Origin of the sequence: Paracoccus sphaerophysae (assembly GCF_000763805.1) — a bacterium.
In the GTDB taxonomy this organism is placed as follows: domain Bacteria; phylum Pseudomonadota; class Alphaproteobacteria; order Rhodobacterales; family Rhodobacteraceae; genus Paracoccus; species Paracoccus sphaerophysae.
The window spans coordinates 1-54,123 of the sequence record NZ_JRKS01000011.1 but is presented as its reverse complement, the minus strand read 5'-3'; the positions used below and the strand labels follow the sequence as shown (position 1 = coordinate 54,123).

General features: G+C 69.7%; 59 protein-coding genes and 1 tRNA gene (1 of these 60 only partly in view). 30 read left to right on the top strand and 30 right to left on the bottom strand.

The genetic code is table 11. The features are described from left to right. Both IC63_RS05555 and IC63_RS05550 read left to right on the top strand, forming a co-directional pair. Window positions 1-1,847: the 3' portion of an ATP-binding protein gene (locus IC63_RS05555; RefSeq protein ID WP_232222520.1), read on the top strand. Its footprint begins 232 nt before the window's first position; 1,847 of the gene's 2,079 nt are visible here — the last part of the coding sequence; the start codon falls outside the window, past its left edge; the stop codon is at window positions 1,845-1,847. Window positions 1,848-2,044: 197 nt separating this feature from the next. Then, on the top strand, window positions 2,045-3,670 hold the full coding sequence (locus tag IC63_RS05550; RefSeq protein WP_036717721.1) for a CHASE domain-containing protein: 1,626 nt from the start codon (window positions 2,045-2,047) through the stop codon (window positions 3,668-3,670). 847 nt (window positions 3,671-4,517) lie between these two features. Here the strand turns inward: IC63_RS05550 and IC63_RS16920 are convergent. From IC63_RS16920 to IC63_RS05505, 10 genes are read right to left on the bottom strand one after another with little or no spacing between them, the layout of a single operon-like run. Further along, entirely contained in the window at window positions 4,518-5,399 is an 882-nt protein-coding gene (locus IC63_RS16920; RefSeq protein WP_052041908.1) for a lysozyme family protein, read from the bottom strand. A 57-nt stretch (window positions 5,400-5,456) separates the two neighbouring features. Then, window positions 5,457-6,668: a cysteine desulfurase gene (locus tag IC63_RS05540; RefSeq protein WP_036717718.1), complete on the bottom strand. Its 1,212-nt coding sequence runs from the start codon at window positions 6,666-6,668 to the stop codon at window positions 5,457-5,459. Further along, on the bottom strand, window positions 6,665-7,243 hold the full coding sequence (locus IC63_RS05535) for a Yip1 family protein (RefSeq protein ID WP_036717715.1): 579 nt from the start codon (window positions 7,241-7,243) through the stop codon (window positions 6,665-6,667). The genes IC63_RS05540 and IC63_RS05535 overlap by 4 nt, the downstream gene beginning before the upstream one ends. After that, the gene (locus IC63_RS05530) at window positions 7,240-7,728 is read right to left on the bottom strand and encodes a hypothetical protein (RefSeq protein ID WP_036717712.1); all 489 of its coding nucleotides are present in this window, start codon (window positions 7,726-7,728) and stop codon (window positions 7,240-7,242) included. Before IC63_RS05530 ends, IC63_RS05535 begins: the two co-directional genes overlap by 4 nt. A gap of 4 nt (window positions 7,729-7,732) precedes the next feature. Then, window positions 7,733-9,064: a SufB/SufD family protein gene (locus IC63_RS05525; RefSeq protein ID WP_036717710.1), complete on the bottom strand. Its 1,332-nt coding sequence runs from the start codon at window positions 9,062-9,064 to the stop codon at window positions 7,733-7,735. Then, on the bottom strand, window positions 9,057-9,821 hold the full coding sequence (sufC, locus tag IC63_RS05520; RefSeq protein ID WP_036717708.1) for a Fe-S cluster assembly ATPase SufC: 765 nt from the start codon (window positions 9,819-9,821) through the stop codon (window positions 9,057-9,059). The genes IC63_RS05525 and sufC overlap by 8 nt, the downstream gene beginning before the upstream one ends. 11 nt (window positions 9,822-9,832) lie before the next feature. After that, window positions 9,833-10,066 (bottom strand): HTH-like domain-containing protein, encoded by a 234-nt coding sequence (locus IC63_RS17935; protein WP_156965365.1) that lies wholly within the window; start codon window positions 10,064-10,066, stop codon window positions 9,833-9,835. Further along, window positions 10,063-11,589, bottom strand: a complete 1,527-nt coding sequence (gene sufB, locus IC63_RS05515) for a Fe-S cluster assembly protein SufB (RefSeq protein WP_036717706.1) — start codon at window positions 11,587-11,589, stop codon at window positions 10,063-10,065. Before sufB ends, IC63_RS17935 begins: the two co-directional genes overlap by 4 nt. Continuing rightward, window positions 11,589-12,641, bottom strand: a complete 1,053-nt coding sequence (locus IC63_RS05510) for a cysteine desulfurase family protein (protein WP_036717704.1) — start codon at window positions 12,639-12,641, stop codon at window positions 11,589-11,591. The genes sufB and IC63_RS05510 overlap by 1 nt, the downstream gene beginning before the upstream one ends. A 7-nt stretch (window positions 12,642-12,648) precedes the next feature. Then, window positions 12,649-13,998, bottom strand: coding sequence for a bifunctional phosphopantothenoylcysteine decarboxylase/phosphopantothenate synthase (locus IC63_RS05505; RefSeq protein WP_052041907.1), 1,350 nt, complete (start codon window positions 13,996-13,998; stop codon window positions 12,649-12,651). A gap of 194 nt (window positions 13,999-14,192) precedes the next feature. On the opposite strand from IC63_RS05505, the gene IC63_RS05500 reads away from it, so the two are divergent. From IC63_RS05500 to IC63_RS05480, 5 genes are all read left to right on the top strand, one after another. Continuing rightward, window positions 14,193-15,614 carry a protein adenylyltransferase SelO gene (locus IC63_RS05500; protein WP_036717703.1) on the top strand — a complete coding sequence of 474 codons (1,422 nt, stop codon included), beginning with the start codon at window positions 14,193-14,195 and terminating at the stop codon, window positions 15,612-15,614. A 43-nt stretch (window positions 15,615-15,657) separates the two neighbouring features. Further along, complete coding sequence (locus tag IC63_RS05495) at window positions 15,658-16,344, top strand: endonuclease/exonuclease/phosphatase family protein (RefSeq protein ID WP_036717701.1); 687 nt, start codon at window positions 15,658-15,660, stop codon at window positions 16,342-16,344. A 70-nt stretch (window positions 16,345-16,414) separates the two neighbouring features. Next, a complete protein-coding gene (gene eno, locus IC63_RS05490; RefSeq protein ID WP_036717700.1) occupies window positions 16,415-17,692 on the top strand; it encodes a phosphopyruvate hydratase in 1,278 nt (425 codons plus the stop codon). 138 nt (window positions 17,693-17,830) lie between these two features. Continuing rightward, window positions 17,831-18,241 (top strand): DUF983 domain-containing protein, encoded by a 411-nt coding sequence (locus IC63_RS05485; RefSeq protein ID WP_036717698.1) that lies wholly within the window; start codon window positions 17,831-17,833, stop codon window positions 18,239-18,241. Then, a complete protein-coding gene (locus IC63_RS05480; RefSeq protein WP_036717697.1) occupies window positions 18,238-18,885 on the top strand; it encodes an NUDIX hydrolase in 648 nt (215 codons plus the stop codon). Before IC63_RS05485 ends, IC63_RS05480 begins: the two co-directional genes overlap by 4 nt. On the opposite strand, the gene IC63_RS05475 is transcribed toward IC63_RS05480, so the two are convergent. The 7 genes from IC63_RS05475 to IC63_RS05445 all read right to left on the bottom strand — a co-directional run bounded on the left by IC63_RS05475 (window position 18,873) and on the right by IC63_RS05445 (window position 27,537). After that, the gene (locus tag IC63_RS05475; RefSeq protein ID WP_036717695.1) at window positions 18,873-19,340 is read right to left on the bottom strand and encodes a cytochrome c-type biogenesis protein; all 468 of its coding nucleotides are present in this window, start codon (window positions 19,338-19,340) and stop codon (window positions 18,873-18,875) included. The two genes, IC63_RS05480 and IC63_RS05475, sit on opposite strands and share 13 nt — an antisense overlap. After that, complete coding sequence (locus tag IC63_RS05470; RefSeq protein ID WP_036717693.1) at window positions 19,337-21,295, bottom strand: heme lyase CcmF/NrfE family subunit; 1,959 nt, start codon at window positions 21,293-21,295, stop codon at window positions 19,337-19,339. Before IC63_RS05470 ends, IC63_RS05475 begins: the two co-directional genes overlap by 4 nt. A 101-nt stretch (window positions 21,296-21,396) precedes the next feature. Beyond that, window positions 21,397-22,047, bottom strand: coding sequence for a holin family protein (locus IC63_RS16915; RefSeq protein ID WP_052041906.1), 651 nt, complete (start codon window positions 22,045-22,047; stop codon window positions 21,397-21,399). Then, a complete protein-coding gene (locus IC63_RS05460) occupies window positions 22,038-22,649 on the bottom strand; it encodes a holin-associated N-acetylmuramidase (protein ID WP_036717691.1) in 612 nt (203 codons plus the stop codon). Before IC63_RS05460 ends, IC63_RS16915 begins: the two co-directional genes overlap by 10 nt. Before the next feature lie 89 nt (window positions 22,650-22,738). After that, on the bottom strand, window positions 22,739-23,182 hold the full coding sequence (ccmE, locus tag IC63_RS05455; RefSeq protein ID WP_036717690.1) for a cytochrome c maturation protein CcmE: 444 nt from the start codon (window positions 23,180-23,182) through the stop codon (window positions 22,739-22,741). 18 nt (window positions 23,183-23,200) lie between these two features. Further along, a complete protein-coding gene (locus IC63_RS05450) occupies window positions 23,201-24,013 on the bottom strand; it encodes a glutamate racemase (RefSeq protein ID WP_036717688.1) in 813 nt (270 codons plus the stop codon). 110 nt (window positions 24,014-24,123) lie between these two features. Then, window positions 24,124-27,537 carry an indolepyruvate ferredoxin oxidoreductase family protein gene (locus IC63_RS05445; RefSeq protein ID WP_036717687.1) on the bottom strand — a complete coding sequence of 1,138 codons (3,414 nt, stop codon included), beginning with the start codon at window positions 27,535-27,537 and terminating at the stop codon, window positions 24,124-24,126. A gap of 147 nt (window positions 27,538-27,684) precedes the next feature. Here IC63_RS05445 and IC63_RS05440 point away from each other — a divergent pair, with 147 nt between their 5' ends. The 3 genes from IC63_RS05440 (at window position 27,685) to purL (ending at window position 31,625) form a co-directional block, all read left to right on the top strand. After that, window positions 27,685-28,578 carry a LysR family transcriptional regulator gene (locus tag IC63_RS05440; RefSeq protein ID WP_036717752.1) on the top strand — a complete coding sequence of 298 codons (894 nt, stop codon included), beginning with the start codon at window positions 27,685-27,687 and terminating at the stop codon, window positions 28,576-28,578. A 239-nt stretch (window positions 28,579-28,817) separates the two neighbouring features. Then, complete coding sequence (locus IC63_RS05435) at window positions 28,818-29,306, top strand: hypothetical protein (protein WP_036717686.1); 489 nt, start codon at window positions 28,818-28,820, stop codon at window positions 29,304-29,306. A 138-nt stretch (window positions 29,307-29,444) separates the two neighbouring features. Next, complete coding sequence (gene purL / locus IC63_RS05430; protein WP_036717750.1) at window positions 29,445-31,625, top strand: phosphoribosylformylglycinamidine synthase subunit PurL; 2,181 nt, start codon at window positions 29,445-29,447, stop codon at window positions 31,623-31,625. A 98-nt stretch (window positions 31,626-31,723) separates the two neighbouring features. Here purL and IC63_RS05425 read toward each other — a convergent pair whose 3' ends face one another. The 3 genes from IC63_RS05425 to gmk are packed head-to-tail and all read right to left on the bottom strand — an operon-like array spanning window position 31,724 to window position 33,942. Beyond that, window positions 31,724-32,779 carry a sensor histidine kinase gene (locus tag IC63_RS05425; RefSeq protein WP_036717684.1) on the bottom strand — a complete coding sequence of 352 codons (1,056 nt, stop codon included), beginning with the start codon at window positions 32,777-32,779 and terminating at the stop codon, window positions 31,724-31,726. A gap of 9 nt (window positions 32,780-32,788) precedes the next feature. Continuing rightward, on the bottom strand, window positions 32,789-33,310 hold the full coding sequence (locus tag IC63_RS05420; protein WP_036717683.1) for a gamma carbonic anhydrase family protein: 522 nt from the start codon (window positions 33,308-33,310) through the stop codon (window positions 32,789-32,791). Further along, window positions 33,307-33,942 carry a guanylate kinase gene (gene gmk, locus IC63_RS05415; RefSeq protein WP_036717682.1) on the bottom strand — a complete coding sequence of 212 codons (636 nt, stop codon included), beginning with the start codon at window positions 33,940-33,942 and terminating at the stop codon, window positions 33,307-33,309. Before gmk ends, IC63_RS05420 begins: the two co-directional genes overlap by 4 nt. A 142-nt stretch (window positions 33,943-34,084) precedes the next feature. Between gmk and ispH the strand changes: the two genes are divergently transcribed. From ispH to IC63_RS05385, 6 genes are all read left to right on the top strand, one after another. Further along, a complete protein-coding gene (ispH, locus tag IC63_RS05410; protein ID WP_036717681.1) occupies window positions 34,085-35,044 on the top strand; it encodes a 4-hydroxy-3-methylbut-2-enyl diphosphate reductase in 960 nt (319 codons plus the stop codon). Between the two features lie 51 nt (window positions 35,045-35,095). Further along, window positions 35,096-35,701, top strand: a complete 606-nt coding sequence (locus IC63_RS05405; protein WP_036717680.1) for a glutathione S-transferase family protein — start codon at window positions 35,096-35,098, stop codon at window positions 35,699-35,701. After that, window positions 35,698-36,012, top strand: a complete 315-nt coding sequence (locus IC63_RS05400; RefSeq protein ID WP_036717679.1) for a hypothetical protein — start codon at window positions 35,698-35,700, stop codon at window positions 36,010-36,012. Before IC63_RS05405 ends, IC63_RS05400 begins: the two co-directional genes overlap by 4 nt. Next, complete coding sequence (gene rnhA, locus IC63_RS05395) at window positions 36,009-36,458, top strand: ribonuclease HI (RefSeq protein ID WP_036717678.1); 450 nt, start codon at window positions 36,009-36,011, stop codon at window positions 36,456-36,458. The genes IC63_RS05400 and rnhA overlap by 4 nt, the downstream gene beginning before the upstream one ends. Window positions 36,459-36,465: 7 nt before the next feature. After that, entirely contained in the window at window positions 36,466-37,101 is a 636-nt protein-coding gene (locus IC63_RS05390) for a trimeric intracellular cation channel family protein (protein ID WP_198026259.1), read from the top strand. A 148-nt stretch (window positions 37,102-37,249) separates the two neighbouring features. Beyond that, window positions 37,250-37,987, top strand: coding sequence for a calcium-binding protein (locus IC63_RS05385; RefSeq protein WP_036717677.1), 738 nt, complete (start codon window positions 37,250-37,252; stop codon window positions 37,985-37,987). A gap of 60 nt (window positions 37,988-38,047) precedes the next feature. Here the strand turns inward: IC63_RS05385 and tgt are convergent, their stop codons facing one another. Together tgt and IC63_RS05375 are read right to left on the bottom strand one after the other, a co-directional pair. After that, window positions 38,048-39,175: a tRNA guanosine(34) transglycosylase Tgt gene (gene tgt / locus IC63_RS05380; protein ID WP_036717676.1), complete on the bottom strand. Its 1,128-nt coding sequence runs from the start codon at window positions 39,173-39,175 to the stop codon at window positions 38,048-38,050. A gap of 56 nt (window positions 39,176-39,231) precedes the next feature. Beyond that, complete coding sequence (locus IC63_RS05375; protein ID WP_036717675.1) at window positions 39,232-39,981, bottom strand: GNAT family N-acetyltransferase; 750 nt, start codon at window positions 39,979-39,981, stop codon at window positions 39,232-39,234. A 152-nt stretch (window positions 39,982-40,133) separates the two neighbouring features. Here IC63_RS05375 and msrB point away from each other — a divergent pair, with 152 nt between their 5' ends. Further along, entirely contained in the window at window positions 40,134-40,535 is a 402-nt protein-coding gene (msrB, locus tag IC63_RS05370) for a peptide-methionine (R)-S-oxide reductase MsrB (protein WP_036717674.1), read from the top strand. Window positions 40,536-40,541: 6 nt separating this feature from the next. Here the strand turns inward: msrB and IC63_RS05365 are convergent, their stop codons facing one another. Further along, the gene (locus IC63_RS05365) at window positions 40,542-40,997 is read right to left on the bottom strand and encodes an outer membrane protein assembly factor BamE (protein ID WP_036717669.1); all 456 of its coding nucleotides are present in this window, start codon (window positions 40,995-40,997) and stop codon (window positions 40,542-40,544) included. A gap of 117 nt (window positions 40,998-41,114) precedes the next feature. On the opposite strand from IC63_RS05365, the gene IC63_RS05360 reads away from it, so the two are divergent. From IC63_RS05360 to IC63_RS05320, 9 genes are all read left to right on the top strand, one after another. Then, on the top strand, window positions 41,115-41,669 hold the full coding sequence (locus IC63_RS05360; protein WP_232222519.1) for a YceD family protein: 555 nt from the start codon (window positions 41,115-41,117) through the stop codon (window positions 41,667-41,669). Between the two features lie 131 nt (window positions 41,670-41,800). Next, window positions 41,801-42,007 carry a 50S ribosomal protein L32 gene (rpmF, locus tag IC63_RS05355; protein ID WP_036717667.1) on the top strand — a complete coding sequence of 69 codons (207 nt, stop codon included), beginning with the start codon at window positions 41,801-41,803 and terminating at the stop codon, window positions 42,005-42,007. A gap of 33 nt (window positions 42,008-42,040) precedes the next feature. Then, window positions 42,041-43,168, top strand: coding sequence for a phosphate acyltransferase PlsX (gene plsX / locus IC63_RS05350; protein WP_052041905.1), 1,128 nt, complete (start codon window positions 42,041-42,043; stop codon window positions 43,166-43,168). Then, window positions 43,165-44,139 (top strand): beta-ketoacyl-ACP synthase III, encoded by a 975-nt coding sequence (locus tag IC63_RS05345; protein WP_036717665.1) that lies wholly within the window; start codon window positions 43,165-43,167, stop codon window positions 44,137-44,139. Before plsX ends, IC63_RS05345 begins: the two co-directional genes overlap by 4 nt. Window positions 44,140-44,182: 43 nt before the next feature. Further along, window positions 44,183-45,400, top strand: a complete 1,218-nt coding sequence (gene yedE / locus IC63_RS05340) for a selenium metabolism membrane protein YedE/FdhT (protein ID WP_036717663.1) — start codon at window positions 44,183-44,185, stop codon at window positions 45,398-45,400. Further along, window positions 45,397-45,639, top strand: coding sequence for a sulfurtransferase-like selenium metabolism protein YedF (gene yedF, locus IC63_RS05335; protein ID WP_036717651.1), 243 nt, complete (start codon window positions 45,397-45,399; stop codon window positions 45,637-45,639). Before yedE ends, yedF begins: the two co-directional genes overlap by 4 nt. A 52-nt stretch (window positions 45,640-45,691) precedes the next feature. Then, window positions 45,692-46,453, top strand: a complete 762-nt coding sequence (hisF, locus tag IC63_RS05330) for an imidazole glycerol phosphate synthase subunit HisF (protein WP_036717648.1) — start codon at window positions 45,692-45,694, stop codon at window positions 46,451-46,453. Further along, window positions 46,450-46,764 (top strand): phosphoribosyl-ATP diphosphatase, encoded by a 315-nt coding sequence (locus tag IC63_RS05325; protein WP_036717645.1) that lies wholly within the window; start codon window positions 46,450-46,452, stop codon window positions 46,762-46,764. Before hisF ends, IC63_RS05325 begins: the two co-directional genes overlap by 4 nt. Before the next feature lie 64 nt (window positions 46,765-46,828). Beyond that, entirely contained in the window at window positions 46,829-47,296 is a 468-nt protein-coding gene (locus tag IC63_RS05320) for an MgtC/SapB family protein (RefSeq protein WP_232222518.1), read from the top strand. Here IC63_RS05320 and IC63_RS16910 read toward each other — a convergent pair. From IC63_RS16910 to pdxH, 6 genes are all read right to left on the bottom strand, one after another. Beyond that, entirely contained in the window at window positions 47,293-47,820 is a 528-nt protein-coding gene (locus tag IC63_RS16910) for a GNAT family N-acetyltransferase (protein WP_052041903.1), read from the bottom strand. The genes IC63_RS05320 and IC63_RS16910 overlap by 4 nt on opposite strands. Further along, the gene (gene rnd / locus IC63_RS05310) at window positions 47,817-48,998 is read right to left on the bottom strand and encodes a ribonuclease D (RefSeq protein WP_036717642.1); all 1,182 of its coding nucleotides are present in this window, start codon (window positions 48,996-48,998) and stop codon (window positions 47,817-47,819) included. The genes IC63_RS16910 and rnd overlap by 4 nt, the downstream gene beginning before the upstream one ends. A 142-nt stretch (window positions 48,999-49,140) precedes the next feature. Beyond that, window positions 49,141-49,217 (bottom strand) — tRNA-Pro (locus IC63_RS05305). Window positions 49,218-49,295: 78 nt separating this feature from the next. Continuing rightward, window positions 49,296-49,799 (bottom strand): DUF192 domain-containing protein, encoded by a 504-nt coding sequence (locus tag IC63_RS05300; RefSeq protein ID WP_036717638.1) that lies wholly within the window; start codon window positions 49,797-49,799, stop codon window positions 49,296-49,298. Beyond that, window positions 49,796-50,491, bottom strand: coding sequence for a cold-shock protein (locus IC63_RS05295; RefSeq protein WP_084115514.1), 696 nt, complete (start codon window positions 50,489-50,491; stop codon window positions 49,796-49,798). The genes IC63_RS05300 and IC63_RS05295 overlap by 4 nt, the downstream gene beginning before the upstream one ends. A gap of 180 nt (window positions 50,492-50,671) precedes the next feature. After that, window positions 50,672-51,286 (bottom strand): pyridoxamine 5'-phosphate oxidase, encoded by a 615-nt coding sequence (pdxH, locus tag IC63_RS05290; RefSeq protein ID WP_036717636.1) that lies wholly within the window; start codon window positions 51,284-51,286, stop codon window positions 50,672-50,674. A 61-nt stretch (window positions 51,287-51,347) separates the two neighbouring features. Here pdxH and fabI point away from each other — a divergent pair, with 61 nt between their 5' ends. From fabI to IC63_RS05270, 4 genes are read left to right on the top strand one after another with little or no spacing between them, the layout of a single operon-like run. Beyond that, on the top strand, window positions 51,348-52,190 hold the full coding sequence (fabI, locus tag IC63_RS05285; RefSeq protein WP_036717634.1) for an enoyl-ACP reductase FabI: 843 nt from the start codon (window positions 51,348-51,350) through the stop codon (window positions 52,188-52,190). Between the two features lie 3 nt (window positions 52,191-52,193). Next, window positions 52,194-52,805, top strand: coding sequence for a LysE family translocator (locus tag IC63_RS05280; RefSeq protein WP_156965364.1), 612 nt, complete (start codon window positions 52,194-52,196; stop codon window positions 52,803-52,805). Between the two features lie 18 nt (window positions 52,806-52,823). Then, a complete protein-coding gene (gene gpt, locus IC63_RS05275; protein WP_036717632.1) occupies window positions 52,824-53,354 on the top strand; it encodes a xanthine phosphoribosyltransferase in 531 nt (176 codons plus the stop codon). Beyond that, a complete protein-coding gene (locus IC63_RS05270) occupies window positions 53,354-53,836 on the top strand; it encodes a DUF2127 domain-containing protein (protein ID WP_036717631.1) in 483 nt (160 codons plus the stop codon). The genes gpt and IC63_RS05270 overlap by 1 nt, the downstream gene beginning before the upstream one ends. 26 nt (window positions 53,837-53,862) lie before the next feature. Here the strand turns inward: IC63_RS05270 and IC63_RS17930 are convergent, their stop codons facing one another. Then, complete coding sequence (locus IC63_RS17930; protein ID WP_156965363.1) at window positions 53,863-54,000, bottom strand: hypothetical protein; 138 nt, start codon at window positions 53,998-54,000, stop codon at window positions 53,863-53,865. Between the last annotated feature and the right edge of the window lie 123 nt (window positions 54,001-54,123).

Below are 54,123 nucleotides of genomic sequence, written 5' to 3'. Positions count from 1 at the left end.
CGGGCTGCAGCTGGATCGTCGATCCCAACGGCCGCATCCGCGCCCAGTCCCCCGCGGCGAAGCGGACCCACGACCTGGTCGAGCGCGACGTCGCGGGCTTGCTCGGCCGCTATCGCGCCGACCCCGAGGCGACCGCGGCACGGCTGATGGCCCGCGTCTCGGACGGGCGCAGCACGCAGTTCGACCTGAACGAGGGCAACCGCCTCATCGCCGAGCGGGTGTCGGGCACCGACCTTCAGCGCTGGCGGCTGGACAGCTCGCCAGCGCCGGATGCGGGGACGACTGACGAGCCCTTCGCCACCCGTGCCACGCGCGCGCTGGATCTTGCCAGCAATCCCGTGGCGATGCTCGACATGGACGCGAAGGGCGTGGTCCGCGCGGCGAATCCGGCCGCCGAGGCAATGCTGGGCAAGGTCGCGCCGGGGATGCCGATCGGCGATCTGCTGGAAGGCCTGGGCCGGCCGCTGCAGGACTGGATCTCCGAGGTGCGCGAGGGGCGGCAATTGGCGCGCAGCGAGGTCATGCGCACCCGCGCCGAAGGGATCGAGCGGGACGTGCAGGTCACGCTGGCCGCCGACGCGGCCGAGAACCGCATCGTCGCGGTCCTGACCGACGCCAGCGCGCTCAAGACGCTGGAGGCGCAGTTCGTGCAAAGCCAGAAGATGCAGGCAATAGGCCAGCTTGCTGGCGGGATCGCGCATGATTTCAACAACCTGCTGACCGCGATTTCCGGGCATTGCGACCTGCTGATGGTGCGGCGCGACAAGACCGACCAGGACTATGACGACCTCCACCAGATCTCGCAGAACGCCAACCGCGCGGCGGCGCTGGTGCGGCAGCTGCTGGCCTTCTCGCGCAAGCAGACCCTCAAGCCCGAGATCATGGACCTGCGCGACACGCTGTCGGACCTGACCCACCTGCTGAACCGGCTGGTGGGCGAACGGATCGTGCTGACGGTCGGCAACGACCCCAATCTGCGGCCGATCCGGTCCGATGCCCGGCAACTGGAACAGGTGCTGATCAACCTCGTGGTGAACGCGCGCGACGCCATGCCCGAGGGCGGCGAAATCGCGATCCGGACCGAAAACATCCGCCTGGGCGCCAACCAGACGCTGGAGGGTGCGAACCTGCCCAAGGGCGACTATGTCCGGATCACCGTCAGCGATCAGGGCGTCGGCATGGCGCCGGAAATCCTCGACAAGATCTTCGAGCCGTTCTTCACCACCAAGAAACCCGGCGAAGGCACCGGGCTGGGCCTGTCGACCGCCTACGGGATCGTCAAGCAGACCGGCGGCTACATCTTCTGCAACAGCATCCCGGGCAAGGGGACCGTGTTCTCGCTGTATTACCCGGCGCAGAAGGCCGGCCAGACGCGGCTCGAGGCGACGCAGCCGCCGAAACCCTTCGAGTTCGGCAGCGGCGATACCGACGCGCGCCGCGCCGTCGTGCTGCTGGTCGAGGACGAGGCGCCGGTGCGCTCGTTCGCCCGCCGCGCACTCGAGCTGCGCGGGTTCCGGGTGATCGAGGCCGACAGCGGCGAAGCGGCGCTGGACGTCCTGAACGACGAGCGGCTGGATATCGACATCTTCGTGACCGATGTCGTCATGCCGGGGCTCGACGGACCGAGCTGGGTGCGCAAGGCCCTGCGCGACCGGCCGGGCACCAAGGTGATCTTCATGTCCGGGTACACGGAAACCACCCTCTCCGAGCGGACGTCCCCGATCCCGCGGGCGCTGTTCCTGCCCAAGCCGTTCTCGCTCAGCGAACTGATTGCCAGCGTGGAAAACCACCTCGCCGGCAGGCCCGGCCCGGCCGTCCCTGCCAGGTCCGTGGCACCGGCGCGCTAGGCACGCTGCGATGCCAGCCACGCCTCAGGCGGTTGCGCCCCCGGATTGCCGCCGGCGGGTCTCTGGACCCGCCGGCGGGTCCGGATTATCAGCCCGCATGACGACCGAGCGACCGATGACGCCTGCCTGTGCCCCCACGCGCCCCCACCGGCAGGACTGATCGCGGCGTGCGTCCCGGGTTGCGCCAGTCTGTCGTCATGCTGGGTGCGCTTGCCGCCACCCTTGCGCTGGGGATGCTGCTGACCGTCGGGACGCGTCGGCTCGAGGATCGGGCGACGGCCGAGCGTTTCGACCGGCTCGCCGACCTCGTCTCGGCCAATCTGCGGCAGATGGTGATCCAGCACCTCGCCCTGCTTCGGTCTACGCGGAGCTATCTGGAAGCCGAAGACGGCAAGGTCACCCCGTCGGAATTCGCCGCCTACATCGCCGAGCTGCGCCTGCCCGAGAATTATCCGGGCATCCAGGGCATCGGCTTTGCGCCGCTGGTCGATGCCGCCGACCGCCGTCTCGCCGAGAGCACCATCGCCGAGGCGCATGGCCGGGCGGTGGCGATCCGCCCCGAGAACGGCGAACACCGCCTCGCCCCGGTCGCGCTGCTGCATCCGCTCGACGCCCGCAACGGTGCCGCAATCGGATATGACATGTATTCCGAGCCCGTGCGCCGGGACGCGATGATCCGGGCGCTGCGCGACGGGACGCCCCAGGCCAGCGGCCCGGTGACCCTGGTCCAGGAAATCACCGTCGACCGGCAGACCGGATTTCTGATCTATCTGCCCAGCCGGACCGGCCTTGCCGAAATGGGGGCATTGCGCGACGGCGGTTTCGTCTATGCCCCGTTCCGCGCCGGCGACCTGTTCCGCGCGGTGCTCGGTGCCCTGCCCCCGCTGCCGCTGACGGTGACGGCGCGGGATCCGGGCAGCCCGGCGCAGCTTCTGTTCGACAACGCGACCGCGCCGGTTTCCCCGCGACTGGCCGCCCGGGCCGTGACGCGCGAAGTCGAGGTCGCGGGCCGCCGCTGGCAGTTGACGCTGACCCCGACCGCCGCGCTGACCGGGCTCCGGGATCGCACGGCGACGATCACCGTGGGCGCGCTGTCACTGCTGCTGCTGCTGGCCGTGGCCCTGGCGATGCGCAGCCTTTCGGCCTCGCTCGAGTCGGCGCGCAAGACCGCGGCGATCGCCGAGCGGCAGGCGGCGGATCGGGCGCTGTTGCTGCGCGAGATGCAGCACCGCATCAAGAACCACCTGGCCCGCATTCAGGCCATCGCCCGGCAAAGCGCCCGCGGCGCCCGGGACCTGGCCGAATTCGAAACGATCTTCGGCGGGCGCCTGTCGGCGATGGCCAAGGCGCAGGATGCGCTGACCCGCGAAGGCGGCGACGGCAGCGATCTGCGCGGCCTGCTGCAGAGCGAACTGGCCCAGGTTCTGGATGCCGGCACAGCGGACGAGGTGCTGGCGGGGCCGGATGTCCGGCTGGACGTCCGCCAGACCCAAGCGGTGGGACTCGTCATCCATGAGCTGGTGACGAATGCCATGAAATACGGAGGCGGCTTTGATCGCACCGACGGGTCGGGCGCGCCGGCCGAGGGCGATCGGCTGCGCCTGTCGTGGCGCGTGGCAGAGGTCGCCCGCGAGCGCTGGCTTGAGCTCGACTGGATTGAGCCGGCTGCGAGGGCGCCACGCCAGGGCTCCGAGGACCGGGGGGGATTCGGGTCGCAGCTGATCAAGGCGCTGGTCGAAGGGGACCTCGGCGGGCGCTTCACGCGACGCTTCGGCCCCGAGGGAATGGCGGTCGAAATCCGCTTTCCGCTGCAGGGGGCATGAGCCAGCCGGCCTGCCCGGCGGCGCGCCTGGGCAGATCTTCACAACGCGCCGGACACGGCGTCCGGTCCCTCGGCGGCGTCTCGAGCGGCGCCCCTGCCGGTCATCAGCCAGCCAGTGATAACACTGGGCGGATCCCCCGGTGTCCTATTCTCGCCGCAAACTCCCGCAACACCCGATCGTCGGCCGGCGTTCTCGCCACGAACAGCCCGCTCCGCGCCCCGGATCAGGGGGCCTGAGCGTTACCCGCCCCGGCCGCTCACGCCGCCCAGGTCGCCGCCGCGCGCAGGACACCCCCACTCGTCCCCTTCGCGGCGTCATGACACACGACGCGGCCCGCATCCCCTGCCCGTCCTCAACCCGCCTGCGATACCGCTGCGCGTGATCTTCCGGTGCCGTTTTCGCCGCGAACCGCGCGCCGCATCCGGGGGGCCTGAGCAGGTCCGCTTTCCGCCGGCGCATCGGGCCAGAACGTGACAACGCGTTGGACGCCCGTCCAGCCCCATCGGCGGCGTCTCGACGAGGGCCCAGGTTGGCGCACCGCCCGCCGTCCGCCAGCCCGTGTTCCCGCAACAGCCGATCGTCGGCCCGCGTTCTCGCCGCCGCAGCCCGCCTCGCGCTTCAGAGCAGGGCGTCTGAGCGTTGCCTTCGTGGCGGCTTAGGCCGCCCCGGACGCCGCCGCGCGCGGCACATCGGCGTCCCGACAAGCGTAAAGGGCCGCGCCCCGCCCGTCATCGGCCAGCCTGTGATACCACCGCGCGGGATCCGCGCCCAATCACGCCGCAAAAGCCCGCCGCGTGCGAGGCACGCAAGCAGGCCCCACTGTCCAGCGTCGCACAGGGCCAGATCGTCACAACGCGTCCGACGCTCCGTCCGGTCCGATCGGCGGCGTCTCGACCAGCGCCGAGGGCGGCGCACCGCCGCCGTTATCCACCAGCCCGTGTTCCCGCAAGACCTGATCGTCGCCCCGTGTTCTCGCCGCGAACAGCCCGCCCCGCGCGCGGCCGATCAACGCGCCGCGGCTAGCCGCCACGACCGCGAGCGATCCCGGAGACCCGGTCCGCGCCGATCCCAGCGGCGCCCCCAGCAACGTCAGCCTTTCCCGCGCCCGCGCCACCTTTTCCGGCGCGACGGGGGCCGCCAGCGCGAACTGGTTATAGGTCTCCGCGGTCCCGACCATCCCGTCGAACCCGCGTTGCCGGAACGCCGTGCGCAGGTCGTCGAAGCGGGCCAGGTACTTCGAGGCATTCGCCGGCGTCCGCGAGTGGAACGCGCCCGCCGCCCGCCGCCAGTCGCCGGTCTCGGCATACAGGTCGCGCACGAAGCGGGCCGCATAGCGGGCGTTTTCCAGCGGGTCGAACATCTCGACGACCGAGGCGAAATTCTCGCCGTGCCAGCGATAGTTCAGCTGGAAGCAGCCGATGTCGAGGTTGAGCCGGTTCTGGTCGATCCGGTCCTGGGCAAAGGCCAGCGCCTCGGCCGGGTCGTCGAACCAGCTGCCCGCACCCTCGGAGTTCACGCTCCACGCCCAGGGGCGGACGACGCCATTCCGGCGGCGGCCGGTTTCGGTCAGGGTCAGGGTGGCGAGGATATCCTCGGGCACCCCAGCCTCTTTCGCGGCGGTCATCGCCGCCCATTCGCAGACCGCCGCGGGCTGGTCGGCCGGATCGACCGCCGCGAGCGCCCAGCCGGGCAGCAGCAGCGCCATCAGAAACGATATCAGCCGCGTCATGCGATCCCTTCCCGTTCACGGAAGGCTTAGCAGCCGCGCTTTAAGATTCGCTTACCGTCAGGCGAAAAGCTCGCGGCAGAATTCCAGCGCGTGGACCAGCGCGTCGACCTCGGACCGGGTGTTGTACATCGCAAAGCTCGCGCGCGCCGTGGCCGGCAGCCCGTAGAACTGCATCAGCGGCATCGCGCAATGCGTGCCGGCCCGCACCGCGATGCCGCGCTTGTCGAGGATCGTCGAGATGTCATGGGCGTGCGCCCCGGACATCGACATCGAGAAGATCGCCCCCTTGCCCGGCGCGTTTCCCTGAATGTTCAGCCAGTTGAGCCCCGCCAGCCGCTGCGCCGCGTAATCGCACAACTCGCGCTCGTAGGCCGCGATGTTGGCCATCCCCAGGCCCATCATGTACTCCAGCGCCACGCCCAGCCCGATCTGGTTGACGATGCCGGGAGTCCCCGCCTCGAACCGCAGCGGCGGCGCGGCATAGCTGACCGAGTCGCGCGTCACCTCGTGGATCATGTCGCCGCCGCCCAGGAACGGCCGCATCTCGGCCTGACGCTCGTGCGAGATCCAGATCGCGCCCGACCCCGAGGGCCCGTACAGCTTGTGCCCGGTGATGCAGTAGAAATCGCAGCCGAGCGCCGCGAGATCGACCGGCATGTGGACCGCCGCCTGGCTGCCATCGACCAGCACCGGCACATCGGTCCCGCGGGCGATGGCGCCGACGTCGACCACGGTGCCGGTGACGTTCGACATGTGGGTCACGGCGATCAGCCGGGTGCGCGGGCCGACCGCGGCCAGCATCTTTTCGGCCGGCAGGCTGCCGTCCGGCTCGGGTTCGACCCAGCGCAGCACGACGCCCTGCCGTTCCCGCAGGAAATGCCAGGGCACGATGTTGGCGTGGTGTTCCAGCACCGACAGCAGGATCTCGTCCCCGGCCTGCAGCCGCGGCGCGGCCCAGCCATAGCTGACCAGGTTGATCCCCTCGGTCGAGCCCGAGGTAAAGATCACCTCGTCCTCATGCGCCGCGCCGAGGAACCGGGCGATGATCCCGCGCACCCGTTCGTAATTCTCGGTCGCGAGGTTCGACAGGTGATGCAGGCCGCGATGGACGTTGGCGTATTCGCCCGAATAGGCGCGGCTGATCGCGTCGATCACCACCTGCGGCTTCTGCGCGCTGGCGCCGTTGTCCAGGTAGACCAGCGGTCGGCCGTTGACCGTGGTGGACAGGATCGGGAAATCGGCGCGGATCTTCTCGACGTCGAGGCTCATGCGGACGCTCCGGGAATGAGGCCGAGGGTGGCCGCGACCATCGACATCAGCAGGCTGGTGACCATGACGGTGGCGACGATGCCGACCACGACCAGCAGCGGGTTGCGGAAGCCGTGGACGGCCATGGTCATGGCGACGATCAGGTAGCCGGCCAGCAGCAAGGTGCCGATCCCGACCAGCGCGCCCAGTGGCGGCAGCACCACGGTCAGCACCAGCTGGAGCAGTTGCAGGACGATCATCACCGCCTCGATCCAGCCGACGGCCAGCAGCGCGTCGGGGAAGCGGCCGGTTCCGCCGAAGACGCGCCCGACCTCGGACAGAAGGAACGCGCCGAGGACGGCCGAGCCGACCTGCACTCCGGCCATCGCCAGGGGCGTGGCGGCCAGCCGGGCGATCACGCCCCCGGCCTCGGCCGAGGCGGGCAGAAGCTGCGCCCCCAGCCAGCTGAGGATCGCGGCCAGCGCGGCAGTCACGAGGACCAGCGACCAGCGTTCCGACATCGTCCACGGCATCGCGCGCAGGTTCTGGAACGTCGCGAGCGGCGACCGGATGGTGTCGACGATCAGCCCGATCACGCCCGCTCTCCTCGTGGCATCAGCGCCCGCAGGCCCGAGACCCAGAACCACAGGAACGCCGCCCCGACCAGCACATGGACCAGCGTCAGCCCGGGGCCGGGCCCGATCAGGCCGTTGACCAGCCCCCCCAGCAGCATGGCGGGCGCTACCGCCGCCAGCGCCCAGACCAGCGCCAGCCGCGAATGCCGACCGTCCAGCGCTAGGCCTGCCGCGCGGGCCAGCAGCGCCACGACGCCGGCCAGCGCGATCACCAGCAGCGGCATCAGGAACAGCGTCGCCAGCAGCGCGCCGCCCAGCCGCGCCTGCAACGGCACCGAGGGGTCCAGCACCGCGGCTCGCGCGTGGCCCGGCCATTGCGCCACGAAATAGACCGCCATCGCGCCGATCAGCAGCGCGAGGATCGCCGGGTCGGACATCCCGGCGGCCCGGCGCACGGCTTGCCCCGGCGCGCGCCAGGTGGACAGCAGGGCGGGGATCAGACCCATGAGCTTAGCCGAGAGTCCCGGCCTGCGCCGTCAGCCACTGCTCGAGCCGGTCCGAGACCCGCTCGCGCAGCGCCTCGTCCTCGATCTCGGCCAGCGCGTCGGCGAGGAAAGACAGCACCAGCAGCACGATCGCCTGTTCCCGCGGCACCCCGCGCGAGCGCAGATAGAACATCGCCGTCTCGTCAATCGCGCCGGTGGTCGAGCCGTGGCTGCAGCGCACGTCGTCGGCGTAGATTTCCAGCTCGGGCTTGGCGAGGAACTGGCTTTTCTCGTCCAGCAGCAGGGCCTGGCTGATCTGGTAGCCATCGGTCTTCTGCGCCCCCGGCTTGACCAGGATCTTGCCCTGGAACACACCCGTCGCGCCGTTCTTCAGCACCTTCTTGAACACCTGCCGGCTTTCGCCGTTCAGCGCGCCGTGGGTGACGAAGATGGTGTCGTCGTGGTGGAACCCCTCGCCATTGCCCAGCACCGCGCCGGCGACATGGGCCACGGCGTCGTCGCCGGCCATCTCGACCATCGCTTCGGACCGCACATGCGCGCCGTCCAGCGACAGGGTAAAGCTTTTCAGCGCGGCGCCTTCGGCCACGCGGGCGAACAGATGGGTGACGGCGACGCGGGCATGACCGGCGCGATGCGCGGCAATGTGGTGCAGCCTGGCGCCGGGGGCCAGATCGGCCTCGATGACGACATTGCCGCGGGCGCCGACCAGGCCGTTTTCCAGCAGCGTCAGTTCGGCGCCGTCGTCCAGCCGCAGGACATGGTGGCAGACGACGTCGGCCGCGGGATCGCTGCGGCGATAGACGATCTGCACCGGCTTCGTCACAACGCCGGTGACCCGGATCACCGCGCCATCGGTCGCCGTCGCCGTGTTCAGCGCCGCGAAGGGGCGCGGGACCGGGTGCTGGCTGGCGGCCTCGAGCCGGCCATACGCCTCGGCGACCCAGTGGCCCGGCTGCGCCTCGGCTCGCGACAGCGGCAGGATCTCGACCCCCGACAGGGCCAGGTCATCGGACTCGGCGGGATCGAAGCGGTCGTCCACGAAGGTCAGCCGCAGCCGGTCGACATCCGCGAACAGGGCCGAGTCGGCGCGGGTGTCCAAGGGCAGCAAAGTCGGGGACGCGGCGTTGAACGGCGCCGGGTCGGTATAGCGCCAGTATTCGTCGCGCGGGCGCGGCAGGCCCATCGCGCGCAGCCGTGCTGCGGCGGCGGCGCGGGCGGCGGCGGTCGGGCCGGCTGCGGGCACTTCGCCCAGCCGTAGGCTCAGCGCGTCCGGGGCCGGTGCCCCGTGGCCCTCGACCGTCGGAACCTGCTGGGTCAGCGTCGCGGCGTCAGGCATCGGCGGCCACCTCGGCCAGGATATCCGCATAGCCGTTGTTCTCGACCTCGAGCGCGAGGTCGGGGCCGCCGGATTTCACGATCCGCCCGTCATGCATGATGTGGACCACGTCCGGACGGATATGATCCAGCAGGCGCTGGTAGTGGGTGATGACGAGGAACGCCCGGTCCGGGCTGCGCAGCGCGTTCACGCCCTCGGCCACCAGCCGCATCGCGTCCACGTCGAGGCCCGAGTCGGTCTCGTCCAGGATGCACATGCGCGGTTCCAGCATCGCCATCTGCAGGATCTCGTTGCGCTTCTTCTCGCCGCCCGAAAAGCCCACATTCACCGGCCGCTTCAGCATCTCGGCGTCGATCTGCAGCGCCTTGGCCTTTTCCCGCACCAGCTTGAGGAAATCGCCGGCCGACAGCTCCGGCTCGCCCCGCGACTTGCGCTGCGCGTTCATCGCCGTGCGCAGAAAGGTCATGTTGCCGACGCCCGGGATTTCCACCGGATACTGGAAGGCGAGGAACAGGCCGGCCGCGGCGCGATCCTCGGGCGCCATCTCCAGCAGGTCCTGCCCGTCCAGCGTCGCCGAGCCCTGGGTGACGACATAGCCGTCGCGACCCGACAGGACATACGAGGTGGTGGACTTGCCCGACCCGTTCGGGCCCATGATCGCGTGCACCTCGCCCGCCGGGACGGTCAGGTTGACGCCCTTGAGGATCGGCTTGTCCTCGTCTTCCAGCTTGACGTGCAGATTGCGGATTTCCAGCATCTCTTTTGTTCTCACTTTGTCGAAGGCGCTCGCATCTGGACGTATTTGGCCAGCCGCATACCCTTGCGGATTTCGGTACCGTAAGAGCGATGACCCGTACCCGCCTCGGCTATCGTGTTAATGGGCTGGCCGTCCAACTCGGCGGCATATTCAATGCCAAATAAATGGATCGCCAATGCAACCTCGCGCCGATTTGCATTGTCATAACAGCCACGAAGAACCGAGATAAGTTCGTCTGTGGTCATCCGACGCTTCCTTCCAGAGAGATGGCGACGAGGCTTTGCGCCTCCATCGCGAATTCCATCGGCAGCGCCTGCAGCACCTCGCGGCAGAAGCCGTTGACGACCAGCGCGACGGCCTCTTCCTCGCCCACGCCGCGGGCGCGGCAATAGAACAGCTGGTCGTCATCGACCTTGCTGGTCGTCGCCTCGTGTTCCACGCGGCTCGAGGTGTTCTTGACCTCGATATAGGGCACCGTGTGAGCGCCGCATTTGTCGCCGATCAGCAGGCTGTCGCACTGGGTATAGTTGCGGCTGTTGGCGGCGCGCGGGTGCATCGAAACCAGCCCGCGATAGGTGTTCTGCGCGCGACCGGCGGAAATCCCCTTGGACACGATGCGCGAGCGGGTGTTCTTGCCAAGATGGATCATCTTGGTCCCGGTGTCGGCCTGCTGGGCGTTGTTGGCGATGGCGATGGAATAGAACTCGCCCTGGCTGTCATCCCCGCGCAGGATGCACGAGGGGTATTTCCAGGTGATCGCGCTGCCGGTTTCGACCTGCGTCCACATCACCTTCGCCCGCGGCTCGCGGCAATCGGCGCGCTTGGTGACGAAGTTGTAGATGCCGCCCTTGCCGTTCTCGTCGCCGGGGAACCAGTTTTGGACGGTGGAATACTTCACCTCGGCATCCTCGAGGATGACGATCTCCACCACCGCCGCGTGCAGTTGCGCGGTGTCGCGCTTGGGCGCGGTGCAGCCTTCCAGATAGCTGACATGGCTGCCCTTGTCGGCGATGATCAGCGTGCGCTCGAACTGGCCGGTATTCTCGGCGTTGATGCGGAAATAGGTGGACAGCTCCATCGGGCAGCGCACGCCCGGCGGGATATAGACGAACGACCCGTCCGAGAAGACGGCCGAGTTCAGCGTGGCGAAATAGTTGTCCGACTGCGGCACCACCGAGCCGAGATACTTGCGCACCAGCTCGGGATGTTCGCGGATCGCTTCCGAGATCGAACAGAAGATCACCCCCGCCCGGGCCAGCTCGTCCTTGAAGGTGGTGCCCACGGACACGCTGTCAAAGACTGCATCGACCGCGACGCGGCGCGCCTCGGCGGGGGCCTCGCCAGCGCCCTCGACGCCGGCAAGGATCGCCTGTTCCTTCAGCGGAATCCCCAGCTTTTCATAGGTGGCGAGCAGCTTGGGATCGACCTCGTCCAGAGACCTGGGCTTGACCGCCATGCTTTTCGGGCGGGCGTAGTAATACTGGTCCTGATAGTCGATCTCGGGGTAGTTCAGCATCGCCCAGCGCGGCTCGGTCATGGTCTGCCAGCGGCGGAAGGCCGCGAGCCGCCATTCGGTCATCCATTCGGGTTCCTCGTTGCGCTGCGAGATCAGCCGCACGATGTCCTCCGACACGCCCTTGGGGGCGTATTCCATCTCGATCTCGGTGTCCCAGCCGTATTTGTAGGACCCCATGTTCGCCACGGTCTCGACCGTTTCGCGGTCCACGCCCTCGCGGACATCCAGATCCGCGGTCTCTGCACCAGCCATCAGCCTGCCTTCCCGTGCTTGCCCTGCCAGCGCGACCGGGCAGCCAGCCAGGCGTCGGCAAAGCGATCCAATTCCTGCCGCGTGGTCGTTGCCCCGAACGACACCCGCAGCGCGCAGCCCGCGTCGGCCTCGGCCACGCCCATCGCGCGCAGGACGCCGCTGGCCCGGACCTTGCCCGACGAACAGGCCGACCCGGCCGACACGGCAAATCCTGCGAGATCCATCTGCATTACCTGCGTCTCGCCCTTCCATCCCGGGGTCAGGACGGACAGCGTCTGCGGCAGGCGTTGGGATTCGCGCCCCGGAAACATAGTGTTCCCGTCGGCATCTTCCAGCCTCATCAGCAGATCGTCGCGCATTTCGGTCAGTTTTTCCGCCATGCCGTGCGCGAGGTCGCGCTGCGCGGCCATTGCCGCCGCGGCAAATCCCGCGATCCCGGCCAGGTTTTCGGTCCCCGCGCGGCGCCCGCTTTCCTGCCCACCCCCGCGCAGGACCGCAGCCCGGTCCACGCCCGACCGCAGCACCAGCGCGCCCACCCCGCGCGGGCCGCCCAGCTTGTGGGCGCTGACGAACCCGACCTCGACCCCCAGCCAGTCGAAGGCGAGCGGCACCTTGCCGAAGCCCTGGGTCAGATCGCTGACCGCCAGTCCCTGTGGCAGGGTCTGGATCACCCCCGTCTCGCTGTTGGCGAGTTGCAGCGTGGACCGGGCCGGGTCGGGCACGCTCACCTGCCCGGACGGGTCGGCGGCCAGCGTCTCGTCCGCCCAGGCCCGCACCGCGTCATGTTCGATGCCCGCGCAGGCCAGTCCCTGCCCCGACAGCGCCAGCGCCGCGGCCTCGGTCGCGCCCGAGGTGAAGACGATGTCCGCCTGCGCCGCGCCCAGCGCCTCGGCGATCTGGTCGCGGCTGCGCTCCAGCAGCATCCTGGCGGCGCGCCCCTCGGCATGGACGCTCGAAGGGTTGCCGATCACGTCGCACGCCTCGGCCATCGCCGCCCGCGCTTCGGGGCGCAGCGGCGCGGTGGCGTTCCAGTCCAGATAGACGCGGCTCATGGCGCGCTCATGACGCGCCCGGCGAAGCCGCGCCGGGATCGTCAAGCCCGTTCGCCCCCGCCTGCGTCCGGGCCAGTTCTACCGCGATGCGGCTGGCGAGCTGGCGCGCCACCTCGTCCTTGGGCATCCGCGGCCAGGTCTCGGCGCCGGCCTCGGTCACCAGCACCACGGCGTTCTCGGTCCCGCCCATGATGCCGGTCGCCGGGCGCACGTCGTTGGCCACGATCCAGTCGCAGCCCTTGCGTAGCCGCTTGGCGGTTGCGTTCGCCACTACGTCGTCGGTTTCGGCGGCGAACCCCACCACCAGCCGCGGCCGCGCCTCGTCGCGGCTGAGCCAGGCGAGGATGTCGGGGTTCTCGGTCATCTCGAGCGCCGGCGGCCGGCCCGAGCCGTCCTTCTTCATCTTGCGATCCGAGCTGTTCACCACCCGCCAGTCGGCCACCGCCGCGGCCATGACCGCGGCATCGGCCGGCAGCGCGGCCTCGACCGCGTCGCGCATCTCGCGCGCGGTCTCGACCGCGACCACCGTCACGCCAGCGGGCGGCGGCACCGTCGCCGGGCCGGTGACAAAGGTCACCCGCGCGCCAAGATCGCGCAGGGCCGCGGCCACCGCCGACCCCTGCGCGCCCGACGAACGGTTGGCGATATAGCGCACCGGGTCGATCGGCTCATGCGTCGGGCCCGACGTCACCAGCACGTGCCGTCCCGCCAGCGGGCCCGCGATCGCCGGCAGGTGACCGGGCGCAGGCGTCACCGCTGCGCCGGGCGCGGGCCGCATCGCCTTGGTCAGCCTCAGCGGCCGCTCGACCAGCGACGGCGCGCCCAGCGCGTCGCGGATTGCCTGCAGGATCTGTTCGGGCTCGGCCATCCGGCCCTCGCCCCACTCGCCGCAGGCCATCGCCCCTTCGTCGGGGCCGACCGTCAGCACCCCGTCCGCGCGCAGCGTCGCAAGGTTACGCCGGGTCGCCGGGTGATCCCACATCCGCACGTTCATGGCCGGGGCGATCAGCACCGGCTTGTCGGTCGCCAGCAGCAGGGTCGAGGCCAGGTCGCCTGCCAGCCCCGCGGCCATCTTGGCCATCAGATCGGCCGTCGCCGGCGCCACCACCAACAGATCGGCCGACCGCGACAGCTGGATATGGCCCATCTCGGTCTCACGCGTCAGGTCCCACAGCGCGGTGTGGCAGGGCGTGCCGGACAGCGCCGACAGCGTCAGAGGGGTCACGAACTGCGCCCCGCCGTCGGTCAGCACCGTGGTGACCTCGGCCCCGGCGCCGGTCAGCAGCCGCACCAGCTCGGGCGTCTTGAAGGCGGCGATGCCGCCCCCCACGATCAGCAGAACCCGTCGTCCCTGCATGTTCCGGCCCCTCGTCCCACGGCGTTCCACGGCGCCGGCCCCTGCGCCGGTCGCCCGAGTCCTAGGCGAGGTCGGGGGCTTGGGCAAGAAACCGACCGTCCGGGGGCGGCGGTTTCGATAGGGATCGGCTGCCGGGCCGTCGCGACGCTCGGGCCACCCTTCCAATCCGCCCCCCCGCCCCCCACATCGCAGAAATGACCGCAGCACCCCCCATCGCCTTCGACAACTCGTATGCCCGGCTTGGCCCGGGGTTCTTCAGCCGCACGCCGCCGACCCCGGTCGTCCAGCCGGGGCTGATCGCGGTGAACGCGCGGCTGGCGCAGCGCCTGGGCATCGACCCGGGCTGGCTGACCGGCGACGAGGGGCTTCGGATGCTGGCCGGGAACGCCCTGCCCGCGGGCGCCGAGCCCATCGCCCAGGCCTATGCCGGCCACCAGTTCGGCGGGCTGTCGCCGCAGCTGGGCGACGGCCGCGCCGTGCTGCTGGGCGAGGTCGTCGCGCCCGACGGGGCCCGCTTTGACCTGCAGCTGAAGGGCTCGGGCCCGACCCCGTTCTCGCGCGGCGGCGACGGGCGGGCGTGGCTTGGTCCGGTGCTGCGCGAATACCTGGTCAGCGAGTTCATGGCTGCCGCCGGCGTCCCCACCACCCGTGCCCTGGCCGCCGTCACCACCGGAGAGGCCGTCTGGCGCGAAACCGCCCTGCCCGGCGCGGTGCTGACCCGCGTCGCCGCCAGCCATGTCCGCGTGGGCACGTTCGAGTTCTTCGCCATCCGCGGCGATCTCGACCGGCTGCGGGCGCTGGCCGATCACGTCATCGCCCGCCACTATCCCGACGCCACCGGCGCGCTGGACCTGCTGCGCGGCGTGGTGGCCCGGCAGGCCGAAACCGTGGCCCAATGGATGGCGCTGGGGTTCATCCACGGGGTGATGAACACCGACAACATGGCGGTGTCGGGCGAAACCATCGACTATGGCCCTTGCGCCTTCATGGACGCCTATCACCCGGACACGGTGTTTTCCTCGATCGACCGGGGCGGGCGCTATGCCTGGGCCGAACAGCCGCATGTCGCGGTCTGGAACCTCGCGCAGCTTGCCAGCTGCCTGATCCCGCTGATGGGCGACGATCCCGACCGCGCCGTGGCCGAGGCGACCGAGGTCGTGCACGGCTTCCCGGCGCTGTATCAGGCCGGCTGGCTGCGCCGCTTTGCCGCCAAGCTGGGGCTGGCCGACCCGCGCCCCGAGGACCGGTCGCTGATCGAACGGCTGCTGACGCTGATGGCCGACCAGCGCGCCGACTTCACCCGGACCTTCCGCGGGCTGGTGACCGGCGAGGCCGCGGCCGAGTTCACCGACTCCGCCCCCTTTGCCGACTGGGCGCGCGACTGGCAGGCCCGCGGCCCCGATCTGGCGCTGGCGGCGGCGGCCAACCCCGTCCGCATCCCCCGCAACCACCGCATCCAGCAGGCGATCGACGCCGGGGTCCGGGGCGACTTCGCGCCCTTCCACCGCCTGACCGCCGCGCTGAGCGCGCCCTTCGACGACCGGGCGGAATGGGCCGACCTGGCCCTGCCCCCCGCCTCGGGCGAGGAGGTGCGGGTCACCTATTGCGGCACCTGAACTGGCGCTGGAACTCGGCCGCGCCCCGTGGCAGCAACCCCGCATGAGAACCCTGCGCGTCGCCAGCTATAACCTGCACAAATGCCGCGGCATGGTCGGGCCGCACGCGCCCGAGCGCAACCTGCAGGTGATCGCCGATCTGGACGCCCACGTCATCGCCCTGCAAGAGGTCGATTTCCGCTTTGGCGCCCGCCCCGAGGCGCTGCCCCGCGCCCTGATCCGCGAACTGACCGGGATGGAGCCGGCGCCCCACCTGACCACCAGCGAGCAGTCTCTGGGGTGGCACGGCCAGACTGTCCTGATCCGGCCCGAACTGGCCGCGCAGGCGAGCGTCCGCCGCCTGCCCCTGCCGGGGATCGAGCCGCGCGGCGCGCTGGCGCTGCGGCTGGCCGATCTGACGGTCATCGTCATGCATCTGGGGCTGGCGCGGTCCTCGCGCCGGGCGCAACTGGCGCGGCTGGCGGCGAAGGCGGCGCGGATCGGCGGCGAGCGCTTCGTGCTGACCGGGGATTTCAACGAATGGCACGACGACCGCGGGCTCGAATCGCTGGCCGGGCTGCGGGTCGTGGCCCCGGGCGCCAGCTGGCCGGCGCCGTTTCCGCAGCTGCGCTATGACCGGATCGCGGTGTCGGCCGGGCTGCGGGTCGCCGACAGCGGCGTCCATGACAGCCCGCTGGCGCGCCGCGCCTCGGATCACCTGCCGATCTGGGCCGATATAGCGCTATCATAGCCGCGACCGGCTTTCCCCGCGCGTCCCGCGACGGTATGAGGCGGCGAACCCGCCAACCCCGGAGCGCCCCATGACCGCCATCATCGACATCTTCGCCCGCGAGATCCTGGACAGCCGCGGCAACCCGACCGTCGAGGTCGACGTGACGCTGGAGGACGGCACCCTGGGCCGCGCCGCGGTGCCATCGGGCGCCTCGACCGGCGCGCATGAGGCGGTCGAAAAGCGCGACGGCGACAAGGGGCGCTATCTGGGCAAGGGCGTGCTCGAGGCCGTGGCCGCCGTCAACGGCGAACTGTCCGAGGCGCTGATCGGCGAGGATGCGACCGAGCAGCTGGCGATCGACCAGCTGATGATCGAACTGGACGGCACCCCGAACAAGGGCCGGCTGGGCGCGAACGCGATCCTCGGCGTGTCGCTGGCGGTCGCCAAGGCCGCGGCCGAAGCCTCGGCGCTGCCGCTGTATCGCTATGTCGGCGGGGCCGGTGCGCGGCTGCTGCCGGTGCCGATGATGAACATCATCAACGGCGGCGAACATGCCGACAACCCCATCGACATCCAGGAATTCATGATCATGCCGGTCAGCGCGGACAACATCCGCGACGCGATCCGCATGGGCTCGGAAGTGTTCCACACGCTGAAGAAGGAACTGTCCGCCGCGGGCCTTGCCACCGGCGTCGGCGACGAGGGCGGCTTTGCGCCGAACCTCTCCTCGACCCGCGACGCGCTGGATTTCATCCTGCGCTCGGTGGAAAAGGCGGGCTACAAGCCCGGCGACGACATCATGCTGGCGCTGGACTGCGCCTCGACCGAGTATTTCAAGGGCGGCAAGTACGAGATCAGCGGCGAGGGGCTGTCGCTGACCCCGGCCGAGAACGTCGAGTATCTGGCGAAGCTGTGCGCCGACTATCCGATCCTGTCCATCGAGGACGGCTGTTCCGAGGATGACTGGGAGGGCTGGAAGCTGCTGACCGACCGCCTGGGCGAGACGGTGCAGCTGGTCGGCGACGACCTGTTCGTGACCAACCCCGCCCGGCTGGCCGAGGGGATCGCCAGGGGCTGCGGCAACTCGCTGCTGGTCAAGGTGAACCAGATCGGCACGCTGTCGGAAACGCTGGACGCGGTGCGGATGGCCGATCGCGCCGGCTTCACCTCGGTGATGAGCCACCGCTCGGGCGAGACCGAGGATGCGACCATCGCCGATCTGGCCGTGGCCACGAATTGCGGGCAGATCAAGACCGGCTCGCTGGCCCGGTCGGACCGGCTGGCAAAGTACAACCAGCTGATCCGCATCGAGGAAATGCTGGGCGCGACTGCGGAATATGCGGGCCGGTCGATCCTGCGCGGGTAATGCCCAAAACCGGGGGGCTCGCCCCCCGGACCCCTGAGGATATTTGGGACCGCCCGATGCCAGGCTCGAATCCGGCCGACTGGCGGTCGGGCGCGCGAGTTCCTATGTTGGGTCGATCCCGGACCAGAGGTGCTGCAAATGACGACCGCCCTGCCGATCCAGACCGAACGCTCCGTTGGCGAAGCGATGAAGCGCGGCGCCTTGGGCCGCTGCCCGGCCTGCGGCGAGGCGCGCATCTTTCAGGGCTATCTCAAGGTCCGGGACCGCTGCCCGAATTGCGGCGAAGAGATGCACCATCACCGCGCCGATGACGGACCGGCCTATTTCACCATCCTGGTCGTCTCGCATCTGGCCGCACCGCTGCTGCTGCTGATCTATACGCTGTACCGGCCCTCGACCCTGACCCTCATCGCGGCGTTCCTGGGCGGGGTCACGGTGCTGTCGCTGCTGTTGCTGCCGGTCTTCAAGGGCGGCTTCATCGGGCTGCAATGGGCCAAGCGCATGCACGGGTTCGAAAACGGCGCTCCGGACCGCCCGTCCGAGCCGTGACCGACGGGGCTGCCCCCAAGGACCGGCTGCGCGACGCGGCGACGATCATCCTGATCGACCGCGACCGCGCCGAGGGGCCCGCGGTCCTGATGGGGATGCGCGGCGCCGGGGCGGCCTTCATGCCGTCGAAATACGTCTTTCCCGGCGGGGGCGTGGACCCCGAGGACGACACACCCTGCCCCGACGCCCTGTCCGACGCCTGCCGCGCCCGGCTGTCCGCCGAACCGCGCGCCGAATCGGACGTGGCGCCCGACGCGCTCGCCTGCGCGGCGCTGCGCGAGATGGCCGAGGAAACCGGCCTGTCCGTCGCGCCCTCGGCCGACGACCCGTTGCTGTTCGTGTTCCGCGCCATCACGCCGCCCGGCCGCCCGCGGCGGTTCGACGCGCGGTTCTTCCTGATCGACGCGCGCAACATCACCGGCGATCCCGACGATTTCTCGGCCGCCTGCGACGAGTTGGGCCACCTGCACTGGGTCCCCGTCGCCGAAGCCCGGACGCTGGACCTGCCCTTCATCACCGAGGTTGTGCTGGCCGAGGTCGAGGCGCTGGTCCGCGCCACCGGCGACGCGCCGCTGGCCCCGCCGCCGACCGTCCCGTTCTTCGACAATCGCACCGACGAGCCGCGCTTCGTTCAGCTGTCCTGATCGGCCATCAGCGCGTCCAGCCGGGCGCGTTCGTCGGCAGTCAGCGTCGGCGCCGGGGCAGCCTCGGGGCGGCGGCCGCGCAGGAACAGGAACGCCCCCAGCGCCGCGATCAGCGCCATCACCGGCCCGGCCCAGTACAGCACCAGGTTGCCGCCTTCGGCCTTGGGTTCGAACAGCACGAACTCGCCAAAGCGCGTGGTCACCGCGTCGATCACCTGGGCGTCGGTGTCACCGGCGGTCAGCCGTTCGCGCACATACAGCCGCAGGTCGCGGCTGATCGGGGCGTTGGATTCGTCGATGTTCTCGCCCTGGCAGACCGGGCAGCGCAGCACCTGCCCGATCTCGCGGGCGCGGGCCTCTAGCGCCGGATCGGACAGCACCTCGTCGGGCTGCACCGCCCAGGCGGCCTGCGCCAGCGTCACCGCCAGCGCCGCAAGCAGCAGGCGGGCCCTCATTCCGCGGCCACCGGCCGTGCCGCGGCCCGGCGCGAGGCCGCCGCCACCCGCCAGCGCCGGTCAGACAGGCTGACCAGCCCGCCCAGCGCCATCAGCCCGCAGCCGAGCCAGATCCAGAAGGCGAAGGGCCTGATATAGGTGCGCACGGCCCAGCCGCCGCCCTGCTGCGGATCGCCGATCACCACATAGACGTCGCCGGTGAACGAGGACCGGATCGCCGCCTCGGTCGTCGGCATCGCCTGCACTGGATAGACCCGCTTTTCGGGATGCAGCACGCCGATCTCGCGCCCGGTGCGGGCGACCCGGATCGCGGCGGTGGTCGAGACATAGTTCGGCCCCTGTTCGTCCTGCACGTCCTGGAGCGTGAAGTCATAGCCGGCGACAGTGAAGCTTTCGCCCTCGCGGGCGACGCGGATATCCTCGACCGACCAGGCCATCAGCAGGCTGATGCCGACGAAGGTGACGCCCAGCCCGGCATGGGCGATGACGCGGCCCCAGTCGGCGCGCGGCAGACGGGTCAGGCGGCCGGCCTCGCGACCCGCGCGCTGCCAGATGTCGATGGCGGCACCGCCGATCAGCCAGGCGCCCAGCGCGGCGCCGACCACGGCCAGCGCCGAATGGCCGGTGGTCACCGCGAAGGCCAGCCCAGCCGCCGCGACCGCGAGGATCGCGGCCGGGGTCAGGGTGGCGATGGCGCGGCCGACGCGGCCCCGCTTCCACGGCAGGATCGCCCCGATCGGCAGCGCGAGCGCCAGCGCGACCATGAACGGCGTGAACGCCTTTTCAAAGAACGGCGCGCCCACCGACAGCTTGCGGCCCCAGGCCATCTCGGCCACCAGCGGCCAGATGGTGCCGATGAAGACGACGAAGGCCGCCACCGCAAGCAGCAGGTTGTTCAGCAGCAGCGCGCCCTCGCGCGATACCGGCGCGAACACGCCGCGCGCGGTCATCGACCCGGCCCGCGCGGCATACAGCGTCAGCGCGCCGCCCACGAAGGTGGCGAGGATCGCCAGGATGAAGATCCCGCGCGTCGGGTCGCTGGCGAAGCTGTGCACCGAGGTGATGACGCCCGAGCGGACGATGAACGTGCCGATCAGCGAAAAGCCGAACGCGATGATCGCCAGCAGGATCGTCCAGCTTTTCAGCACCTCGCGCTTTTCCACGACGATGGCGGAATGCAGCAGCGCGGTGGCCAGCAGCCACGGCATGAAGCTGGCATTTTCCACCGGGTCCCAGAACCAGAACCCGCCCCAGCCGAGTTCGTAATACGCCCACCAGGACCCCAGCGCGATGCCGATGGTCAGGAACATCCACGCGGCCAGCGTCCAGGGCCGGACCCAGCGCGCCCAGGCGGCGTCGACCCGGCCCTCGATCAGCGCGGCGACGGCAAAGCTGAACGACATCGATAGCCCGACATAGCCGAGATAGAGGAACGGCGGGTGGAAGGCGAGGCCGGGGTCCTGCAGCAGCGGGTTCAGGTCGCGCCCGTCGAATGCCGGGGGGAACATCCGCTCGAACGGGTTCGAGGTCAGCACGATGAAGGCGAGGAATGCCGCCCCGATGGCGCCCTGCACCGACAGCACGCGGGCGCGCAGCGCGGGCGGCAGATGTTCGCCAAAGCTCGCGGCGGCCGCGCCGAACAGCGACAGGATCATCACCCACAGCAGCATCGAGCCTTCGTGGTTTCCCCAGACGCCGGTGACCTTGTACAGCATCGGCTTGGCCGAGTGGCTGTTTTCATAGACCAGCGCGACCGAGAAGTCCGAGGTGACGAAGGCCACGGTCAGCGCCGCGAAGGCGATGCCGATCAGCCCGAACTGAGCCAGCGCGGCGGGGCGCGCAGCCTCCATCCAGGCGGGCCAGCCGCGGGTGGCGCCGATCATCGGCACGACGGTCTGGAACAGCGCCACGGCCAGCGACAGGATCAGCGCGAAATGGCCAAGCTCGGCGATCATGAAAAAGCCCCCGGAGAAATGTCCGGGGGCCAGAGTAAGGCTGCAGGCCCGTCGCCACCAGCCCCGTCAGCGCGGCCGGTCGTCACAGCACCGTCAACGCCTCAGCGCAGCGTCGCCGCCCAGTCGCGCAGCGCGGCGTTGTCGGCGAAGCCGTCGGCCGGGCGGGTCGCAGGCTGCGCTTGGGGGACGGAATCGAGATGCTGTTCGACCTCGGCCACCACCACCGCCGGCTCGCCCACCGGAACTTGCGGCGCGGTCCAGCCGTCATCCTCGGCGTTTCCGACCGGGACATGGGGCGCGCGCCAGCCATCGTCGGCCGCGACCACCTTGGTCCTGACCGAGGCACGGGGCCAGACGCGGCGACGGAAATAATGCGCCTCGCGGGCGCCGAAGTAGAAGCTGACGATCGCCCCCATCAGCCACCACAGCGGCTCGGGCACCAGCGCGAGACCCTCCATCCGGGCCGAGAACCCGACCGGCTCGACCATCGCATAGATGAACAGACCGATGGTGCCCAGGGTCAGCAGCGGCCGGGGCAGCCGGTTCAGCCCGTTCATCGCGCAGTCCCACCAGTTGGCGGGAGATTGCGCGAATTCGGCGGTGTGCTGGGCGATGGCGCGGGCATAGGCTTCCTCGTCCAGCTCCATCCGCCGGGTGGCGCTGGGGGTGAGGATCTCGGCCATGCCGGTGGCCGCGTTGCCGACCGCGGAGACGGTCGAGCCCATGCCGATGAAGCGGTCGATCATGCCCATTTTGCGGTCCTCATGCGGTGTTCGGCGGTGCTCAGGTGATATTTCGGCGCGATGAATTCCTCGGCCCGGGTGATCCAGCCGCCCTTGCCGCCATCCTTGCGGCGGGCGTATTTGCGGCTGGCCGGCCGGGCGTCGGCGAGGGCGTAGTAGTAATTGCGCCGCGCGATCCCGTAGGCGTCGGCGATATGGGCCGGCGCCGCCGCGGCCGCCGCCTGCGCCGCCGCGATGGTGCGCGGCCCGATGATCCCGTCATCGCCGCAGGCGAAGCCCATGCGCGACAGCAGCCGCTGCAGCAGCTTCACCGCGTTGGCGCCGGCATTCACCTGCATGTCGAAGACGTTGGCCTGCAGCGCCTGCGGCAGCCGGTCCAGCCCTGGCCCGCGGAAATAGTGATCGACATAGATGCGTGCCGCCTGCGCCCGGCTGAGCGCGCGGACATCGGCGACGTCCACCCGCCCGTCGCCGTTCACGTCCACCCCCAGCCGACGCAGGGTCCCGATGGTGACGCCGTGATTGGTCGCCCCGCCGGGGTCGTCGGGGTCGTTGACGTAGCCCCCCTCGCGCGCGACGATCTGCGCCGCGATCCGTTCGACCGTCTGCATCCGGTCCCCCTCCCCTTGCCTGTAAACGGACCAGAGGGTGACCGGATGGCGTTAACGATGGCTTAACCTTCCGCCCGTTGCCGGAGGGATCAGGAGTTCGGCTCCTGATAGACGCCCTGCTCCTTGAGCGAATCGGAGACTTCCTTGGGCATGTAGTTCTCGTCGTGCTTGGCAAGTATCTCGTCGGCGACGAAGACGCCGCCCTGCATCTGGCCGGTGCCAATCATCCCCGCATTCTCGGCGAACAGGTCCGGCAGCACGCCGGTGAAGCGCACCGGAACGGTGGCACCGCCATCGGTCACCGCGAAGGTGATGACATGCCCGTCGCCGCGGACCAGAGAGCCCTGTTCGACCAGCCCGCCCAGACGGAACACCTCGCCGGCCTCGGGGGGCGATTCGGCCAGCTGGCTGGGCGAGCGATACAGGTTGATGCCGTCGCGGAAGCCATAGCCGATCAGCACGACCGCCAGAACAAGCGCCAGCGCGGCGGCGGCCAGGACCTGGATGCGGCGCTTTTTCTTCAGAGATCTCATCGGGGTAACCTCGCTGTCTCAGGCCGCTTCAAAGCGGATCGGCTGGCGCAGGAACTGGGTGGCCTTGGCGGTGACGCGGGCCGGATCGCCGGTCGTCAGGAATTTCGATTGCGTGCCCGATCCGCGATATTCGGGACGCCGGTTCAGGTAATCCTCGAGGCTTTCGGCGACCAGGCCAGCTTGGGAATAAACCTTGACCTGGGGGCCGAGGGCCTTCTGGAAGGCGCCTTCCATCAGCGGATAATGGGTGCAGCCCAGCACCGCCGCCTGCGGGTGCGGCATCCGGCGCTTCAGCGCCTCGACATGAGAGGCGACCAGCGCCTCGGCCAGCATCTCGTCGCCGTCCTCGATGGCATCGACGACGCCGCCGCAGGGCTGCGCCTCGACATCGACGCCGATGGCGCGGAAGGCCAGCTCGCGCTGAAAGGCGCGGCTGGCGACGGTGGCGGGGGTGGCGAACAGGGCGACGTGCTTGACCTCGACCTCGCGCGGGGGCGAGTTGTCGCCCCATTGCCGTTCGGTCAGCGCCTCGATCATCGGGACGAAGACGCCCAGCACGCGCTTGCCCTGGGGCAGCCAGGTCTCCTGCATCCGCTTCAGCGCCGCGGCGCTGGCGGTGTTGCAGGCGAGGATCACCAGGTCGCAGCCCTCGGACCACAGCCGCTCGACGCCCGCGCAGGTCAAGGCAAAGATGTCGTCCGGGGTGCGCACGCCATAGGGCGTGTGGGCGTTGTCGCCCAGATAGACGAGCGGCAGGTCGGGCATGCGGGCGGCGATGGCCTGATGCACCGTCAGACCGCCCAGCCCCGAATCGAACACCCCCACCGCCATTGGCACCCCCGAATGCGTCAGCGGTTATCTAGGCGCTGCGCGGGCCGATGGAAATGACTTCGATCAGTCGGGCCGATCAAAGCCGGGCGATCAATGCCGGGCGAGCGCCGTCATTCCGCCGCCATGGCCATCGGCGCGGAAGTCGGACGGCCGCCGGCGCGGAACTCGGCCAGCAGTTCGGCCCGCCGCACCGCCGCCTTTTCCATCGCCGCGTCCTTGATGAAGCCATAGCCGCGGATCTGCTGGGGCAGCGCCGCCAGTTCGCGCGCGGTTTCCAGCGTCGCGGGCGTCACCTTCGGCAGCAGCTCGGCCATGTCGCGTTCGTATTGCGCGGCCAGCGCCCGTTCGCGGCGGCGTTCTCCCTGCCAACCGAAGACGTCCAGCGGCGTGCCCCGCAACCCGCGCATCGCGGCGAGCCCCCGGAACAGCGGCAGCATCCAGGCGCCGAAATCGCGCTTCTGCGGCCGCCCCTCGGGGGTGCGGCCCGGCAGGAAGGGCGGCGCGAGGTGGAAGGTCAGTCTGGTGTCGCCCTCGAACACCCGCGCGACGTTCTCGGCGGTGGTCAGGTGCAGGCGCGCGACCTCGTATTCGTCCTTGATCGCCAGCAGCCGATACCAGCTGTCGGCCACCGTTTCGCGCAATTCGGGGGGCGCGAGATCGACGAGCTTGAGGAACCGCCGCTTCAGCCGCTCGCCCTGATAGCCGACCAGCCGCTCGGCGCGATAGGCGACCGGGTCCACCGCCTGCGGCAGAGCGGCAACCGGCTGCGCCACGGCCAGGTGCAGCACCGCCCAGCGGCCGATCTGGAAGGCGCGCTTGTTTTCCTCGGCCTTGGCGCCGTTCAGCTCGATCGCGCGCAGGATCGCGGCCTCGGTCAGCGGGATCAGCCCCTGCTGCCACGCGGCGCCGGTCACCAGCATGTTGGAATAGATCGAATCGCCCAGGTAGCGCTCGGCCAGCTTCGAGCTGTCCATGAACGCCACCCGGTCCTGCAGCCGCGCCTGCAGCGACATCTTCAGCCGGTCGCCGGGGACGTGGAAATCGCGGTTGCGGGTGAATTCGCCGGTGATGATCTCGTGGTCGTTCACCACCGCGCCCGTGCGCCCTTGCGTCATCAGCCCCAGCGTGCGGGCGCCGGCGGTCACCACCAGGTCGCCGCCGATCACGGCGTCGGCCTCGCCCACGGCGACGCGGATGGCGCTGATATCCTCGGGGGCGTTCGCCAGCCGCAGGTGGATATGGACCGCCCCGCCCTTCTGGGCGAGACCGGCCATTTCCATCATGCCCGCGCCCTTGCCGTCGATCTGGGCGGCCTGCGCCAGCACCGCGCCGATGGTCACGACGCCGGTGCCGCCCACGCCGGTGATGACGAGGTTATGGGTGCCCTCGATCGCCGGCAGCACCGGGTCGGGCAGCGCCGGCAGCTCCAGCGCCTCGGCGGCCGGGCGGCGCAGCTTGCCGCCCTCGACGCTGACAAAGCTGGGGCAGAAGCCTTTGACGCAGGAATAATCCTTGTTGCAAGAGGACTGGTCGATGGCCCGCTTGCGGCCCAGTTTCGTGTCGAACGGCACCACCGAGACGCAGTTCGACTGCACCGAGCAATCGCCGCAGCCCTCGCAGACTTCGGGGTTGATCCAGATCCGGCGGTCGGGGTCGGGGAAGGCGCCCTTCTTGCGGCGGCGGCGCTTTTCGGCGGCGCAGGTCTGGACATAGACGATGGCGGTGACGCCGGGCACCTGCGCCAGCTCCTTCTGCACCGTCATCAGGCTGGCGCGTTCCTCGAACCGGATGCCCGCGGGGAAGAGGCTGCGGTCCACCTGCTCCTTTTCGTCATGGACGACCACCACCGGCACGCCCAGAGCGCGCAATTCGGCCACGATCTGCGGGGCGGTCAGCTCGCCCTCGTTCGGCTGGCCGCCGGTCATGGCGACGGCGTCGTTGAACAGGATCTTGTAGGTGATGTTGGTCCCCGCGGCCTTCGCCGCCCGGATCGCCAGCGAGCCGGAGTGGTTGTAGGTCCCATCCCCGAGGTTCTGGAACACATGCGGGCGGGTCGAGAACGGCGCCTCGCCGATCCAGTTCGCGCCCTCGCCGCCCATCTGGGTAAAGCCGGTGGTTTCCCGGTCCATCCACTGGACCATGTAGTGACAGCCGATCCCGGCATAGGCGCGGCTGCCCTCGGGCACCTTGGTCGACGAGTTGTGCGGGCAGCCGGAACAGAACCACGGCGTCCGCACGGCGATCTCGGGGGCATTGTCGGCGCGGCGGACCTCGGCCAGCCGGGCAAGGCCGGCGGCGATTCGGTCGGTGCCGCGGCCTTCCTCGGCCAGGATCTCGCCAAGCTTCTGGGCGATCGTCACCGGGTCCAGCGCATAGCGGGTCGGGAACAGCTCGACCTGGCGGCCGTTTTCCCAGCTGTCGCCTTTGTGCCAGCCATAGACACGACGGCCGCGGCGGTCGTCGAAGATCGCCTCCTTGACCTGCACCTCGATCAGCTTGCGCTTTTCCTCGACCACGATGATGAGGCTGAGCCCCTCGGCCCATTCGTGGAAGCTGGTCATGTCCAGCGGCCAGGTCTGGCCGATCTTGTAGGTGGTGATGCCCAGCCGTTCCGCCTCGGCCTCGTCGATGCCCAGCAGATGCAGCGCGTGGACCACGTCCAGCCAGTTCTTGCCCGCCGCGCAGATGCCGATCTTGGCGCCCGGCTTGCCCCAGACGCGCCGGTCCATGCGGTTCGCGCGCGAGAACGCCTCGGCCGCAAAGCGCTTGTAGTCGATCATCCGCGCTTCCTGGGCGACCGGCGTGTCGCCCAGGCGGATGTTCAGCCCGCCCGCGGGCATGACGAAATCCTGGGGCGTCACGAAGTTCAGCCGGAACGGATCGCCGTCCACGACCGAGGTCGCCTCGACGGTGTCCTTCATCGTCTTGAGGCCGGTCCAGACGCCGGCAAAGCGGCTCAGCGCCCAGCCATACAGCCCATAGTCGAGGATTTCCTGCACCCCGGCCGGCGACAGCACCGGGATATAGGCGTCCACCATCGCCCAGTCGGACTGGTGCAGCACGGTCGAGCTTTCGCCGGTGTGGTCGTCGCCCATCGCCATGACCACGCCGCCATGCGGCGAAGTGCCGGCCATGTTGGCATGGCGCATCACGTCGCCCGAGCGGTCCACGCCCGGCCCCTTGCCGTACCACAGCGCAAAGACGCCGTCGTATTTCCCCTCGCCGCGCAGTTCGGCCTGCTGGCTGCCCCAGATGGCAGTGGCGGCGAGGTCCTCGTTCAGCCCGGGCTGGAACAGCACGTTGGCCGGCGCCAGCAGCTTCTTGGACTTCATCATCTGCAGATCGACGCCGCCCAGCGGGCTGCCGCGATAGCCGGAGACCAGCCCGCCGGTGTTCAGCCCCGCCGCCTTGTCGCGCGCGGCCTGCATCAGCATCAGCCGCACCAGCGCCTGGGTGCCGTTCAGAAGGACGTGCCGCCGGGACGTATCGAAACGGTCCGCCAGCGAGATATCCTGGACGCTCATCGTGGCTCCTCCCCCGGCTACGAACGGCTGGGGCATTATAGGTCAGAAAAACTGACCGATAAAGTCCTTTGTTGGCAGGGCGAGGCGGGCTAAGCGTTGCGCTAACCGCATGGCTGGAATGCGGACGACAGGGGGAACAGCGCGATGATGGACTGGGACAAGTTGCGGATTTTCCACGCTGTTGCGGATGCCGGCAGCCTGACCCATGCCGGCGACACCCTGCACCTGTCGCAATCCGCCGTCAGCCGGCAGGTGCGGGCGCTGGAAGAATCGCTGGGCACGACGCTGTTCCACCGCCACGCCCGCGGCCTGATCCTGACCGAACAGGGCGAGATGCTGTTCGACGCCACCAAGGCGATGAGCCGCAAGCTGGACACCACCGCGGCCCGCATCCGCGACAGCGAGGAGCATGTCTTCGGCGAGCTGAAGGTGACGACCACTGTGGGCTTCGGCACGCTGTGGCTGGTCCCGCGCCTGTCCAAGCTGTATGCGCGCTATCCCGATCTCAAGATCGACCTGATGCTGGAAGAACGCGTGCTGGACCTGCCGATGCGCGAGGCCGACCTCGCGATCCGCATGAAGGAGCCCAGCCAGGCCGACCTGATCCGGCGCCGCCTGCTGAACATCCGCATGAGGCTGTATGCGACGCAGGAATACCTCGAACGCACCGGCACGCCGCGCGCGCTGGCCGATCTGACCGGGCACCGGCTGATCTGCCAGAACCCGCAGACGCCGCAGGTCGGGTCGGGGGCGGCCCTGTCGCAGATGCTGCTGGGACAGGGCATCACCTCGACGCTGATGGTGAACAACTATTTCGGCGTCCTGCAGGGGGTGCTGAGCCATGTGGGAATCGGGGTGCTGCCGGATTACCTGACCGCCGACTTTCACAACATCATCCGGGTCCTGCCCGAGGTCGAATCGACCGAGGTCCCGGTCTTCCTCGCCTTCCCCGAAGAACTGCGCAGCTCGCGCCGCGTCGCAGCATTCCGCGACTTCGTCCTGGAGGAAATCCAGGAGCTGCGGCGCACGCTAGGCGAGTGAAGCCCGCCGGGTGGGCGGGGGCGGAACTGTCGCCATGCAGCAACAGCATAGCGGTCATGCTGCAACAGCAGCAACCTCATGCTTGTCAATAGGGCGGCCCGACCCTTAATTGGGCAGTGAAGCGATGGGTCATCCATCTCTTCACCTCCCTGTTGGACTTGCCGGGCGTCAGCCCGGCTTTTTTTTTTTGCTTCCGCCCCATCGGCCCCAGCCACACACGAAGTCGTGTCAGGCGACCCATGAACTTTCGTCTTACCCTGACCGCTCTGGCTTTCGCCTTCGCGGCGGTCCCCGCGCTGGCCGCCGATTGCGGCGGTGCCGTGCGCTTTCCCGCCGGGCAGTGGGGCGCCGTCGTCACGGGCGCGCTCAGCGGGCTGGAAAGCTGCGACCATACGCTGAGCGCCCGCAAGGGGCAGACCCTGCGCGCCGCGCTCGACGGGTCGTCGCTGGACCTGATCGCGGTCGAGCCGGTCGAACGTGACTTCGCCTCGTGCGACGCGCTGGTGCTGGATCGGGACGGGTCGGTGACGCTGCGCGTGCTGCAGACCCGCGCCGCCCCGCGCCAGTCCTCGGCCGCCAAGCCCGCCGCCACCGCGATGCCGCTGGTCCCCGACCAGCCCGAGGCGGTGACCGTGACCGGCGCCCATGGCGTCATCATCGGCCGCACCCGCAACGACGCCCGCAAGGGCGGCAGCCGCGACTTCTCGGCGGTGCTGAACGTCGAATGAGCCGTCGCCGGCCGGCCCCTGCCGCCCGCCCTTCCCTCGCCCGCCCCCGGCCGGCCCCTGCCGCCCGCCCTTCCCTCGCCCGGCGCCCGCCACTAGAAGACGGCGCAAGGACGGACCAAGCGAGGGGCGCGCGACATGATCCAGGAACCCACCATCACCGACGAGCTGATCGCCGCCCACGGGCTGAAGCCCGACGAATACCAGCGCATCCTCGACATCATCGGCCGCGAACCCAGCTTCACCGAACTCGGCATTTTCTCGGCGATGTGGAACGAGCATTGTTCCTACAAATCCTCCAAGAAATGGCTGCGCACCCTGCCCACCACCGGCCCGCAGGTGATCTGCGGCCCCGGCGAGAACGCGGGCGTCGTGGATATCGGCGACGGGCAGGCCGTGGTCTTCAAGATGGAGAGCCACAACCACCCGTCATACATCGAGCCGCATCAGGGCGCGGCGACCGGCGTCGGCGGGATCCTGCGCGACGTCTTCACCATGGGCGCGCGGCCCATCGCGGCGATGGACGCGCTGTCCTTCGGGCGCCCCGACCACCCCCGCACCGCGCATCTGGTCAAGGGCGTGGTCGAAGGGATCGGCGCCTATGGCAACGCCTTCGGCGTCCCGAACGTCGGGGGCGAGGTGCGCTTTCACCGCGCCTATGACGGCAACTGTCTGGTCAATGCCTTTGCCGCCGGCCTGGCCGATGCCGACCGCATCTTCTATTCGGCCGCCTCGGGCGTGGGGATGCCGGTGGTCTATCTGGGCGCCAAGACCGGCCGCGACGGCGTCGGCGGCGCGACGATGGCCTCGGCCGAGTTCGACGACACCATCGAGGATAAGCGCCCGACCGTGCAGGCCGGCGACCCCTTCACCGAGAAATGCCTGCTGGAAGCCTGCCTCGAGCTGATGCAGACCGACGCGGTGATCTCGATCCAGGACATGGGCGCGGCCGGGCTGACCTGTTCCGCCGTCGAGATGGGCGACAAGGGGGGCTTGGGGATCCGGCTCGACCTCGACCGGGTGCCCACGCGCGAAACCGCGATGACCGCCTACGAGATGATGCTGTCGGAATCCCAGGAACGGATGCTGATGGTGCTGAAGCCCGAGAAAGAGGCCGAGGCCCGCGCGATCTTCGAGAAATGGGACCTCGACTTCGCCATCGTCGGCGAGACCATCGCCGAGGACCGCTTCCTCATCCTGCACGGCAACGCGGTCAAGGCCGACCTGCCGCTGTCGAAGCTGTCCTCGAACGCGCCGGAATACGACCGGCCGTGGGTGGAAACCGCGCCCGCCGCGGCCCTGCCCGCGCTGCCCGAGATCGCCCCGATCGCGGCGCTGAGGGCGCTGATCGGCTCGCCCAGCTATGCCCACAAGGCTTGGGTCTGGGAACAATACGACACCCAGGTCGGCGCCGACACGGTCCGCAAGCCGGGGCTGGGCGCCGGAGTCGTGCGGGTCCACGGCACGACCAAGGCGCTGGCCTTCACCAGCGACGTGACGCCCCGTTACGTCAAGGCGAACCCGGTCCAGGGCGGCCGGCAGGCGGTGGCCGAGGCGTGGCGGAACCTCGTCGCCTGCGGGGCGACTCCGCTGGCCGCCACGGACAACCTCAACTTCGGCAACCCCGAAAAGCCCGAGATCATGGGCCAGTTCGTCGGTGCGATCAAAGGGATCGGCGAGGCCTGCACGGCGCTGGACATGCCGATCGTGTCCGGGAACGTGTCGCTGTATAACGAGACCGACGGCCAGGCGATCCTGCCCACGCCGACCATCGGCGCGGTGGGGCTGATCGCCGATCTGGACCAGATCATCGCCGGCCAACCGCGCGGCGGCGATGTCGCGCTGCTGATCGGGGCGACGGCGGGTCACCTGGGCCAGTCGGCGCTGGCCGCCGAGGCCTGGGGGATCGAGACCGGCGACGCCCCGCCGGTCGACCTCGCCGCCGAACGCCGCAACGGCGATTTCCTGCTGGCCCATCGCGCCCATATCGGCGCCGCGACCGACCTGTCCGACGGCGGGCTCGCGCTCGCGGCCTTCGAAATGGCCGAGGCGGCGGGGATCGGGGTCACGTTGGACGCGGGCGACATCCCTACGATGTTCGGCGAGGATCAGGCGCGCTACCTGCTCGCCTGCCCCGCGGCCGAGGCGGAAACGCTGATCGAGGCTGCCGCCCGCCAGGGCGTCCCGGCCACGCTCGTCGGCCGCTTCGGCGGCGACCGGGTCACGCTGGGCACCGACAGCGCGCCGCTGGCGGACCTGTCGCAGCTGTATCGCACGGCCTTCGCCCGCGCGATCCACGGCGACGTCCCCGATCACGCCTGAGGGGGGGGCCGGCCCCACCCCTTCGGGCGGTCGCAAATACCCCGCGGGGGTGAACGCTTGCGTTCAGGGGGCGCGAAGCCCCCTTTGCCGGTGCGGCCCTAGCCCGGCAGGATGAAGGTGAAGCGGCTGCCCTGCCCGGCGGTGCTTTCGATCTTCAGCCGGCCGCGGTGGCGAGCGACGATGTGCTTGACGATCGCCAACCCCAGCCCGGTCCCGCCCTTCTCGCGCGAGCGATGGTTGTCCACGCGATAGAAGCGCTCGGTCAGCCGCGGCAGGTGGATCTCGTCGATCCCCTCGCCGTCATCTGCCACCTCGACCGACCAGCCCGGACCGCGCAGCAGCGGCTCGTGCGGGACATGGGCCAGCGTCACCCGGACCTCGCCCCCCTGTCCGGCCTTGCTGCCATACTTGATCGCGTTCTCGATCAGGTTGTGCAGCACCTGCTGGATCTGGTCGGCATCGCCACCGATCTCGGCCGCCTCGGCGGTGCCGATGCGGACCAGCGACACCCCTGCCGCTGCAGCCGCCGGGGCGAGCGTCGCGCAGACCGACCGGATCAGCGCCGCGAGATCGACGCGGTCCAGCGGCCGGCGGCGCTCCTCCTGCTCGACACGGCTCAGCGACAGCAGGTCGCCGATCAGGCGGTTCATCCGCCCGGCCTCGCGCTCCATGATCCCCAGGAAACGGTCGCGCGCGGCGGCATCGCTGCGGGCCGGACCCTGCAGGGTCTCGATGAAGCCCATCAGCGCGGTCAGCGGCGTCTTCAGCTCGTGGCTGACATTGGCGACGAAGTCGCGCCGCATCTGCTCGGCATGTTCGACGCCCGAGCTGTCCTCGATCACCACCGCTGCCCCCGGCCGGCGGGCCAGCGTCAGGGGGGTGACGGTAACGACGCAGTTGCGGTCATGGCCCTTGGCGCTGAGCGTCACCGACAGGCGCGCGGGCGGGCCGTTGCCGGCGGCGGCCAGCGCCTGTTCGACCGCGCGATTGACCAGCGCCTGCCGCAGCACGGTGACGAAGGGCCGGTCGGTCAGCGCCTCGCCCAGCATGGCGGTGGCGGCCGCGTTGGCGACGACGACGCGGGCGTCGCCATCCACGACCAGCATCGGGACAGGCACCGCCTCGCACAGCTGCTGCAACGCTGCATTGTCCATCGTGAGTGCCTAGTCGACGCGGCTCAGCCCGGCGCGGAACCGCGCCGCGTTGGCGCGATAGCGCGCCGCGGACTGACGCAGCCCGGCTTGCGCGGCCTCGTCCAGCATCCGCACCACCTTGCCCGGCGCGCCCATGACCAGAGCGCCGGGCGGGATCTCCTTGCCCTCGGGGATCAGCGCGCCGGCGCCGATCAGGGTGCCGGCGCCGATGACGGCGCGGTTCAGCACCACGGCGCCCATGCCGATCAGGGCGCCGTCATGGACCGTGCAGCCATGCAGGATCGCCTTGTGGCCCACGGTGACGTCACGCCCGAGGGTCAGCGGACAGCCGGGGTCGGTGTGGAAGACGCAGCCATCCTGCACGTTCGACCCGGGGCCCACGCGGATTTCCTCGTTGTCGCCGCGCAGGACGGCGCCCCACCAGACGCTCGCCTGAGGTTCCAGCACGACGCGGCCCATCAGCTGCGCGTCCGGCGCCACCCAGGCGTCGGCGGCGATGTCGGGGGCGATCCCATCCAGTTCCCAGATCACGGCTTCTCCTCCATCAGGCGCCGCACGAACGGACCCAGCGACGGCCTGCGGTCGCGGCGCAGCCGTTCGGCCGTCAGGATCGCGCGCAGGGCGGTTTCGGTGGCGTCCAGGTCGTCATTGACCAGCACATAATCATATTCGGCCCAGTGGCTGATCTCGTCGCGGCTTTTCTGCATGCGGCCGGCGATCACCGCGTCGCTGTCCTGGTCGCGGGCCCGCAGGCGGCGCTCCAGCTCGGTCAGGCTGGGCGGCAGGATGAAGATCGAGACGACGTGCGGCGCGAGGCTCGAGGCCCGGATCTGCTGCCCGCCCTGCCAGTCCACGTCAAAGATCGTGTCCCGCCCCTCGGCCATCGCCAGCTCGACCGGGCCGCGCGGGGTGCCGTAGAAATTGCCGAAGACCTCGGCATGTTCCAGCATCTCGCCCGCATCGACCATGGCGCGGAATCCGGCGGGATCGGTGAAGAAGTAATCCTGCCCGTCGACCTCGCCCTCGCGCGGTGGCCGCGTCGTCGCCGAGACCGAGAACTTGAGCGCCGGGTCCCAGTCCATCAGCCGCCGGGCCAGGGTCGACTTGCCCGCCCCCGAGGGCGAGGACAGGATGACCAGCAATCCGCTGCGGTTCTGCTGCATCTGTCCCCCGTTCCTGCGGCCGTCCGGTCCGCGTCGCCCGGGTCATGCCGCAGCGGCACGGGGGCCGTCAAGGTTGCGGGGCCTGGGCACAGGGCGGGCGGCGGCATGGACAGCCCCGCCCCGGCGCGATAACCCTGCGCCCATGACGGAAAAGCCGCCCCTGACCCTGTATCTCGCCGCGCCGCGCGGGTTCTGCGCCGGCGTGGACCGGGCCGTGCAGATCGTGGAACTCGCGCTGCAGAAATGGGGCGCGCCGGTCTATGTCCGCCACGAGATCGTCCACAACCGCTTCGTCGTGGACGGGCTGCGCGACCAGGGCGCCGTCTTCGTCGAGGAACTGGACGAGGTCCCCGACGACCGCCCGGTGATCTTTTCCGCCCATGGCGTGCCGAAATCGGTCCCGGCCGAGGCGGCGCGGCGCGAGATGATCTATGTCGACGCCACCTGCCCCCTGGTCAGCAAGGTCCATGTCGAGGCCGAGCGGCACCATGAGGCCGGGCTGCAGATGGTGATGATCGGCCATGCCGGCCACCCCGAGGTGCTGGGCACGATGGGCCAGCTGCCCGAGGGCGAGGTGATCCTGGTCGAGACGGTCGAGGACGTGGCCGAGGTCACCCCGCGCGACCCCGACCGGCTCGCCTGGGTCACCCAGACGACGCTGTCGGTCGATGACACCGCGCAGGTGGTCGAGGCGCTGAAGGCGCGGTTCCCGGCCATCGTCGGCCCCGCCAAGGACGACATATGCTATGCGACGACCAACCGCCAGGCCGCGGTCAAGGCGATCGCGGGGCGGATCGAGGCGCTGCTGGTGATCGGGGCGCCGAACTCCTCGAACTCGCGCCGGCTGGTCGAGGTGGGCCGCGCGGCCGGGTGCGATTATGCGCAGCTGGTGATGCGGGCGGCGGATATCGACTGGCGGGCGCTGCAAGGCGTCCGCACGGTCGGGGTGACCGCCGGCGCCAGCGCCCCGCAGGTGCTGGTCGACGAGGTTATCGCCGCCTTCCGCGACCGCTATGACCTGACCGTCGAGATCGTCGACACTGCGCAGGAGCGGGTGGAATTCAAGGTGCCGCGGGTCCTGCGCGAGGCCGCGCAGGGCTGAAGCGCCGGACCGGGGCGCTGCCCCGGACCCCGGGATATTTGGACAAAGAAGATGAAGCTGTATTCGATGCCGTCGTCGGGCAACTCCTACAAGGTTCGGCTGTTGCTGGCGCTGCTGGGGCGCCCATGCCTGACGGTCGATCTGGAAAGCGGCGATCCGGCGCTGCAGGCCGCCAGGGACGCGGGCGTGCTGCCCTATGGCAAGCTGCCGACGCTGGAACTGGACGACGGCCGCGCCATCGCGGAATCGAATGCAATCCTCTGCTACCTGGGCGAGGGCACGGCCTTGTGGCCCGCCGATGCTGTCACGCGCGCCCAGATGCTGGGCTGGATGTTCTGGGAACAATACAGCCACGAGCCGGTGATCGCCGTGCGGGCGGCGCTGCGGAGCTATCCCGAGCGCGCCCATCTCGCCACGCCCGAGCGGATGGCGGACCTGCTGGAGCGAGGCCACGCGGCGCTGGCCCTGATGGAGCAGCGGCTGACCCGCGCCGACTGGCTGGCCGGCCAGGCGGCCAGCCTCGCCGACATCTGCCTTTACGGCTACACCCACAGCGCCGGTGCGCGTGGCGGGTTCGACATGGCCTTGTTTCCGGCGATCAATCGCTGGCTGCAGCGAATTGCGGCGCTGCCGGGCCACGAGGGGTTGAACGGATGATCTGGGCTTACCTGCTGACGGCGCTGATCGTGTGCACCTCGCCAGGGATCGGTGTCGGCTATGGCTCGACGCTGGGCGGGAGATTTACCGCGGGCTTCCGGGCCGCGGCCGAGGTTGGGCTTGGCAGGCTGATCGAGCTTGGCTTCGGTTTTACCCTTGTCACCCTGTTGACGTTCCTCGGCTATGCCGCCCCCGCGGCCACCGGGCGGCAGCGGCGGATGGCGTCCGACACCGCGACGCGCTGGTTGCGCCGCGCCTTTGCGGCCTCGTTCGCAGCGCTGGGGCTGAAACTGGCGGTCGAAAGCGCATGACCGCCCTGTTCGCCTGGACCGACGGGGCCTGCAGCGGCAATCCCGGGCCGGGAGGCTGGGGGGTGCTGATGCGCGCCATGGACGGGGAAACCGTCGTCAAGGAACGGGAACTGTCGGGCGGCGAGCCCGCGACGACCAACAACCGGATGGAATTGACGGCGGCGATCTCGGCGCTCGAGGCGCTGACCCGGCCGACCGAGATCACCGTGACCACCGACAGCGCCTATGTGAAGAACGGCGTCACCGCCTGGATCCACGGCTGGAAGAAGAACGGCTGGCGCACCGCCGACCGCAAGCCGGTCAAGAACGCCGATCTGTGGCAGCGTCTGGATGCGGCGCGCGATCGCCACCAGGTCACCTGGGCCTGGATCAAGGGCCATGCCGGCCACCCGGAAAACGAGCGCGCGGACGAACTGGCCCGCGCCGGCATGGCGCCCTTCAAGTGAGCCGGGGATGAGCGGCATCAGCGGGCTCATCTGGGGGCTGGATTACCTTTCGGCGCTGGTCTTCGCGATCACCGGGGCGCTGGTGGCCAGCCGCCGGCAGCTGGATCTGACCGGCTTCATCTTCATGGCGACGCTGACGGCCGTGGGCGGCGGGACACTGCGCGACCTGGTGTTGGGGCGCGATCCGGTGTTCTGGGTGGCGCGGCCGGGGCTGGTCGTGGCCGCTGCCGCGGCGGCGTGTGCCGTGTTCTGGACCGCGCACCGGCTGGAAAGCCGCTACAACTGGCTGCTGTGGCTGGATGGGCTGGCGCTGGCGGTGGCGGTTCCTGCGGGAGTCGGTGTGGCGATGGCCGGGGGCTACGGGCCCGTGATCGTCGTCATAGCGGGCGTGATCACCGGCTGCTTTGGCGGCCTTGTCCGCGACGTGGTGGGCAACGAGGTGCCGCTGGTCCTGAAACAGGGCGAACTGTATCTGACGGCCGCCTTTGGCGGCGCGCTGGTCGCGCTTGCCGCGCTGTGGCTGGGCCTGCCCCGCCCGGCGGCGCTGGTCGCCTGTGGTGGGGCGACGTTCCTGCTGCGCGCAGGATCCATGCTGTGGGGCTGGGCGCTGCCTGTCTATCGTGGAAGGCCGCCCCGATCATGAGGCGGACGCGCGGCAGGTTTTCTTCCCCCAAGGCAGGTTTCCGCCGAGAGTGCGCCAGGCCCGCATGAAGTTTTCATGACGTCTCTTGTTTTGTGCCAGCCGGGGCTCATGTCGCTTGGAGTTTCACGTAACCCAAGGAGTAAGTGAAATGGCGACCATCAATGGCAACGACAGCGCGAACCTGCTGACCGGCACAGCCTATGGCGATCTGATCCGCGGATTTGACGGGGCGGACCGGCTGTATGGCCGCGGTGGCAACGACACCATCCACGGGGGCGACGACGAGGACCGCCTGTTCGGCGAGGACGGCAACGACGTGATCGCCGGCGGCAAGGGAGAGGACAGCCTGTGGGGCGGCAACGGTGCCGACCGTCTTACGGATGAAAGCGGAAACGATTTCCTTGACGGCGGCGCCGGCAACGACACGATCTCGGCCGGCGAAGGCAACGACACCATCTATGGCGGCTGGGGCGCCGATCAGGTCCTTGCCGGGTCGGGCAATGACGTCATCCACGCGGGGGCTGGCAACGATTACGTTGTGGGCCACGAAGGGGATGATGTGATCCGCGGGGACAACGGCCGCGACAGCCTGGTCGGCGGCGAGGGCAATGACGTCCTGGACGGCGGCGCGCACAACGATCTTCTGATCGGTGGAGAAGGCGCGGACCGTTTCGTGTTCACCCATGGCATCGACCGCATCCGCGATTTCGAAAGCGGCGATGACGACATCGACCTGCGCGGCATTGCCGGGCTGGACAGCTGGGCCGAACTGCGCAGCCATCTCGTCCAGTCGGGCAGCCACACCGTGTTCCAGTGGGGCACCAACCAGCTGATCATCGAGAATACCAGCGTCCGCTCGCTGGATGCCGAAGATTTCATGTGGTGATCTGAGCGGTCATCCATCCACGGCGGCGCCGTCCCCTGCCGGGGGCGGCGCCGTTTCGTGTCAGACAGGCGGGATATCCCCCTGCGCGCGCATGGCGTGAAACTCGGCCACCCAGGCATCCAGCGTGCCCCCGGTGATCGCATCGCGCATTCCCTGCATGATTTGCTGATAATAATGCAGGTTGTGCCAGGTCAGCAGCATCCCCGAGATCATCTCTCCGGCCCGAAAGACGTGGTGCAGATAGGCCCGCGAATAGCCGGTGCAGGCCGCGCACGAGCAATCCTCGTCCAGCGGGCGCGGATCGTCGGCATGGCGGGCGTTCTTGATGTTGACCTGCCCGCGCCGCGTCCACGCCTGCCCCGTGCGGCCGGATCGCGAGGGCAGGACGCAGTCCATCATGTCCACCCCGCGCTGCACCGCGCCCACGATGTCGTCGGGCTTGCCGACGCCCATCAGGTAGCGCGGCTGGTCCGCGGGCAGCAGGTCGGTGGCGTAATCGAGCACGCCGAACATCACCTCTTGCCCCTCGCCCACGGCCAGCCCGCCGATCGCGTAGCCGTCAAAGCCAATGGCGCGCAGAGCGGCCGCGGATTCCGCGCGCAGGTCGCGCTCGACCCCGCCCTGCATGATCCCGAACAGCGCGTGCCCCGGCCGGTCGCCGAAGGCGTCGCGGGACCGCTGGGCCCAGCGCATCGACAGGCGCATCGCCTCGGCCTGGCGCGCGTGGGTGGCGGGCAGCGCCGGGCATTCGTCGAAGGCCATGACGATGTCCGAGCCGAGCAGGCGCTGGATCTCCATGCTGGTTTCCGGCGACAGCACGTGGCGCGAGCCGTCGATGTGGCTGGAAAAGGTCACGCCCGCCTCGGTGAGCTTGCGCAATTCGGCGAGGCTCATCACCTGGAAGCCGCCCGAGTCGGTCAGGATCGGCCCGTCCCAGTTCATGAAGCGGTGCAGCCCGCCCAGCCGGTCGATCCGTTCCGCGCCGGGGCGCAGCATCAGGTGATAGGTGTTGCCCAGCAGGATGTCGGCGCCGGTCGCGCGGACGCTTTCGGGCAGCATCGCCTTGACCGTCCCGGCCGTGCCCACGGGCATGAAGGCCGGGGTGCGGACATCCCCGCGCGGGGTGCGGATCTGGCCCGACCGCGCGCGGCCGTCGGTCGCTTCCAGCGTAAAGGAAAAGCCCGTCATCCCCTGCCCCCGATTGAACCCGCGGCTTCTAGCGGGCCGGGGCCGGGGCGGCAAGCTCAGCCGGCAAGCTGGCGCAGGGCGCGGGCCCGGCCGGGGGGGATGGCCTTGATCTCGACCCCGGTGAAGACGTGCATGGTGCCCAGCTGGCGGTCCATCACCGCGTGGTCGCTGACCCAGCCGCCCATCATCAGGTAGGTCCGCAGCAAGGGCGGCATCGCGGCCATCGCCCGGCGCGGGTCGGGGCGACGCAGCAGCCGGGCAAAGCGGAACACCTCGGGCGCCTTGACCCGCGGCAGCCAGCGCTTGGGCGCGATGTGGCGTTCCAGCAGCATGGCGAAGGCGTCCTCGTGCTGGGTGGCGTCGGTGCCCAGGAAGGACGAACAGCCGAACAGCAGCTCGACCCCGGCCGCGTCGACATGCTGGGTGAGCGCGGCCCAGGCGAGGCGCAGGATGTCGGGGTCGGAATGAGCCGGGTGGACGCAGAACCGTCCGAGTTCCACCATCGGCGCCGGAAAGTCGCGCAGCGCGGACAGGTTGTAATACTGCGCCGAATAGCTGCGGTCGATGTCCGTGCCCGAGGTAAGATGCAGCAGCCGGAAACAGGCGACCAGCTGGCCGCTGCGGGTGTCCTCGATCAGCACATGCTGACAGACGGCGTCCAGCGCATCGGCGTCCAGGGCGAGGCTGTCCTGCGCTTCGGTGCGATCGCCCACGAAGCACAGCCAGCGCAACCGTTGCGCCGCAAGAAGGTCGTCGGGGCCTGCAGCCAGGCGCAGCAGCCAGCGTCCCTTGCGCATGCTTCGCATCACAGCCCGTCCTGTCCTGCGCCGCGGAGAAGTCCGCGCCGATCAAACACCCCGTCGGCGGCGGCCGTTCCCCGATCGGGGCGGGTCCGCGGCTTGCCTAGGTTCAAACTCGTCCTAGGTTGTAACCATAACGCAACAGCGAGGATCGCGACATGGCCGAAAAGATCACCCGCAGCGATGCGGAATGGCGGGGGATGCTGGACCCGGAAACCTATCGGGTGACGCGGCAGGCCGGGACCGAGCGGCCGTTTTCGCACCGGGGCTTTCCCAAGGGGCCGGGCCATTACGTCTGCGCCTGCTGCGGGGCGCGGCTGTTCGACGGCGACCAGAAATTCGAAAGCCATTGCGGCTGGCCCAGCTTTTCGCGCGCCGGCGGCGAGATCGCCGAGCACGTGGACCGCAGCCACGGCATGATCCGCACCGAGGTCACCTGCGAACGCTGCGACGCGCATCTGGGGCACGTCTTCCCCGACGGGCCCCCGCCGACCGGGCTGCGCTACTGCATCAACGGCGTGGCGATCCGCTTCGTGCCCGATCAGGCGGCCGCGGGCTGAGCCGAATCAGTCGAACATCTGGCCGGGGTTGAACTTGCCGACATTCGCGAACAGCTGGCGCAGCACACTGGCGCCCGACACGCCGCTGTCAGTCACCCGCTGCGACAGCACCACGATGCGGCCGCGTTCCAGCCCGAAGCGTTCGACATTGGTGACCGTCCCGGCCTCGTCGAAGCTGATCGCGACCACCTGGCGGTCGATCTCCTTCGGGGGGTTAATGCCGTAATGTTCCCAGCGCGAGCCGACGTAATACCAGCCCGAGCCGGTCAGCACACCCTGCGATCCGGGGCGCCCGATCAGGGTTTCCAGCTCGGCCTGGTTGGTCTGGCCGACCACCACCATCGCCAGGTCGTCGTCGGTCGGGACATAGCCGTGGTTGCGGAACATCCGCGTGCATCCCGCGCCCGCCAGCAGCGGCACGGCAAGGGTCAGGGCGATCAGCTGACGCCGGGTCGTGGTCATCGGGACACCTTCCGCCCTAGGGTTCTGCCGCCCCGCCCTGCCCGCCTGGACAGCCGGCCGGTTGACGGCGCCCGAACGGCTTAGCAAACTCGCACCCGCCGCTCAAGAATGTCGATCATGGACGGCGAAGTCCCTGCGGGAAAAGGCAAGATCATGGTTACCAACCCCTATTCCCACCCCCTGCGGGTCGCCCATCTGAACCCGCGCAAGCCGAACCCGCTGACCCTGGAACCCGACGCTGCCGCGCGCGCCCGCATCGCCGAGGCGCTGGGCATCGAGGCGGTGCCCGCGGCAGCGATGACTGCGACCGTGACCGCCGCCGGCAACGACGCCTGGGAACTGACCGCCCGGCTGACGGCGCGGGTGGTGCAGCCCTGCGTGGTGACGCTCGCCCCCGTCGAAACCGCCATCGCCGAGGATGTCCGCCGCGTCTATTCCCCCCACGCCGCCGAGCCCGAGGGCGACGACGTCGAGATGCCGGATGACGAGATCGAGCCCTTGGGCCAGTCCATCGACGCCGGCGCCGTGCTGGTCGAGGCGCTGTCGCTCGCGCTGCCGCTGTATCCCCGCGCGCCCGGCGCCGCCCTGCCCGACGCCGGCGGCGAGGCCGAGGCCGAGGCGCGCCGTCCCTTCGCCGATCTTGCCGCGATGCTGGCCCGCAAGGAGGACTGAGCCTTGCCGGAAACGCTCAGCCTTGACCCTTGCGGCGCGGCGCGTTGTGCCGTATCTGGCCGGTTCGATCCGAAACATTTCCGGGCCGGGACAGCTGATTGGCCCCGCCCCTTGCCACCGAAGGTTGTCCCATGGCCGTCCCTCAGAACCGAGTCACCCGGTCCCGTCGCAACATGCGCCGCTCGCATGACGCGCTGGTTGCCGGTAACCCGAACGAATGTTCGAACTGCGGCGAACTCAAGCGTCCGCACCACGTCTGCCCGTCCTGCGGCCATTACGCGGATCGTGAAGTCGTGGCGCAAGCGAACGACATCGATCTGGACGACGACGCGGCCTGATCCCGTCATTGGCGGGGTGCGGGGCTGGGTGCGATGACGTCCGGGTTTGCTGAGGCTGACAGATCGCGCCCTGCCCACGACGGCACGGTGGTGATTTCCGTAGACGCGATGGGGGGCGACCGTGGTCCCGCCGCCATCGTCGCGGGGATCGAGCAAAGCTGCGACAAGAACCCGGAAATCCGGTTTATCGTGCACGGGCCCGAACCCGAATTGCGGCGCCTGATCGGACGGCGGCGCGAGATAGCCGACCGCTGCGTCATCCGCCATGCTCCCGGCGTGGTGTCGATGACCGACAAGCCCAGCCAGGTGATCCGCTCGGCCCAGGACACCTCGATGTGGTCCGCCGTCGAATCGGTTCGCAACGGCGAGGCGACGGTCGCGGTCAGCTGCGGCAATACCGGCGCGCTGATGGCGCTGTCGATGCTGCGGCTGCGCAAGCTGCCCGGCGTCGCCCGTCCGGCCATCGCGATCCTGTGGCCCTCGCGCAATCCGACCGGGTTCAACGTGATGCTGGACGTCGGCGCCGACATCAAGGCCGACGCCACCGATCTGCTGCAATACGCGTTGATGGGCGCGTCCTACGCCCGGAACGGCCTGGGGCTGGACCGCCCGAGGGTCGGGCTGCTGAACGTCGGCACCGAAGAGCACAAGGGCCGCGCCGAACTGAAGGAGGCGCAGGAGCTTGTCGCCGCCGCCGCGCCCCGCGGCCAGTTCGACTATGTCGGCTTCGTCGAGGGCTCGGACCTGATGAGCGACCGCGTGGATGTGATCGTCACCGATGGCTTCACCGGCAATATCGCATTGAAGGCCGGCGAAGGGACCGCCAAGCTGGTCGGTGATTTCCTCAAGGAGGCGTTCGCGAACTCGATCATGTCCAAGTTCGCCGCCCTGCTCGCCATGACCTCGCTGAAGCGGCTGCAAAAGCGGATCGACCCGCGCCGGGTGAATGGCGGGGTGTTCCTGGGGCTGAACGGGACCGTGGTGAAATCCCACGGCTCGGCCGACGCGACCGGGTTGTCGGCGGCGATCAAGCTGGCCTTTCAGCTGGCCAAGTCCGGCTTTCACGAACGGCTCGCGGCCCGGGTGGCGCAGGCCGCCGAACAGGCTGCCGCCGCGCCCGCCCCCGGGGCGACCCACGCGCCGACCGGAGACAGCGCATGACCCGGCGTTCCGTCATCCGCGGCACCGGCCATTACCTGCCGGCGCGGATCGTCCCGAACAGCGAATTCGAAGCGACGCTGGACACCACCGACGAATGGATCCGCGACCGAACCGGGATCGAGCGGCGCCATTTCGCGGCCGAGGGCGAGTTCACCTCGGACCTGGCCATCGCTGCCGCCCGCGCGGCGCTGGACCGCGCCGGGATGCAGCCGGGCGAGATCGACGCGATCGTGGTCGCCACCTCGACCCCCGACCTGACCTTTCCCGCCGTCGCCACGATGGTGCAGGCGGGGCTAGGGATGACCCGAGGCTTTGCCTATGACGTGCAGGCGGTCTGCGCCGGCTTCGTCTTTGCGCTGTCGAACGCGGACGGGCTGATCCGCTCGGGTCAGGCCGACCGGGTGTTGGTGATCGGGGCGGAAACCTTTAGCCGGATCATGGACTGGACCGACCGCGGCACCTGCGTGCTGTTCGGGGACGGCGCCGGCGCCGTGATCCTCGAGGCGGCCGAAGGCGAGAGCACGCCCCAGGATCGGGGCGTGCTGTCCACTGATCTGAACAGCGACGGCACCCTGCGCGACCTGCTGTATGTCGATGGCGGCGTCAGCCGCACCGGCACGGCGGGGTTCCTGCGGATGCAGGGCAATCTCGTCTTCCGCCACGCGGTCGAAAAGCTTGCCGCCACCGCGCACCGGGCGCTGGACAAGGCCGGGCTGACCCCGGCCGACGTGGACTGGCTGGTCCCGCACCAGGCCAACCTGCGGATCATCACGGCCACCGCGCAGAAGATGCAGCTGCCGATGGACAAGGTGATCCTGACCGTGGCCGATCACGGCAACACCTCGGCCGCCTCGATCCCGCTGGCGCTGTCGGTCGCCGACGGCGAGGGCCGCTTTGCCCGGGGCGACGTCGTGGTGATCGAGGCGATCGGCGGGGGAATGAGCTGGGGCAGCGTGGTCTTGCGCTGGTAGGCCCGCCCGGTCTACTGCCCCCAATCTGCTGCAAGGAGCCGACATGGATTGGCCGCAATTCCGGGACCGCTTCCTGGTCCGATTCTGGGACCCCCTGCCCGCGGTGATCGCCGCCGGGGTGCTGTCGGCCTATTACTTCGGCCTGACCGGCACCTTCTGGGCGGTGACCGGCGAATTCACCCGCTGGGGCGGCCATGTGCTGCAGCTGTTCGGCCTGCACCCCGAGGAATGGGGATATTTCAAGGTCATCGGCCTTAAGGGCGGGCCGCTGGACCGGATCGACGGGGTGATGGTGCTGGGCATGTTCGCCGGCTGCCTTGCCGCCGCGCTGTGGGCCAACAACGTCAAGCTGCGCCGGCCGCAGAACCGCACCCGCATCGCGCAGGCGCTTGTCGGAGGCATCATCGCCGGCTTCGGCGCGCGGCTGGCGATGGGCTGCAACCTGGCGGCGTTCTTTACCGGCATCCCGCAATTCTCGCTGCACGCCTGGTTCTTTGCGCTGGCCACGGCGGCCGGGTCATGGGCGGGCGCGCGGTTCACCCTGCTGCCGATGTTCCGCAGCCCGATCAAGCTGCAGAAGGTGTCGGCCGCGCTGCCCCTGACCCAGACCGCGGCGCAGGCGCGCAACCGGCTGTGGCTGGGCATGGCGGTCCTGGCGCCGGCGCTGGCCTGGGGGCTCTGGCAGCTGGCCGTGGCCCCGGTGATGGGCTTTGCGATCCTGTGCGGGATCGGCTTCGGCCTGCTGATCGAGCGGGCGCAGATCTGTTTCACCTCGGCCTTCCGCGACCTGTGGATCACCGGCCGCACCTACATGGCCAAGGCGATCATCCTGGGCATGGCGGTCAGCGCCATCGGCGTCTTCAGCTATATCCAGCTGGGCGTCGCGCCCAAGATCATGTGGGCCGGGCCCAATGCGGTGATCGGCGGGCTGCTGTTCGGCTTCGGCATCGTGCTCGCCGGAGGCTGCGAGACCGGCTGGATGTATCGCGCGGTCGAGGGCCAGGTGCATTTCTGGTGGGTCGGGCTGGGCAACATCATCGGCGCGACGCTGCTGGCCTGGTGCTGGGACGGCATCGCGCCGGCGCTGGCGCTGGATTTCGACAAGGTCAACCTGCTGGCGGTGTTCGGCCCCGCGGGCGGGCTGGTCGTGACCTATCTTCTGCTGATCCTGTCCCTGCTGGCGGTGCTGTGGTGGGAACGGCATTTCTTCCGCCGCCGCGCCGCCACCCCCGCCCCAACCCTCAAGGAAGCGATGCAATGACCGACGACACCGTGATCGTGCCGGATTTCCGGCTGGACGTGCTGGGCGAATCCTGCCCTTACCCCGCCGTCGCCACGCTCGAGGCGATGGAGCAGCTGAGCTCGGGCCAGGTGCTCGAGGTCATCAGCAGCTGCCCGCAATCGGTCAACAACATCCCGCATGACGCCCGCAACCACGGCTATACGATGCTGGCGGTCCAGCAGGACGGGCCGACGATCCGGTTCCTGATCCGCCGCTGACCGCGGCAGCCCGCCCCTTCCCCGGGGCCGCGCGGCAGGCTATCAGGCGGTCATGCTGAAAACCCGCATCATTCCCTGCCTTGACGTGGCCGACGGCCGGGTCGTCAAGGGCGTGAACTTCGTCGATCTGGTCGACGCCGGCGACCCGGTGGCGGCTGCGGCAGCCTATGACGCTGCCGGCGCCGACGAGCTGTGCTTTCTGGACATCCACGCCACCCACGAAAACCGCGGCACGATGTTCGACCTGGTGACCCGCACCGCCGAGCAGTGCTTCATCCCGCTGACCGTCGGCGGCGGCGTGCGCACCCCCCACGACGTGCGCGACCTGCTGCTGGCCGGGGCGGACAAGGTGTCGTTCAACTCGGCCGCGGTGGCGGACCCCGACGTGGTGGCGCAGGCGGCGGACCGCTTCGGCAGCCAGTGCATCGTCTGCGCCATCGACGCCAAGACCGTCGCGCCGGGCCGGTGGGAGATCTTCACCCATGGCGGCCGCAAGCCGACCGGCATCGACGCGGTCGAGTTCGCCCGCACCGTCGCCGCCAGGGGCGCGGGCGAGATCCTGCTGACCTCGATGGACCGCGACGGCACCCGCGCCGGCTTCAACCTGCCCCTGACCCGCGCCATCGCCGATGCGGTGGACATCCCCGTCATCGCCTCGGGCGGGGTCGGCACGCTGGACCATCTGGTCGAGGGCGTGACAGAGGGGCATGCCAGCGCGGTCCTCGCTGCCTCGATCTTTCACTTCGGCACCTACACGATCGGCGAGGCCAAGGCGCATATGGCGGCCGCCGGAATCCCGATGAGGATGGCATGACCGACACGCTCTCTCGCCTCGCCGCGACCATCACGGCGCGCAAGGGCGCCGATCCGGCGTCCAGCTGGACCGCGCAGCTGCTGGCCCGCGGCCCCGAGAAATGCGCCGAGAAGTTCGGCGAGGAAGCCGTCGAGGCGATCATCGAGGCGGTCCGCGGCGACCGCGCCCGGCTGACCGCCGAGGCCGCGGACGTGATCTATCACCTGCTGGTGATGCTCGCCGCGCGGGACGTGCCGCTGGCCGAGGTGCTGGCCGAGCTTGACCGGCGCGAGGGGCAGTCGGGCCTGGACGAAAAGGCCGCCCGCGGCTGACCCGCCTCGCACAAGGAAGATCTCATTTAATTTCCTGCATGATTTCATCGACCCGATGCAATCCATGTCGGTCGCCACCGCGACGCTGCGGCTGCTGTCGGCGCTCATCCTGGGCGGGGTGATCGGCTGGGAACGCGAGGTCAACTCGCGCGCCGCGGGCCTGCGCACCCATATGCTGATCTCGCTGGCCTCGGCCACCTTCGCCATCGTCGCGATGGAGCTGACCAGCTTCGAGGGCGACCCCGACATGGCGATGCGGATCGACCCGCTGACGCTGATCGAGGCGGTCACCTCGGGCGTCGCCTTCCTCGCCGCCGGGTCCATCGTCATCAACGGCGCCAATGTGCGCGGGGTGACGACGGGGGCCTCGATGTGGCTGTGCGGCGCGATCGGGCTGTGCTGCGGGGTGGGCGACGTCAAGCTGGCGGGGCTGCTCACGCTGCTGGCGATGCTGGTGCTGTGGCTGATCCAGCGGCTGGTCACCCCGGTCGCGATCCGCGTCCGCGGCGACGATCCGGAGGGCCGGGGTTAACCCGGCGACCCCGCCGCCCGGTGGAACCGCCAGATCGGCGCCGGCGCGGCGCGAGCGGCCGAGACGCCCATCCCCTCGTCGCTCAGCTGGAACCCGGCCTTCTCGAGCACCCGGCGGGAGGCGGGGTTGTCGGTAAAGACGTCGGCGCTGAGCGGGCCGATGCCGGCGCGGTCCAGCCAGGTCGCGAAGCCCACGACGACCTCCGAGCCGAGTCCGCCACCGGCGACCACGGGATCGAGAAAATACCAGATCGGCGCGGCAGGCTCGCCGCGTCCAGCGATCCCGACACCGATCGAGCCGACGACCGCGCCGTCCCGCTCGATCACCGCCCGGAAGGGCGGGGTCGTCGTGTCCAGCGGAAATCGCGCGGCAAAGTCATCGGCATCCATGCCGGGCCGAAACAGGAACAGCATCCGCGCCACCTCGGGGCGGGTGGCGATGGCGTAGAGCGCCGGCAGGTCGTCCGCGCGGGCGCTGCGGATCAGGGTGCGGGCCGTGCGCAGCGGCCAGCCCGCCGCGGTCATCCGACCGCCACGACCTTGATCGACCCGCCGCTGGCCGACAGCGCGATGCGCCCCTGCGCCAGCCGCAGCGCGTCGTTGCCGAACACCTCGGCCCGCCAGCCCGACAGCGCCGGCAGGTCGCGCGCGCCCGAGGCGATAGCGTCCAGCTCGGACGCCGAGGCGATCAGCCGCGGCGCCACGCCCGCCGCGTCGGCCTTGGCCTTCAGCAGCACCCGCAGCAGTTCCGACAGCGCGCCGTTGCCCTGCCGCCCCGGTTCCTCGGGCGCGGGCTTCGGCAAGTCCGAGGCCTCGACCCCCGCCTTGACGGCAGCGAGGATGCCCTGCGCGATCTCGCCCCGCCGTGCCTCTCGCAGCAGCAGGCGCGACTTGGACAGGTCCTCGTCGGTCATCGGCTTGGTCGAGGCCAGCTCGATCAGCGCATCGTCCTTGAACACCCGCGACCGCGGCACGTCGTGCGACTGGGCGTAATCCTCGCGGAACCGCGCCAGTTCGCGCACCACCGCCAGAAACCGCGGCGAGCCGGAGCGGGTGCGCACCCGTTCCCACGCCTCGGCGGGGCGGACGATGTAGGTTTCCGGGTCGACAAGCACAGCGGCTTCCTCGGCCACCCACGGGCCTCGCCCGGTCTTGTCCAGCTGGGCGCTGAGATATTCATAGATCGCCCGCAGATGGGTCACGTCGGCCAGCGCGTATTCCGCCTGGGCCTGGGTCAGCGGCCGGCGCGACCAGTCGGTGAAGCGCGAGGACTTGTCCAGCGGCGCCTTGGCGATGCGCTTGACCAGCGTCTCGTAGCCCGCCTGCTCGCCAAAGCCGCAGACCATCGCCGCGACCTGAGTGTCGAACAGCGGATCGGGGAAGACCCCGGCGTCGTGGAAGAAGATCTCCAGGTCCTGGCGGGCGGCGTGAAAGACCTTGACCGTCGGCGTATGGCGGAACAGGTCGTAGAGCGGCTCCAGCGACAGCCCCTCGGCCAGCGGGTCGATCAGCGCCGCGGGCCCGCCCTGCGCCTTGGGCCCCGAGGCCGGCGGCAGCGCCATCTGGATCAGGCACAGCTTGGAATAATAGGTCCGCTCGCGCAGGAATTCGGTGTCGAGCGTGACATAGGGCTGGGCCTTGGCCAGTTCGCAGAATGCGGCGAGGTCGTCGGTGGTGGTGATGATGCGCGGTTCTGCGGTCATGATCGTCCTTCTGGTGGCGGGTCGTCCGCCGGTAATGCGTCAGCGGCGGGCCCGCGGTCCCTGCCCGGTACCGAAACGGGCCAGTCTTTTCTTGCGGCCAAGGCTCCGCCCTTCGGCGCGCGCCGCATCCGCGAAAGGGGACTGGTCGGGGCGAGAGGATTCGAACCTCCGGCCTACGGTACCCAAAACCGTCGCGCTACCAGGCTGCGCCACGCCCCGAACCGGCATCTTTTATCGTGCCGGACCGCAGGGCGAAAGACGAAACTCGCCGCCCGCGGGGCATGCCGCGCCGCCGCGTCAGCGGCAGGGTCGGGCCGCAGCGGCTTGCGGCACCGCCGGATGCGACAGCACCGTGCCCTCGACGAGGCCGAGCCGCCCCGCAGCCCCGCCGGTGATTTCCAGCACCAGCAGCCGGTCGGGGTCAGGATCGCCCGGCCCCGCCCCCGGCACCGGGGTCAGATCGAGCGGCCGCGCCTGCGGATGGACATGGCGCAGGACGCCCGCGTCATCGAAGAACAGCATGTCCAGCGGGATCAGCGTGTCCTTCATCCAGAAACTCGCCGGGCGCGCCGATTCATAGACGAATAGCATGCCGTGGCCCTCGGGCAATCCGGTTCGGCCCATCAGCCCCTGCGCGCGCTCGGCAGCGTCGTCGGCGATCTCGACGGTGATGGTCACCCGCTCCCCGGACGGCGGCGTCAGGACGGCGCGATCCGGCGCACATTCGGCCGCCCCCGCCGCCGGCGCGGCGCAGGCCGCAAGCAGCAGCGCCGCTGCGGCGATGCGGGGGCGGGCCGTCATCCCGCGGCCCGCGCCTTGACGGCCGGGCGGCGCGACTCGACCTCGCGCAGATGAGGGGTCGGGTCGCGGGCCGGCGCGCCGGGCTGCGCGGCCGCGACGGCCTCGGGCACCGGGCCGCCGTCGGCCTGGCCCTCGCCGCCGCCCGCGCCGCCGACTGCCCCGCCAACCGGGACGGCGCGGTCCCATGCGAGGATCTGCGCCGCGATATAGCCGCGCGGGCCGTCAACCACCCGCACCACGACCGCCTCGCCGGGCAGCAGGTCGGCAAACCCCCAGTGGCGCAGCACCTCGACATGCAGGAAGACGTCGCCACGCTGGCCGAACACATTGGCAAAGCCAAAACCCTTGGCCTTGTCGAACCATTTGACCCGCGCCGGCAGCAGCGGCAGCGTGTCGAGCGTGTCCTTGGGAACCGCGGACAGGTCGGGAATGGGCGCCTGCCCGGAGCATGGCGGCGGCTGGATCGACAGCACCGCCGCGGCCTGGCGCCCGCGCGGCGTCGACACGGCGCGGACCGAGACCAGCGCGCCGTCGGCGATCGAGCTTTGCCCGAAGCTTTGCAGGACATTGGCGTGCAGCAGCACGTCCGGGCCGCCGAGCGAATCGGCCAGGAAGCCGAAGCCCTTGACGGGATCGAACCACTTGATCTGACCCTGAACGGTCTCGCTGAGCTCGGGGATGTCGCCGCTCATTTTCTTCCTTTTAGGCCAACGTCCGCGGAGAAAGTATCCACGGCAGCGAAAGTGCAAACCTGCTCACAAACTTCCGCTACGTCAACTCGTATAAACTACGGATGTCAGCCTTGAATTCCGACACCGCGGCGCCAATGAGCACCGCCGAACAAAAGCCTGCACATATAACAACGCTTCGCCTTACGGTTGCAACCTGCATACGTCCCAGCCGTCCGCCGCGTTACGCCGCGTCCAACGAAAGCGGTCGTGCAGCCGGAACGCGCCATCCGCCCAGAACTCGATCTGCACGGGGACCAGCCGGAACCCGCCCCAGAAAGGCGGTCGCGCCGGGTTCAGGCCGTGCCGCAGCCCTTGCCGGGCCACCTCGGCCATCAGCGTGCCGCGGCTGTCCAGCGGCTGGCTTTGCCGGCTGGACCAGGCGCCGATCCGGGACTGCAGCGCGCGGCTGGCGTAGTATTCGTCCGCCTGCGGCCCCTCTTCGCGGCTTGCCGTGCCACGCACACGGACCTGACGGCGCAGGGATTTCCAGTGCATGACGAAGGCTGCAACGCCGGTGGCGGCGATCTGCTGGCCCTTGGCGCTGTCGTAATTGGTATAGAACAGGAAGGCGCCGTCCGGCCCGGGCTCGATTTCCTTCAGCAGCACCATGCGGGCGTCGGGCATCCCCTCGGCATCCACCGTGGCCAGCGCGATCGCGTTCGGATCGTTCGGCTCGGTCGCGGTCGCCTCGTCCAGCCACCGCTGCGCCAGCGCAAAGGGATCGTCGCCGGCGAAAATTCCGCTGCGGTCGGTCATCTTGATTCCCTCCGGGCTTTGGCCTAATTCTCGGCCAGGTTGAGAACGCGGGGATCGATCCATGTCAAGCGAGCGCAATTCGAACGGGCTGATGGCAGGCAGGCGCGGGCTGATCATGGGCCTGGCCAACGACAAGTCCATCGCCTGGGGAATCGCCCGCGCGCTGGCCGAGCAGGGTGCCGAACTGGCGTTCTCGTATCAGGGCGAGGCGCTGAAGAAGCGGGTCGAGCCGCTGGCCGCCCAGCTCGGCTCGGACATCGTGCTGCCCTGTGACGTGGCCGACATGGCGTCGGTCGATGCGCTGTTCGCCGATCTGCAGGGCCGCTGGGGCAGGCTGGACTTCCTGGTTCACGCGATTAGCTTTTCCGACAAGGAGGAGCTGCGCGGCCGCTATGTCGATACCAGCCGCGACAACTTCCTGATGACGATGGACATTTCTGTCTATTCCTTCACCGCCGTCGCCCAACGCGCCGCCGCGATGATGCCCGAGGGCGGGGCGCTGCTGACCCTGACCTATTACGGCGCCGAGCGGGTCATGCCGCATTACAACGTCATGGGCGTCGCCAAGGCCGCGCTCGAGGCGTCGGTGCGCTATCTGGCCGAGGATCTGGGCAAGGACGGGATTCGCGTCAACGCCATCTCGGCCGGGCCGATCAAGACGCTGGCAGCCTCGGGGATCGGCGATTTCCGCTATATCCTGAAGTGGAACGAGCTGAATTCGCCCCTGCGCCGCAACGTCACGACCGAGGATGTGGGCAAGTCGGCGCTGTATCTGCTGTCCGACCTCGGCTCGGGCGTGACGGGCGAAACCCACCACGTCGACGCCGGTTATCACGTCGTCGGCATGAAGGCCGTGGACGCGCCCGACATCGACGCGGTGACCAACCGCAAGGCCGCCGAGTAACGGATGGACGGGATCACCCTGCCCCAGGTCGTGCTGTTCGTCAGCACGATGGCGGTGGCGATCCTGTCGCCCGGCCCCGCGATCATCGCCGCCAGCCGCTCGGCCGCCGCGCGCGGGCGGGCGGCGTCGATGCCCTATGCGATGGGGCTGGCGGTCGGCGCCTCGCTGTGGTGCCTGTTCGCGGTCTTCGGCCTCAGCGCGCTGTTCCGCGTCGTGCCGCAGCTTTACCTGCTGATGAAGATCCTCGGCGGCGCCTATCTGGTCTGGGTCGCCGTCCAGATGCTGCGCCATGCCGCCGATCCGCTGGCGATGGACGGCGAGACGGTCACCGGCCCCGGCTTTCTGCGCGGCATGGCGCTGAACCTGTCGAACCCCAAGCCGGCGCTGTTCTATGGCAGCGTCCTGCTGTCGATCTTCCCGGCTCTGCACGGCATCGCGGCGCTGGCGATCTATCTGGTCGCGCTGACCGTCGAGGTCACCTTCTATGCCGCCGTCACCACGCTGATGGCGACCGGCCCGGTGCGGCGGCGCTATATCGCCGCCAGGACCTGGATCGACCGCATTGCCGGGGCGCTGATCGGTGCGCTAGGGGTGTCCCTGATCGTCCGCCACTGACAGCCCGAGGACTTGCCCATGGCCCGCCCCGCTTCCGACCGCCTGCCGCATGAACGCGGCTTTCACGTCAGCTGGGACCAGCTGCACCGCGACGCCCGCGCGCTGGCCTGGCGGCTGCAGGACAAGGAAGCCCCGGGCGGCGGCGAATGGCGCGCCGTGGTGGCGATCACCCGCGGCGGCATGGTGCCGGCGATGATCGTGGCGCGCGAGCTGGACATCCGCACGATCGACACGATCTCGATCAAGTCCTACAAGGGCGACGGCGACAAGGGCATCCAGGGCGAGCTGGTGGTGCTGAAATCCCCCGACCCGGCGATGATGGGCGACGGAGAAGGCGTGCTGGTCGTCGATGACCTAGTCGACAGCGGCCGCACGCTGGAACTGGTGCGACAGATGTATCCCCGCGCGCATTTCGCCACCGTCTACGCCAAGCCCAAGGGCCAGCCGATGGTCGAGACCTACATCACCGAGGTCAGCCAGGACACGTGGATCTTCTTCCCGTGGGACATGGCCCTGCAATATGTCGAGCCCTATCGCGGCACCGACTGATGCGCCACCTGGCGGCCGACCGCGGGCTGCTGCACCGGCTGTTCGAACTGGGCATCGCGGCCAAGGCGGTGTTTGCGTCGATCGAGACCGCGGCCGGCTTGGCGCTGCTGGCGACGCCTGACGCGCGATTCCAGGGCTGGCTGCACTGGCTGACGCAGGCGGAACTGGTCGAGGACCCCTCGGACCCGCTCGCCCGCCGGGTGCTGGCGGCGATGGGTCATCTGGATGCGGGCAGCCAGCATTTCTACGCGGTCTATCTGCTCGGCCACGGGCTGCTCAAGCTGGCGGTGGTGGCGCTGCTGGCGCGGCGCGTGGCGGCCGCCTATCCGCTGGCCATCGCGGTCTTTGCGGGCTTCGTGGCGTATCAGCTGCACCGCTGGACGCTGACCGGATCGCCGGCGATGCTGGCGCTGTCGGCGCTGGACGCCGTGGTGATCTGGCTGACATGGCAGGAATGGCGGGACGCCGCCGCGCGCGGCTGACGCTCGGTTCGCCGTAAATTCCCCGCCTAGTCGGTCGCCTTACCCGGATCGGGCGCCTTCACCGCCGGATCGGCGCCGGGAATGTCGTCCGGCTGCTTGCCGGCCTGCTGGGCCTGGTTCTTGCCCATCAGACGCTTGTTGCGCTCGGCTTCTTCGGGGGTCACGTCCTGCACGGGGTTATGGCGGGGGGGGTCCTGTCTCTTTTTTACATCTCCCCGCCCCCCCGAACAAAGGGGAACACGGTTGGCCGCTTTTTCCTTTTAAAAAAAAAAAAAAAGAAAATGACA

What these genes read in the sequence shown, in the direction of transcription:
- IC63_RS05550 (WP_036717721.1), top strand. Translation starts at nt 2,045, where the DNA reads ATGCTGGGTGCGCTTGCCGCCACCCTTGCGCTGGGGATGCTGCTGACC.
- IC63_RS16920 (WP_052041908.1), bottom strand. Translation starts at nt 5,399, where the DNA reads ATGACGCGGCTGATATCGTTTCTGATGGCGCTGCTGCTGCCCGGCTGG.
- IC63_RS05540 (WP_036717718.1), bottom strand. Translation starts at nt 6,668, where the DNA reads ATGAGCCTCGACGTCGAGAAGATCCGCGCCGATTTCCCGATCCTGTCC.
- IC63_RS05530 (WP_036717712.1), bottom strand. Translation starts at nt 7,728, where the DNA reads ATGGGTCTGATCCCCGCCCTGCTGTCCACCTGGCGCGCGCCGGGGCAA.
- IC63_RS05525 (WP_036717710.1), bottom strand. Translation starts at nt 9,064, where the DNA reads ATGCCTGACGCCGCGACGCTGACCCAGCAGGTTCCGACGGTCGAGGGC.
- sufC (WP_036717708.1), bottom strand. Translation starts at nt 9,821, where the DNA reads ATGCTGGAAATCCGCAATCTGCACGTCAAGCTGGAAGACGAGGACAAG.
- IC63_RS17935 (WP_156965365.1), bottom strand. Translation starts at nt 10,066, where the DNA reads ATGACCACAGACGAACTTATCTCGGTTCTTCGTGGCTGTTATGACAAT.
- sufB (WP_036717706.1), bottom strand. Translation starts at nt 11,589, where the DNA reads ATGGCTGGTGCAGAGACCGCGGATCTGGATGTCCGCGAGGGCGTGGAC.
- IC63_RS05510 (WP_036717704.1), bottom strand. Translation starts at nt 12,641, where the DNA reads ATGAGCCGCGTCTATCTGGACTGGAACGCCACCGCGCCGCTGCGCCCC.
- IC63_RS05505 (WP_052041907.1), bottom strand. Translation starts at nt 13,998, where the DNA reads ATGCAGGGACGACGGGTTCTGCTGATCGTGGGGGGCGGCATCGCCGCC.
- IC63_RS05500 (WP_036717703.1), top strand. Translation starts at nt 14,193, where the DNA reads ATGACCGCAGCACCCCCCATCGCCTTCGACAACTCGTATGCCCGGCTT.
- IC63_RS05495 (WP_036717701.1), top strand. Translation starts at nt 15,658, where the DNA reads ATGAGAACCCTGCGCGTCGCCAGCTATAACCTGCACAAATGCCGCGGC.
- eno (WP_036717700.1), top strand. Translation starts at nt 16,415, where the DNA reads ATGACCGCCATCATCGACATCTTCGCCCGCGAGATCCTGGACAGCCGC.
- IC63_RS05485 (WP_036717698.1), top strand. Translation starts at nt 17,831, where the DNA reads ATGACGACCGCCCTGCCGATCCAGACCGAACGCTCCGTTGGCGAAGCG.
- IC63_RS05475 (WP_036717695.1), bottom strand. Translation starts at nt 19,340, where the DNA reads ATGAGGGCCCGCCTGCTGCTTGCGGCGCTGGCGGTGACGCTGGCGCAG.
- IC63_RS05470 (WP_036717693.1), bottom strand. Translation starts at nt 21,295, where the DNA reads ATGATCGCCGAGCTTGGCCATTTCGCGCTGATCCTGTCGCTGGCCGTG.
- IC63_RS16915 (WP_052041906.1), bottom strand. Translation starts at nt 22,047, where the DNA reads ATGGGCATGATCGACCGCTTCATCGGCATGGGCTCGACCGTCTCCGCG.
- IC63_RS05460 (WP_036717691.1), bottom strand. Translation starts at nt 22,649, where the DNA reads ATGCAGACGGTCGAACGGATCGCGGCGCAGATCGTCGCGCGCGAGGGG.
- ccmE (WP_036717690.1), bottom strand. Translation starts at nt 23,182, where the DNA reads ATGAGATCTCTGAAGAAAAAGCGCCGCATCCAGGTCCTGGCCGCCGCC.
- IC63_RS05450 (WP_036717688.1), bottom strand. Translation starts at nt 24,013, where the DNA reads ATGGCGGTGGGGGTGTTCGATTCGGGGCTGGGCGGTCTGACGGTGCAT.
- IC63_RS05445 (WP_036717687.1), bottom strand. Translation starts at nt 27,537, where the DNA reads ATGAGCGTCCAGGATATCTCGCTGGCGGACCGTTTCGATACGTCCCGG.
- IC63_RS05440 (WP_036717752.1), top strand. Translation starts at nt 27,685, where the DNA reads ATGGACTGGGACAAGTTGCGGATTTTCCACGCTGTTGCGGATGCCGGC.
- IC63_RS05435 (WP_036717686.1), top strand. Translation starts at nt 28,818, where the DNA reads ATGAACTTTCGTCTTACCCTGACCGCTCTGGCTTTCGCCTTCGCGGCG.
- IC63_RS05425 (WP_036717684.1), bottom strand. Translation starts at nt 32,779, where the DNA reads ATGGACAATGCAGCGTTGCAGCAGCTGTGCGAGGCGGTGCCTGTCCCG.
- gmk (WP_036717682.1), bottom strand. Translation starts at nt 33,942, where the DNA reads ATGCAGCAGAACCGCAGCGGATTGCTGGTCATCCTGTCCTCGCCCTCG.
- ispH (WP_036717681.1), top strand. Translation starts at nt 34,085, where the DNA reads ATGACGGAAAAGCCGCCCCTGACCCTGTATCTCGCCGCGCCGCGCGGG.
- IC63_RS05405 (WP_036717680.1), top strand. Translation starts at nt 35,096, where the DNA reads ATGAAGCTGTATTCGATGCCGTCGTCGGGCAACTCCTACAAGGTTCGG.
- IC63_RS05400 (WP_036717679.1), top strand. Translation starts at nt 35,698, where the DNA reads ATGATCTGGGCTTACCTGCTGACGGCGCTGATCGTGTGCACCTCGCCA.
- rnhA (WP_036717678.1), top strand. Translation starts at nt 36,009, where the DNA reads ATGACCGCCCTGTTCGCCTGGACCGACGGGGCCTGCAGCGGCAATCCC.
- IC63_RS05390 (WP_198026259.1), top strand. Translation starts at nt 36,466, where the DNA reads ATGAGCGGCATCAGCGGGCTCATCTGGGGGCTGGATTACCTTTCGGCG.
- IC63_RS05385 (WP_036717677.1), top strand. Translation starts at nt 37,250, where the DNA reads ATGGCGACCATCAATGGCAACGACAGCGCGAACCTGCTGACCGGCACA.
- tgt (WP_036717676.1), bottom strand. Translation starts at nt 39,175, where the DNA reads ATGACGGGCTTTTCCTTTACGCTGGAAGCGACCGACGGCCGCGCGCGG.
- IC63_RS05375 (WP_036717675.1), bottom strand. Translation starts at nt 39,981, where the DNA reads ATGCGAAGCATGCGCAAGGGACGCTGGCTGCTGCGCCTGGCTGCAGGC.
- msrB (WP_036717674.1), top strand. Translation starts at nt 40,134, where the DNA reads ATGGCCGAAAAGATCACCCGCAGCGATGCGGAATGGCGGGGGATGCTG.
- IC63_RS05365 (WP_036717669.1), bottom strand. Translation starts at nt 40,997, where the DNA reads ATGACCACGACCCGGCGTCAGCTGATCGCCCTGACCCTTGCCGTGCCG.
- IC63_RS05360 (WP_232222519.1), top strand. Translation starts at nt 41,115, where the DNA reads ATGGACGGCGAAGTCCCTGCGGGAAAAGGCAAGATCATGGTTACCAAC.
- rpmF (WP_036717667.1), top strand. Translation starts at nt 41,801, where the DNA reads ATGGCCGTCCCTCAGAACCGAGTCACCCGGTCCCGTCGCAACATGCGC.
- plsX (WP_052041905.1), top strand. Translation starts at nt 42,041, where the DNA reads ATGACGTCCGGGTTTGCTGAGGCTGACAGATCGCGCCCTGCCCACGAC.
- IC63_RS05345 (WP_036717665.1), top strand. Translation starts at nt 43,165, where the DNA reads ATGACCCGGCGTTCCGTCATCCGCGGCACCGGCCATTACCTGCCGGCG.
- yedE (WP_036717663.1), top strand. Translation starts at nt 44,183, where the DNA reads ATGGATTGGCCGCAATTCCGGGACCGCTTCCTGGTCCGATTCTGGGAC.
- yedF (WP_036717651.1), top strand. Translation starts at nt 45,397, where the DNA reads ATGACCGACGACACCGTGATCGTGCCGGATTTCCGGCTGGACGTGCTG.
- hisF (WP_036717648.1), top strand. Translation starts at nt 45,692, where the DNA reads ATGCTGAAAACCCGCATCATTCCCTGCCTTGACGTGGCCGACGGCCGG.
- IC63_RS05325 (WP_036717645.1), top strand. Translation starts at nt 46,450, where the DNA reads ATGACCGACACGCTCTCTCGCCTCGCCGCGACCATCACGGCGCGCAAG.
- IC63_RS05320 (WP_232222518.1), top strand. Translation starts at nt 46,829, where the DNA reads ATGTCGGTCGCCACCGCGACGCTGCGGCTGCTGTCGGCGCTCATCCTG.
- IC63_RS16910 (WP_052041903.1), bottom strand. Translation starts at nt 47,820, where the DNA reads ATGACCGCGGCGGGCTGGCCGCTGCGCACGGCCCGCACCCTGATCCGC.
- rnd (WP_036717642.1), bottom strand. Translation starts at nt 48,998, where the DNA reads ATGACCGCAGAACCGCGCATCATCACCACCACCGACGACCTCGCCGCA.
- IC63_RS05300 (WP_036717638.1), bottom strand. Translation starts at nt 49,799, where the DNA reads ATGACGGCCCGCCCCCGCATCGCCGCAGCGGCGCTGCTGCTTGCGGCC.
- IC63_RS05295 (WP_084115514.1), bottom strand. Translation starts at nt 50,491, where the DNA reads ATGAGCGGCGACATCCCCGAGCTCAGCGAGACCGTTCAGGGTCAGATC.
- pdxH (WP_036717636.1), bottom strand. Translation starts at nt 51,286, where the DNA reads ATGACCGACCGCAGCGGAATTTTCGCCGGCGACGATCCCTTTGCGCTG.
- fabI (WP_036717634.1), top strand. Translation starts at nt 51,348, where the DNA reads ATGTCAAGCGAGCGCAATTCGAACGGGCTGATGGCAGGCAGGCGCGGG.
- IC63_RS05280 (WP_156965364.1), top strand. Translation starts at nt 52,194, where the DNA reads ATGGACGGGATCACCCTGCCCCAGGTCGTGCTGTTCGTCAGCACGATG.
- gpt (WP_036717632.1), top strand. Translation starts at nt 52,824, where the DNA reads ATGGCCCGCCCCGCTTCCGACCGCCTGCCGCATGAACGCGGCTTTCAC.
- IC63_RS05270 (WP_036717631.1), top strand. Translation starts at nt 53,354, where the DNA reads ATGCGCCACCTGGCGGCCGACCGCGGGCTGCTGCACCGGCTGTTCGAA.